Source organism: Agromyces luteolus, from assembly GCF_009729855.1.
GTDB classification, from domain to species: Bacteria; Actinomycetota; Actinomycetes; order Actinomycetales; family Microbacteriaceae; genus Agromyces; species Agromyces luteolus.
On sequence record NZ_WODA01000020.1, the window covers coordinates 1 to 50,639 of the forward strand.

Here is a 50,639-nt window from a genome sequence, read left to right on the forward strand (position 1 = left end):
CAACGCCGTCTCGGTCATCGGCGACTCCCACTCGGAGGGCGCCACCACCGAGGTCACGACCGGCACCGGCTCGGGAACGGACGCCTGGACCACCGGCGAGGACTCGATCCTCGGCGGCACCCAGATCCTGCCCGACCTCTCCCTGCCGATCACGATCGGCGGCAACGCCGTCTCGGTCATCGGGGACTCCCACTCGGAGGGCTCGACCACGGTCGTGACGCCCGGCGGTCCGACGGACCCGGTCGACCCGGTCGACCCCGTCGACCCGACCGACCCCGTCGACCCGGTCGACCCCGTCGACCCGACCGACCCGACGACGCCCGGCACGCCGGGTGACGGCGGCGACTCGGGCACCACGGGCTCGAACGGCGCCGGCTCGACGGTCGCCTCGATGGGCACCACCGCGATCGCGAGCGGCTCCGGCTCGCTCGCCTCGACCGGCATCGACGCCGGGTTCTGGGAGCGGCTCGCGCTGTTCCTCCTGCTGACGGGCGGCCTGCTCGTCGGCGTGCGGCGGTTCGCACTGCGCCGCTGATCCGGTGACGGCCCGGCGCCGCCCTACCGGCGCCGGGTCCACCGTCGGCGGCTCGACCGCCCCACGATCCCCCGTGCCGCACATTCGGGCCGCGGCACGGTCGGTCGCGCCCGGGGGTCGCGACCGGACGGGGCGGTGGGACGTCGTCCCACCGCCCCGTCATTCCTGCGGTCCGCCTGCGGCGCCTCGGACTACGAGATCGAGTCGATCGCGAAGAGGGTCGTGGTGCCCGAGACCTCGTTCGCGACCGCGAGCATCGGCCCACCGGTCGGGCTCGCCTCCGCGGGGATGAAGGCCAGGCCCTCAGGTCCGAGGTCGCCCGCGTCCGAGAGCAGTTCCACGCCGTCGTCCTCGACCGAGACCGAGAAGTCGCGGTTGTTGAGGTAGGTGACGAAGCCGGATGCCGCCGGGTCGGTGATGTCGTAGACGATGACGCCGCCGACGCGCTCGAAGCCGATGAACGCGTACGTGCGTCCGTCGACCTCGCCGATCGCGAGGCTCTCCGGCTCCGGACCCTTGTCGTCGCTCCGTCCCTCGAGGTTCGACTCGCTGTGGTTGGAGTTGAAGAACTCCGGGGCGGCCTCGTGCGTGATGCGCTCGAAGTCCTCGCCGGAGTCGAAGACCTGCTCGCCGTCGGTCGTCCAGATCGAGAACGACCGCGACCCGAACGCGTAGAGCTCCTCGTAGCAGGTGCCGTCCTCGCTGAGGCCCATCGCGGTCGAGACGTTCAGTCGGCCGAGGTCGGCGTCGCCCGTGAGCGACGCGGCGGGGCTCGTCTCGCAGACGGGCGCGAGGCCGTCGTCGCCGAGGTCCTTCACGCGGGCCGGCTCGACGTAGTCGCCCCACTCGCGAGCGTCGCCCTCGTTCGCCGTGACGAGGTAGGTCTCGCCCGCCGCCTCGTACGCCACGAGGCCGTCGGGCAGGTACATGCCCTTCAGCCCATCGAAGGTGCGGATGCCGAAGGTCGGCGCGCCCTGCGGGTCGCGGTCCGACGGGTCGATGCCGTGGCCGGGCTCGGAGTGGTCGACGAACCCGAGCGGCAGGATCTCGTCCACGGTCGCCATGTCGAGGTCCACGACGGCGACGGCGTTCGCCTCCTGCAGCGCGACGTAGGCGGTGTCGCCGACCACGGCGACGTACTCGGGCTCGAGGTTGCGCGAGACCGGGAGGTCGGCCTCGGGCGCCGGGCCGAAGACGCGCACGTCGTCGGCGAGGGTCTTCGAACCGCCGACCTCGAACTCGTGGAAGTCCGCGGAGCGGACGTCCGCCTGGGTCGCGGCCGACACCGTGCCGGGCAGGTCGATCACCGAGACCGTTCCCTCCGGGTCGCTCGAGAAGTCGTCGGCGGGCTCGCCCTCGTTCGCGACGACTGCGCGGGTTCCGTCCTCGGAGATCGCGACCATGTCGGGCAGCGAACCGACCTCGACCGAGCCGAGCACGCGGGGCTTCCTCTTCGTCGCGTCGAAGAAGACGATGCTGCCGGGAGCGGTCTTGTCGTCCGCGTCCTCGATCGCGACGACGCCTAGGCCGTCGGCCCTGATCGCGACGGAGTTGGCGATGCCGTCGCCCTGCACCTCGCCGACCTTCTTCGGCTTCGACGGCTTCTTCACGTCGAGGACGTCGACGAGCCCGGCCTGGGCGTTGACGACGTAGAGCCGCCCGTCGTACGACGCGACGATCTCGGCCGCGGACTCGTCGAACACGCCGGTCTCGTAGCTGCCGACGGGTGAGAGGGTCAGCGCGGCGCCGTCGGCGACGACCTCGACGGGTGCGTCGACGATGGCGGTGCGGACGGGCAGTGCGACGGCCGGGGCTGCGGCGAGGCAGCCCGCGACGACGGCACCCACGAGGATCGGCGCTGCGGCGCGCCGGATGCGAGGTCGGGTGGAGAGCATGGATCACCTTCGGTCTGAGGACACGGGACGGCCCTCACTCTCGTCCCGCCCGACGAACCCCGGATTGCCGGAAGGTGAACGTTCGCTCCGTTTCAGACGACCGCGGCGAGCACGCTCTGGTCGGGAACGGGCGTGCGGGCGAGCGAGCCCCACGCGCGTGCGAGCGCCTGCACCGCGGCATCCGTCGTCTCGGCGTCGTAGCAGATCGGGAGGCGCAGGAACCGTTCGAAGGCGCCGTCGATGCCGAAGCGCGGCCCGGCCGCGACGATCAGGCCCTGCGTGCGCGCGGCCAGCGCGAGCTGCGAGCTCACGGGCGCGCCCAGGCCGACCCACGTCGCGATGCCGCCGTCGACGTGCGGCACGTGCCAGCCGGGGAACGCGTCGGCGAGCCGGCGCTCGAGGTGGTCGCGGCCGGCGCGGAGCTGCTCGCGGCGCAGGTCGAGGATGTCGTCCATCCGGTCCAGCAGGCGCGCGACCATGAGCTGCTCGAGGATCGGCGTGCCGAGGTCGCCGGGCGAGCGGACCGCGAGGAGCCGCCGGATGAGGGGCCGATCGGCGCGGATCCAGCCGACCCGGATGCCGCCCCAGACGGTCTTGCCGACCGAGCCGACCATGACCGCGGGGCCGTACGCGGCGAGCGGCTGGAGCTCGAGCCCGCGGTCGATGTCGAGCTCGGCCGTGGTCTCGTCGGCGATGACGACCGTGCCCTGGCGGGCGGCCGCATCGAGCACGCGCTCGCGCGCCTCGGCGTCGAGGGACCGCCCGGTCGGATTGTGGAAGTCGGGCATGAGGTAGGCCGCGACGGGGTTCGCGTGGCCCATCGCGCGCACGAGGTCGCCCGCCTCGTCGCCCGCGCCGAATCCGTCGGGGCCGACGTCGTGCGGCGACGTGGCGACGGTGACGAGGCGCGCGCCCGCGGCGCGGAGGGCCTCGTAGGCGTGCGGGTAGGTCGGGGCCTCGATGAGCGCGCGGTCGCCGCGACCGACGAGCGCGCGGGAGAGCAGCGCGATGGCGTGCTGCGCGCCGAGCGTGACCATCACCTGCTCCGGATCGGTCCGGAGGCCGCGGGCGGTGTAGCGCTCGGCGATGGCGGTGTGCAGCTGCGGGATGCCGATCGGGTCGAAGCCCGAGTCGCCGAGGTGCGCGGGGAGGTCTTCGACGGCCTCGCGCGCGACCTCGGGCAGCCAGGGCAGCGCGGCCAGGGCGGCCTTGGAGAAGTCGACGTAGTCGGCCGCGGGCGGCACGGGGAGCACGGCGGGGGCGCCGGGCAGGCGGGCGACGCTTCCGGAGCCGCGGATGCTGCGGAGCATCCGCTGCTCGCGGAGCTCGCGGTACGCGGCCGTGACCGTCGTGCGGCTGAGCCCGAGACGTTCGGCGAGGTCGCGCTCGGCGGGCAGTCGCGTGTCGACGGGGATGCGGCCGTCGAGCATGAGGAGGCGGATGCGGTCGGCGAGCGCCCGGTAGACGCTGCCGCCGTCGCCGCGCCAGGCGCCGAGGAGGTTCTCGAGGGCGCGGGCGCTCAGGGTGGCTTCCATGGTGCGGGCCACTTTAGGCGAATTGGCTTCTTGCCGAAAGGCCAATTCAAGGATTGGATTGCCATCATGTCGTTCCGACTCCCTCGCACCACCGACCCGGCGCCCGTGTTCGGGCGCCGCCTCGTGCAGCTGCTCGTCGGCCTGTACCTGTACGGGCTCGGCATCGCGCTGATCGTCCGCGGCGAGCTCGGCGTCGCCCCGTGGGACGTGCTCACGCAGGGCATCGCGAAGCAGACCGGCCTCGGCTTCGGCCTCATCACGGTCATCACGAGCGGCATCGTGCTGCTGCTGTGGATCCCGATCCGGCAGAAGCCGGGCTTCGGCACCCTCATGAACGCCGTGCTCGTCGGCCCCTTCGCCGACCTCTCGCTCTGGATGATCCCCACCGGCCTCGACCTCTGGCTCCGGATCGTCATGCTCTTCGGCGGCATCGTCGTGCTCGCCGCGGCCACCGGCCTCTACATCGGCGCCCACTTCGGCCCCGGCCCGCGCGACGGGCTCATGACCGGCCTGCACCGCCGGACCGGATGGAGGATCTGGATCGTACGCACGGGCATCGAGGTGACGGTCCTCGTCACCGGGTTCCTGCTCGGCGGCAACGTCGGCATCGGCACGCTCGCGTTCGCGCTGCTCATCGGCCCGCTCTGCGGGTGGACGATCCCGCTCTTCGCGGTGCGCCGCGGCCCTGCCGTCCGTCGCGGGGCTCGGGCTCGGGACCTCCCGCACCCCGCCACGGGCGCCACCCCCGCGCAGGCCTGACGCCGGCCCGGCGTACGCGTAGCGAGTCAAGCCCCGATTCGGGGGATGCGGAGAACGCACTCCGCACTGCTACCGTGTGCGCCAGCCGTCGTGGATCGGGGTCGCTCCAATCCGCGTGCACCCCTCGCGACGAGAGCAGAAGGGGGAAGACATGCGCACACGAACCATCGCCGTCTGGGCGACCGGTCTGGCGGTGATCGGCTCGATCGGCCTCGCGGCCCCGGCCACGGCGGCCGAGTCCGGACCCAGCGCCAACGCGTCGTGCGTCGGGCAGATCTTCGTGCCACAGGCGACCGGCGACCCTGGCGCGATCGCGATGCGGATCGCCGAGATCCGCGGCTTCGCCGGCACCGGCTTCGGACCGGCGATCGCCGGCCTGGCCTCCCGGTGCGACGTCGGTTGACGCACGCTCGCTGAGTCCTCGCTCCACCGGTGCGGGCGGATGCCGCGGGGCCATTCCCCCGCGGCATCCGTCGTGTCACGCCGCGTGCGCGCCAGCGCCTACAGGTTCGCCTCCGCGAACACCGTCAGCGCGTCGCGCACGAACGTCGCGCCCTGCTCGCCGCCGTAGTTGGCCGCGAAGCGCGGGTCGGCGACGTACATGTCGCCGAGACCCAGCACGTACGCCCTGACGTCGCCGCCGGGCGTGCCCGCGGGCGTGCCGGGGATGCCCGTCAGCCACTCGACGTGGCGCTTCGCGAGCGCCTGCGCCTCCGCGGAGTCCGGCGCGACGCCCGACTCGGCGGCGGCGGCCCAGTCGCGGCCGAGCGCGGCGCTGCGCTCCTTCCACGCGGCACGCTCGTCGTCGCGCATGCCGCGCCACCAGCGGTCGCCGGCCGCGAACGCGTCGGCGCCCCAGCGCTCCTCGACCTCCTCGCGGTACTGCGTGTGGTCGAAGCCGTCCAGCATGTCCTTCGCCATGATCTCCTCACCTCCCTCCAATGCCTCGATCGTCCGTTCGACCGACGCGACCTGGCGCGCCAGCCGGTCCTGTTCGTGCCGGAGCCATCCGAGGTGCCCCTCGAGGGCCCTGGCCTCGCCGGTCTGCCCGGCGAGCACGTCGGCGATCGCCGGCAGCCCGAGGCCGAGCTCGCGCAGCAGCAGGATGCGCTGCAGGCGCACGAGCGCCGCCCGGTCGTAGTACCGGTAGCCGTTGCCGCCGATGCGACTCGGCGGCAACAGGCCGAGGTCGTCGTAGTGCCGCAGCGTCCGGCTCGTCGTGCCGGCGAGCTTCGCGATCTCCTGGATCGACCAGTCCATGCCATGCCTCCTCTCGTGTCCGGCGGATCGTCGCGGTCCCACGGTAGAACTTGACGTAGCGTCAAGGTCAAGCGGATGCTTCGTGGTCGCCGCAGCCGGGTCGAAACGCGATATATCTTGACTTGCTCTCAAACGCGATATATCGTGATCTCGAATCGTCCATCAGAAGGAGCACGCACATGGCCATCGAGAAGTGGGTCGTGAACCCCGGGGAGAGCCGGGTCATCGACCTCGAACTCGTCCGCAAGCTCAAGGTCGGCCTCATCGGGGGCAAGGTCGACGTCATCGCGCACGACGAACCCGGCGCGCGCGTCGAGGTGTCGAACGTCACCGGGAAGGACCTGATGATCCGGATCGACGGCGACTCCCTCGAGATCGACCACCCGCAGCTGCGGTGGGACAACTTCCTCGAGGTCTTCAAGGGCTTCACGGGCAGCGCCAAGGCCGAGGTGTCGATCCTCGCGCCGCGGCACGTCGCGATGAAGCTCGGCGTGGTCTCGGGCGACGCGCTCGTGTCGGGCTTCGACAACGACGGCAGGTTCAGCTCGGTCTCGGGCGACCTCGTCATCGACAACCACGCGGGCGACGTCGAGTGCTCGAGCGTCTCGGGCGAGATCTCGGTCGGCGACCACACCGGCAAGGTCACCGCGCACACGGTCTCGGGCGACGTGACCGTCACCGGCGAGGTGGGCACGTTCAACGTCGACACGGTGTCCGGCGACATGGTGCTCGACGCGAAGGGCACGCCGAGCCGCGTCGACACGAACAGCGTCTCGGGCGACCTCACGCTGCGCTTCGATCCCGGCAGCGGCGCCCGTTACCGCGTGAACACGGTGAGCGGCAGGCTGCTGCTCGACGACGCGCAGATCAAGGGCACGTTGGGCAAGGGCTTCGAGCGCGTCACGGGCGAGCTCGAGGGCACGTGGCTCGACCTCGGCGCGAACAGCGTGTCGGGCAGCATCTCGGTGATCCGGCGCCAGCCGGCGACGGCTCCCGCCGATTCCGGCGAGGCCTCGGCATGAACCCGCCGGTGTTCGCCCACGGCAACCTGCGCCTCTACCTGCTCGCCCTGCTCGAGGAGCAGCCCCGTCACGGGTACGAGCTGATCCAGGCCCTGTCCGACCGGTTCGGCGGCACGTACTCGCCGAGCGCCGGCACGATCTACCCGCGCCTCGCCAAGCTCGAGGAGGAGGGGCTCGTGAGCAAGCGCACCGACGGACGCAAGTCGGTGTACGAGATCACCGAGGCCGGCCGCGCCGAGCTCGAGTCCCGCCGGCACGAGCTCGACGCCATCGAGGACGACATGACCGACTCGATCCGTCGCCTCGCCGACGGCGTCCGCGCCGAGGTCGACTCGGCCATGCGCACGCTCCGGGCCGAACTGGCGAGCGCCGCGCGCGAGGCGCGCAAGGCCGCGACCACCGAGCCGGCGACCCCGCAGCCGACCGCCGAGTCGACGCGGGCCATGCACGAGGCCGACCTCGCCATCACCGAGTTCCGCCAGCAGATCCGGCTCGAGCTGCGCAGCCAGGCCAACCGGGGCCGGGTGAGCGCCGACACGGTGTCGCTGCTTCGCACCCGGCTCGCCGACGTGCGCGCCGAGGTCCTGCGGGAGCTCGCCCAGCGATAAGCACCCACCCGACCGGAAACGCATGAGAATCCGGCCGACACATGCGCGTGCGGCGCCATCTGGCGGATTCTCATGTGCGGGAGACGCCGCCCGAGCGGATGCGGCGGCATCCGCCCGCGTCGAGGGCATGACGGATGTCGGCGGCATCCGCTTGCATGAGGGCATGACGGATGTCGCGCTGCGCCCCTGGTCCGAGGGCGACCTCGACCTGCTGCGGCGCAACAACGCGCCCGAGCTCATGGAGCACCTCGGCGGCCCCGAGACCGACGAGAAGGTCGTCTCACGCCACGAGCGATACCTGCGCGGATGGCGCGACGGCTCGTCGCAGATGTACGCGATCGTGACGCCGGAGCATCCGGAGGGCGTCGGCGCGATCGGGTTCTGGCCGCGCGACGAAGGCGGGCGGGCGCTGTTCGAGGTCGGCTGGACCGTGCAGGCCGCGTTCCAGGGGCGCGGGTACGCGCGGGCCGCGCTCGCGCTCGTGATCGACGAGGCCGGCGCCGCCGACGCCGCGCGGCCGATCGCCGCCTACCCGCGCGTCGACAACGAAGCGTCGATCGCGCTCTGCCGCCGGGCCGGGTTCGTGCTCGAGGGCGTCGAGGAGTTCGAGTACCCGAAGGGCACCTGGCTCGCGTCGAACGTGTGGGTGCTGCCCGCCCCGGGGCCGGCCACGGCGTAGCCTCGACGGGTGCCCCCCTCCCTCGCGGTCTTCGTCGGCGGTCTCGCCGGCACGGGCCTGCGCCTCGCGCTCGACACCGTGCTGCCGCACGCCGACGACGGCTTCCCGTGGTCGACGTTGATCGCGAACCTCGTGGGCACGTTCGCGCTCGGCTGGCTCGCCGGCGGGCTCTGGACGAGGCCGGCGATCCCACCCTGGCTCAAGGCGGGCATCGGCTCCGGCCTCATCGGCTCGTTCACGACGCTCTCGGCCGTCATGGGCGCGGTCGCGATCCTCGACCGCGAGGAGGCGACGGCGCTCGCCGCGCTCTACCTCGGCGTGTCGCTCGTGGCGGGACTCGCGCTCGCGGCAGCCGGCCTCAAGCTCGGCTCGGCGATCGCGCACCGGCCGATGCCGACCGAGGTCACGGACGACGGAGCGACGCTGTGAGCGCGCTCGTCGCCGCATCGGTGCTGGTCGCCGGCGCCGTGGGCGCCGTCATCCGGTACCTGCTCTCGAAGGCGTACCCGGTCCGACCCGGGCACCTGCCGGGCGGCATCCTCGTGGTCAACGTCGTGGGGTCCGGCCTCGCCGGCGCCGTCATCGGGCTCGCCGAGCGCGCCGCCGTCTCCGACGACGTGCGGCTCGTGCTCGTCACCGGGTTCTGCGGCGGGCTCACGACGTTCAGCACGTGGTGCGTCGAGACGATCGAGCTCGCCGACGGCGGGCGCTGGCGCGCGGCCATCCTCAACGTGCTGGTCACGCTCGCACTCGGCATCGGCGCCGCACTCGGCCTCTACCTGCTCGTGCGCTGACGGCGCGAGATGCCGCTAGATCATCGCCATGATCTGGCGCGCGATCATCCGGCCGGCGCGGCTCGCGCCGATCGTCGAGGCCTGCGGTCCGTAGCCGGCGAGGAAGATCCGCGGATCGTGCCAGGCGGCACCCTGCCCGACGGTGACGCCGCCGGCCTTCTCGCGGAGCCTCAGCGGGGAGAGGTGACGCAACTCGGGCCGGAAGCCCGTGGCCCAGATGATCGCATCCGCCTTCGCCTCGCTGCCGTCGGACCAGACCACGCGGTCGGCCTCGATGCGGTCGAACATCGGCTTGGCGACGAGCAGGCCCCGATCGATGCCGGCCGCGATGCGGCGGTTCTTCGGCACGCCCGTGCCGCTCACGATCGACGGCAGCGCGCGGCCCGCGCGGGCGGCCTCGTCCTGCCGCGACACCGCGGCCGATGCGCCCTCGAGGTCGAGCTCCTGCCGGTCGAGCCAGTCGATCGGTCGGCGCGACACCCAGGTGAGGCCGGATGCCACGCCCTCGAGCTCGAGCATGAAGCCGATGGCCGAGGTCCCGCCACCGACGACTATCACGTTCTCGTCGCGGAAGTCCTCGGCCGACGCGAAGTCGGACGTGTGCAGGTGACGGCCGCGGAAGTCGCCCATGCCCGGGTAGTACGGCACGAACGGCGACCCCCACGTGCCCGTGGCGTTGACGAGGAACTGGGCTCGCAGCTCGCCGCGCGGCGCGGGCGGCGGCGCCGCCGCCTCGAACGTCTTGCGTCGACGGCCGAAGAAGCCGCGGCTCTTCAGCTCCTCGACGGGCTGCGGGCTGAGGTCCTCGTACTCGATGCGCAGGTCGACGCCGTCGTTGGTGATGCGCCGGACGTCGACCGGGCGGTGCACGTTCAGCCGGTAGTGCTCCTCGAACCTGCCGTAGTAGTCCGCGACGACCTCCTTGGCCGGAAGCGTGCGGTCGGCGGTCTCGAAGCTGATGCCGAGCTCCCCCATGCCCGGCAGGTCGTTCACCTTGTGCGCCGTTCCCAGGCGCAGGGACGACCAACGATGCTGCCACGCGCCACCCGGTCCGGGGGCGCGATCGAGCATGACGAAGTCCTCGTCGGCGACGAGTTCGAAGCGTCGCAGGTAAAAGGCGACAGACAGCCCCGCCTGTCCGGCACCGATCACCGCGACCTTCACGCGGTCGGGGATCGCATCCACCCCACCATCCCACCATGTCCGGAGGGGTGCTCCGGGCCACTTCGCGGCGTCCACAGGGCCTCCACAGCGCCGCCGTGGCATCCGATCGGCCCCTGAGGCGGTGGTAAACTACCAGCCGGGATTGTTCATATCAAAGAGCCGGGTGACGTCCATCCCATCCGGCCAGACGTCGTAAGGGGGTCACGCATGGGGCGCGGCCGTCAGAAAGCCAAGCACACCAAGGTCGCTCGGGAGCTGAAGTACTTCAGCCCGGCCACCGACTACAGCGCGCTCGAGCGCGAGCTCACGGCTTCGCATGACCACACCGACGAAGAGATGTCGAAGTGGGCGGAATACGCCGACGACGACTCCTACGTCCACGACGACGGGTCCCACCGCTCCTGATCATCCCCGGCTGAGCGGCGCACCCCAGCGGTCGCCGTTCCGGGTTCTCCGCGTGCCCGCGCGATCGCCCCGCGTCCCGGCGGCGCGGTCGCGGCGCGCGCGTCAGCCCCGGAGCATCCGCCTGAGCCCGAGGCCCGTCACGAGCGCCATCGTGACCGCCATGAGCACACCGGATGCCGCGAAGAGGGCGAACACGACCGGTGCGGGCGTGCCCACGTCGACGATCGGCGACGGCGCGAACGTGAACGGCAGGCCCGCGAGCCAGGCGACCATGCCGAGCGGCACCCACCGCCATGCGCGCGGGACGCCGACCGCGGCGAGAACGGGCCACTGCGCGAGCGGGATGCTCGCGAGCAGCCCGAGCCCGCCGATCCCGACGAGCATCCACGTCGTCGGCAGCGCCCAGTCGACCGCGACCCCGAGGTCGGCGAGCGTCGAGGGCAGCATCCCGATGGCCCAGGCGGCGGATGCCGCGCCCGCCGTCACCGCGACCCACCGGCCGACCGGCACCGCGGCCGGTCCGCCGCGCAGCCCGAGGGACTGGCCGAGGCCCAGCAGGGCCCCCTCTCCCGCGCCGAAGGCGACCAGCAGGAACCAGGCGGACCACCCCGAGAGCTCGGCGGCGTCGGCGAGCGCGAAGCCCGTCACCGGAACCAGGAAGCCGACGCTCTCGCCGAGCACCGTGCCGACGACCCAGCGGGCGAGCCGGAACGTGCGCGCCGCGGCAGGAGCCTCGGTCCGAGCCGGGGAGATGTCGCTCACACCGCCGACGCTAGTTCCCGCGGCGACGCCGTCTCACGGCCGATGGTCCCCCGGGCACCAGCTCGGGCTCGGGCTCCGGACGCTCAGCCGTCCGACTGCGCCGCGCGCCACTCGGCCGTGGCCTCCGCGAACCGCTCGAGCTCGTCGAGCGTGCCGCCCGCGGTGATCGCCCGCAGGACGACCTCGTCGACCACGCCGTCGTAGGCGTGCAGGGCGGACTCGCCGTTGATCGTCGCGTCGATCGGCTGCACGCCGAGGCGGGCGAAGTTGGCCGCGTACGACACGTACGAGCCGTACCGGTCGGCCTCCTTCTGCAGGGCCGCGCGGGCGGCGCCGTCGGAGATCGTGCGCACGTAGAACACCCCGCGCACTCGCCCGGCGCGCGCGCCGGCGTCTCGTCGCAGGTCGTCCATGGCGTCGGCCGCTGCGGCGGGCGTCAGCCAGTTCAGCACGACGGCATCGGCGAGCTCGGCCGCGAGCCGCCGCATCCGCGGCCCGAGGGCGCCGACCGCGATGCCCGCGTCGGTGCGACCGCGGAGCTCTGCGACGGCGTCGGCCATCGCGCCGACGGGGTGGTGCGTGCCGCCCGATCCGATGCCGATCGTCGTGCGCTCGGCCGGGATGCCGGCGAGGTCGAGGTTCGCAACCGGGCGACGGTCGATCGGGATCACGCCCGTCGCGAGTCGGAGACGCTCGGTCGACGCGGCGACCACGCGCAGGCCCGCGAGCGAGTCACCGCCCGGGACGTCGTTCAGCCAGAGCCCGTCGAAGCCGAGGCGCTCGATCCGTGGGGCGAGCGCCCGCAGCGTCTCCGAAGACGTGGTGCCCGGGAGCCCGATCGAGACGGCGGCGCGCATGCGATCAGCCCGCGTAGCCGCCGACGAGGCGGACCGCGCCGCCGTCCACGCCCTTGGCGCCCTGCTCCCAGCCGGATGCCGCGGCGTCGCGCTCGCCGGTCGAGACCGTGCCGACCTGCCAGGCGGGCAGGCCGAGCGTGCCGAGCTCGGCGATGACGGATGCCGCGGCATCCGCTGCGACGACCGCGAAGAAGCCGATGCCGAGGTTCCAGGTGCCCTCGGTCGACTCGAGCGTCGTGCCCGCGAGGTCGTTCAGCACGCGGAACACGGGCTGCGGCGACCAGGTCGAGCGGTCGACCTCGACCCATGAACCGCGCGGCAGCACGCGCGCGAGGTTCGCGGCGATCCCGCCGCCGGTGACGTGCGAGAGCGAGTGCACGGCCGTGCCGAGGGTGTCGTGGGCGAGGAGGCGCACGAGCGGTCCGGAGTAGAGGCGCGTGGGCTCGAGGAGCGCCTCGCCCCACGTCGTGCCGAGGTCGGCCGAGGCATCCGCGTACGAGAGCTTCGCGTTCGAGAGGATGTGCCGGACCAGGGAGTAGCCGTTGGAGTGCAGGCCCGACGACTCGATCGCGACGACGACGTCGCCGTCTCGCACGCGCTCGGCGCCGAGGGCGCGGTCGGCTTCGACCACGCCCACCGCGGCACCCGCGACGTCGTAGTCGTCGACGCCCATGAGGCCGGGGTGCTCGGCGGTCTCGCCGCCGACGAGCGCCGTGCCGGTCTCGGCGCACGCTCGCGCGATTCCCGTGACGATCGCCGCGATGCGGTCGGGCACGACCTTGCCGCAGGCGATGTAGTCCGTCATGAAGAGCGGGGTCGCGCCGACCACCACGATGTCGTCGACGACCATGCCCACCAGGTCTTGGCCGATCGTGTCGTGGATGTCGAGCGCCTGCGCGATCGCGATCTTGGTGCCGACGCCGTCGGTCGAGGTCGCGAGCAGGGGGCGCGCGTAGTCCTTCGCGAACGAGAGGTCGTAGAGGCCGGCGAAGCCGCCGACCCCGCCGAGCACGTTCGGGCCGTGCGTGTTCGCGACCGCTTCCTTCATCAGCTCGACGGCGAGGTCGCCGGCGGCGGTGTCGACTCCGGCAGCGGCATAGGACGAGTTCGCGCTCACCCGACAAGGGTACCCGCGCGGCGCGCGCCGCTCGGGCCCGCTGTCGGAGGCCGGCGGTAGAATCCGTGCATGCACGCGGGTGCCACGCCATCGTGGGTGATTCGCGAGAATGCGAGCACCGGAGCCCTCCTCGCCCTCTACCTGCGGGAGGTGCTCGGCGTCGCGTCGCCCGCCGAACTTCCGCGGCTCCGCGACGTGGGGCGCATCGGCCCCGAGGGCTCGCGCGACGTCGACGCGCACGACACCCTCGAGAAGCAGTGGCGCGAGTGGTGGTCGATGACCATCGAGCCCGAGGCGCACCCGTCGCCGGTGCCGCTCGAGCTCGTCGAGGAGTTCGGCACCGCCGTCGCGCTTCCCGTCACCGGCGCAAAGGCGCTCGCGGCCGCCATCCGCCCGCACGCCGAGGCCGGACTCGCCTGGGCCGAGTGGGCGCACGAGCGCTACCGCACGGCCTCCGCCGCCCGCTCGGGCGACACCTACCGCGCCTACGCGGGCTCGATCGCCGAGCACGAGCGCGAGGTCGGCCGGCGCGCGCACTCGTTCGAGTTGAACGTCGAGGTGCTGCCGCTCGCGGCATCCGGCATCTGGTGGATCGGCGAGAAGACCGTCGCCGTCACCGACTCGCTGCGATCGGATGCCGCGGCGTTCGACGACGCGATCCACCCGATCATCGCCGAGCTGGCCTGAGAGAGGTTCGTCACCGTGTCCGGGCCGGGCGCGCCCGATCGAGCACGACGGCCGCCGTCAGCAGCACGGTCCCGGCTGCGGCGAGCGCGAGGTCGAGCGAGCGGAGGATCACCCCGAGCAGCGGGACGAGCGCGAGCACGGCGGCGACCAGGATCGCCGCGGTCGACGGAGCGCGCGACCCGGCCGGGGCGGCCTCGACGAATCGCTCGAATCGGGCGAGCGGTGACGAGATGAGCCACACGACGACGAGCACGAGGGCGAACACGGCCGGGCGTCCGAGCCACCACGCGGCATCCGTCGGCGCCGGCGCGAGGCCGGGCAGGAGGAGCGTGGCGCCCGCGACGACGACGATCACCGGCATGTGCCAGAGGTAGAGCGTCAGCGCCCGGCTCGCCACGAAGGACACGGCGGCCCGCACCGATCGGGAGGCCATGAGCCGCCCGAGCGCGGGGTGGAACAGGGTGAGCAGGCTCATCTGGGCGATGCCGAGCAGCATGAGCGAGACGGTCGGCGGGTCGAGGTTGGTCAGCATGTTCGGCGCGTGCCAACCCGCGACGACCCCCAGCCAGGCCAGCGCGTAGGCCGCGACCGCGATGGCCGCGAGCTGCAGACGCGAGCGCCGGCCGAACCATCCGTCGGCGTACCAGAACCCGAGCTGCTGCACGAAGGCGCCGACGAAGAGGAGGTCGATCAGTCCGACCTCGCGGCTTCCCGTCGCGAAGCGGGCGAGGTCGACGATCGCGGCGGCCGCGGCGAGCGCGACGAGCGTGCCGCGCGGCGCGCGCTCGTGCAGCGCGAGGAGCCACGGCACGAGGCACTGCACGAGGAGGTACGCGGCGAGGAACCAGAGCGGCACCCCGATGCCCGCCGCGATCGTGTCGCGCAGCGCGGGGTCGGCGCCGGCGAACGTCGCGATGACGAGCGCGGTCGTGACGACGGCGAACAGCGGAAGCGCCGGCGCCGCCAGCCGCAACGTGCGGGAGCGGACGAAGTCGGCGGCCGTGTCGCCCAGCGCGCGGCGGCGACGCCACGAGGTCGCGGCGGTGAAGCCGCCGAGCGCGAAGAACAGCGGCATGACCTGCCCGACCCAGGTCGCCGCGACGAACCACGGCTGCTCCTCGACGGGGCGGGACAGCACGATCCGACCCGACGGGTCGAGGCCGGCGCCGACCATGAGGAGGTGCGCCACCACGACCAGGAGGATGCACGCGACCCGGGCGAGGTCGACGACCGGGTCGCGCAGCACCGACGTCGCGGCCGGCACCGGACCGCGCACGGGCTCCTCCAGCGCACGGGTCTCCTCGTCGTCGCCCACGGCACCATCATGGCCGCCCGGCTGCGCAGAGCGCACCATCCACGCGTGGCAGACTCGATCGCATGAGCATCTGGTTCGGCGAGCCCTCACTGGAGTGGGCGAACTCGCGCGGCGAGCACGCCCTGATCCGCGCCCTCGGCATCGAGATGACCGAGATCACCGAGGGGTCGTTGAAGGGGCGGATGCCGGTGGACCACCGGACGCGCCAGCCGGCGGGCGTGCTGCACGGCGGAGCATCCGTCGCCCTCGCCGAGACGCTCGCGAGCTGGGGCGCGTCGTTCACGGTGGACCCCGCGCAGTACTACTGCGTCGGGATGGAGATCAACGCGAACCACGTCCGCCCGGTCTCCGAGGGGTGGGTGCACGCGGAGGCGAGCCCGATCACGCGCGGCCGCACGACGCAGGTCTGGGACATCCGCATCACCGACGAGCAGGGGCGCCTCGTGTGCGTCTCGCGGTGCACCATGGCGGTGCTGCCGACGCCGTCGCAGTACTGACGCGGGCCGATCGCCGCGTATGTTGGGGCCGTGAAGCCGTTCGTGCTCCTCGCCACCCGCGCAGAGGACCAGCCCGCCGACGAGGAGTACGCCCTCTTCCTCCGCGGCACCGGGCTCGACGAACCCGACCTGATCCGCGTGCGGCTCGAGGCCGAGCGGATGCCTCAGCTCGACCTCGACGCACTGTCGGGCATCTTCGTCGGCGGCGGCCCGTTCAACGCCTCCGACCCGGCGGAGCGGAAGTCGGCGGTCCAGCACCGCGTGGAGGCCGAGTTCGCGACGCTGCTCGACGAGGTCGTCGCCCGCGACTTCCCGTTCCTCGGCGCCTGCTACGGCGTCGGTACCGTCGGCGCGCACCAGGGCGCGGTGATCGACGCGACGTACGCCGAGAAGATCGGGGTCGTGCCGGTCACGTTGACGGATGCGGGCGCGGCCGACCCGTTGATGGCCGGCCTGCCGGAGACGTTCAACGCGTTCGTCGGCCACAAGGAGGCGATCAGCGTGCTGCCGCCGTCGGCGACGCTCCTGGGGTCGTCGCCGACGTGCCCGGTGCAGGTCTTCCGCGTCGGCTCCAACGTCTACGCGACGCAGTTCCACCCCGAGCTCGACCTCGAGGGCATCCAGGTCCGCATCCGCGCCTACGCGAGCTACGGCTACTTCGCGGCCGACGAACTCGAGTTCACGCTCGCGGCGGCGGCCCGCGCGGTCGTGTCGGAGCCGAGCCGGATGCTGCGGACCTTCGTCGAGCTGCACGCGCGGTAGCGGCGCGCGCCGCGCGCGGCGCACTGCCGCCGCATGAGAATCCGCCGCACGAGTCGCCTCAGCCGCCCGTCACCCGGATCCTCATGCGTCGGGTCGTTTCGTCAGGACGATGCGAACACCTCGCGCAGGACGGGCCATGCGGCCGCGCGGACGAACACCGGGATCCGGTCGATCGGCACGTCGACGCGGATCGTCGCGTCGCCGTCGAGCCGCTCGCCGCTCCACGCGTCCACCCAATCGCCGGGCGGCAACGCGACCTCGTGCTCGGTATCGCCGTCCGAGAGCACGGGCGAGACGAACAGGTCGCGGCCGAGGAACCACTGGAGCGGATGGCTCCACGCCGTCTCGAGCCCGGGGTGGTCGAAGTACACCGGGCGCATGAGCGGCGCCGAGGTCCGGACGCTCTCGGCGGCCTCGGCCGCGAGGTACGGCACGAGGCGCTCGCGCAGTTGCGCGAAGGATCGGAACACCGGCAGCACCCGATCGTCGCCCGTCTGCTCCGCGATGTTCCACGGCGTGCGGTCGCGCACCGGTCGGCGGTGGTGGTTGAACTCCGAGTGGTACTGCATGATCGGCACGAACGTCGAGGCGGCCGTCGCGCGGAGGTACAGCTCGGCGCTCGGCAGCGGGCCCGAGAAGCCCGCGAGATCCCACCCCCAGTAGAGGATGCCGCTTGCCGCCGCCGAGAGCCCGGCGAACATGGACCAGCGGAACGCCTCCCAGGTCGAGTTCTCGTCGCCGGCCCAGAAGGCGCCGTGCGCCTGCGACCCCGTGAAGCCCGCGCGGCTGAACGTCACGGGCGCCTTGCCCGCCGAGCGCAGCAGGTCGCCGTAGGCCTTCGCATAGGCGACCGGGAACACGTTGTTCCCCTCGTCGCCGCGCGTGCCGTCGAGGTAGGCGAGCTCCCGGCCCCACGCGTGCTCGCCGCCATCCGTCTTGAAGCCGTCGATGCCGACCTCCTCGACGAGGTAGCGACGCTTCTCGGTCCACCACCGCGCGGCCCGCTCGTCGGTGAGGTCGGGCATCGTCGACAGCGGGAACCACCAGCCGCGGTTGCGGTACGGCCGCAGCTGGCCGCGCGCGTCCGGCTCGCGGATCAGCACGCCCTCGCGATCGGCGGCGAGCGCGTCGGCGCGGGCCTGGCCGGTCGGGTGCGGGCGCGCCTTCAGCAGCGGGATCTGCCAGAGATGCACGCGGATGCCGCGGACGTGCAGGTCGTCGACCATGCCCTTCGGGTCGGGCCACGCGCCGTCCGCCGGGAAGTCGAAGTCGGCGAGCCGGTGCGGTGCGCCGTCCTCGGTCACCTCGTAGCGGGCGTCGCGGAACGCGGTGAAGGTGCGCTCGTCGCTCCACGCCTCGATGACGACCGAGCCGACGGGCACGTCGTGCTCGCGGTGCAGGTCCATCTGCCGCACGACCTCGGCCTGCGTGTTCCACTCGTTGCCGCTCGCCCACAGCCGGAAAACCCAGTCGGGCAGCTCCTCGGGGCGGCCGACCTCCGCGAGGAAGGCGTCGAGCACGGCCCGCGGATCGCCGTCGTAGAACGCGACCGTCACGGCGGGCTCGCCGGCCGCGGCATCCGTTTCGGCCTCGACGACCAGTCGATCGGGGTCGCTCGCGCCGACGTCGAACCACACGCGGCGCGAGGTGCGCACGTGGAAGCCCCACCCCGCGCCGCCCACGACGTGCGCGAACGGCATCGGGAGGTACGTCTTCCGCTCGGCGCCCTGCGACTTGTACTGCTCGAACACGACCGAGTCGAGCTCGGTGCCGCGGTGGTCGAGTGCGTCGAAGCGCTCGCCGAAGCCCGTGACGTGCTCGCCGTCGGCGAGCGGCAGCGCGAAGCGGATGCGGCGAACCCGCACGCCGTCGGTCAGCACCTGCACGCTGCCCGGGATGACGCGGCGAGCGCCGTCGGTCGCGACGACGTGGTCGGGCGCATCGCGCCAACCCGAGGCGACGGTCTCGAAGCGGCGCGTGCGCTGGATGCCGCCGTCGGCCATGCGTCCGACGAAGCGGTAGCGGATGGCGCTGCCCGCCTCCGGCGCCGGGACCTCGACCGCCCAGCCGCCCGCGCTGCGGGCGAGCCGCGCCTGCGCGGACGCGAGGTGCCCGCCGTCGATCGCCTGGCCGCGGGACGTGCGCGCGACGCGCGCGAGCGGGAGCCGTTCGGTGCGGCGGGAGCCCGCGGCATCCGTCGTCTCGAGCTCGACCTCGACGGACTCGACGTCGGGCGTCGTGCGGACGCCGAGGCGGAGGGGCGCGCCGGCGACGGGGTCGAGCGGCCAGCGCTGCTCGGTGTCGATCGAGTACGGGTGGCCGGAGCCGAACGGGCGGTGGCGGATCATGCGGAGGTCTCCTGCGGTGCGGGGGCGGTGGCGCCGTCGAGCTCGACGGCGAGGCGGATGAGCATGGCGTGGCTCCAGAGCAGCGGATCGGCCGACGTGCCCCACCGCTCGACCCACTCGTCGACGCGCGAGGCGTCGAGGAGGTGGCGTTCGACCTGCTCGGGCATCGAGCCGTCGGGCCCGGCCGTGCTCGCCGCCCACGCGAGCAGTGCGCGCGCCCGGTCGGGGTCGCCGGCGCGCGCGTGCGCGAGCCCGAGGAAGCACGAGAGCAGGGGCCACTGGCCGCCGCCGAAGTAGGTGTCGCCGAGGAAGCGGTGCACGCCGCCGTCGACGGCGAGGTCGCGTTCGATCGCGGCGATCGTGGCGGTGCCGAGTGCGGATGCCGCCGGCACGACGTCCATGACCCCGACGACCGCGGCGAGGCTCGCGTCCACCGCCGTCGACCCGACCCACTTGGAGAGGTGGCCGTCCGCGACGCCGCGCGCCCGGATGAACGCCTCGACCTCGTCGGCGGTCGAGGCCGCGAGCGCGGCACGCGCGTCGTCGAGGACGCCGAGCGTCGCCGCCGCACGGAGCCCGGCCGCGATGCAGCCGAGTGTCGACACGTGCACGTGCTCGGCGTGCTCCTCCCACCAGTCGAAGCAGGGCCGCTGCCACGATGAGGCGAGGTAGTCGACCGTGAGCGCGATCGACGGCGCCCAGCGCGCGGCATCCGCCCCATGATTGCGGACGTGCTCGGCGACGGCCCAGACCCAGGTGCCGTAGCCGTCGAGCTGGAAGTCCCACCACTCGTCGTCGCCGGCGCGGCCGTCGAAGGTGAAGCGCGTGGGCAGCATCGCGGCGTCCTCGACCGGCGCGCCGGCCCGGGCCGCGGCCGCGATCGCGCCGATCTCGTCGCGACGCGACTCGAGCACCCGGGCGCACCAGTCGAAGAACCGCTCGGCCGACTCGGCTCGGCCGTACGCCGACATCGCATCGGCGATGAACGCGCCGTCGCGGAACCAGCTGTACCCGGCGTACGCCGAGAACGTGGGGCTCGCGGGGTAGGCGCCGCCGGCGTCCTGGAGCGACGAGATGAGGTCGGCGCTCGAGGCGACGAGCGCGGCGAGACCGGTCTGCTCGGCGGCGCGGTCGGTCGTGGGAAGGGTCATCGTGGTGCTGCCTTCGTGCGTCGTGGATGGGCGGGGCCGGGCGCGTGGACGCCCGGCCCCGAGTTGGTGCGAGCGGTCAGCCGCCGATCGCGGCGTTGATGCGCTCCTCGGCGGAGTCGAGGGCCTCCTGGACGCTCTTGCGACCGGCCTGCGCCTCGACGAGCTCCTCGGTCATGATGTCCTGCATCTCCTGCTGGCCTTCGGCGACCACGGGCGGCAGGGCGACGTTCTCGAGCGAGTCGAACACGGCCTGGCGGTTCTCGGGGCTGCCGAGCGTCAGGTAGCTGTCGAGCGCGGCCTCGTCGGAGGTCGCCGGCAGCTCCCAGCCCGCATCGAGGCGGGTCTGGACCATGACGTCGCTCGAGGTGAGGTACTCGGCGAACGCCGCGGCGGCCTCCTGGTGCTCCGAGCCGGCCGAGACGCCGACCGCGTTCGAGAAGAGGGCGCTCGCCTGCTGCGTGTTGCCCGGCTCGACCGCGATGTCCCAGCCGAACGGCACATCGGCGAACGCGCCGAACATCCAGATGCCCGTGTGCAACATCGCGAGCTTTCCGTCGAGGAACAGGTTGGTGTCGAAGTCGGGCGTGCCCTGGCCGTCCTCGATGGTGGGCATGACCGTGCCGCTCTTGCCGACGAGCCACTCGGCCGCCTCGACGCCCTCGGGCGTGTTGAACGCGACCTCGGTGCCGTCCTCGTTCAGGAACTCGCCGCCGTTCTGCGCGAGCACCTTGTAGTACTCGTAGAAGCTCACGGGCTGGTGGTCGCCCCAGACGCCCGCGCCCTCGTCGGTGAGCTCCTCGGCCGCGGCCTGCTCGTCGGCCCACGTCCAGTCGGCGGTCGGCGTCTCGACGCCCGCGGCCTCGAAGAGGTCGGCGTTGTAGAACAGCACGACGGTCGAGAACGAGCTGGGCAGTGCGTACTGCGTGCCATCCGCCTGGTACGCCTCGAGCACGCTCTCGCGGTACGCCGACGGGTCCTCGGGATCGAGCTCTGCGAGCACGCCGTTCGCCTGGTACTGCGCGAAGTTCGCGTACTCGATGTCGAACACGTCCGACACGGTGCCCGCGGCGAGGTCGGTCTGCAGCGCCGTGCCGTAGTCGGCGTAGGGCAGCGTCGTGACCTCGACGGTGATGTCGGGGTTCTCCTCCTCGAACGCGTCGACGATGGCCTGGAGGTTCTCCTCGTTGCCGCCGTTCGAGATGAAGTTCGTGTACGTGATCGTGACGGGGCCGTCGGCCTCGGTCGACGAGTCGCCGGCCGAGCAGCCGGTCAGGGCGAGTGCGGTGGCGGCGACGATGCCGACGCCGGCCAGTGCTGTGGTCCTCATGGTGCGTATCTCCTTCGATAGGGGTGAGGCGTGGGTGGGGGACGGGTGGATGGATCGGGCGGGTGTTCGGGACGGGACCGCGGACCGCGGCCTCACTTGAGGCCGGTGTTCGCGACCCCCTGGATGACGTACTTCTGGGCGAACAGGTAGATGGCGAGCATCGGGAGGATGCTCACGACGGAGCCGGCCATGACGATGTCCCACTGGGTCGTGTACTGGCCCTGCAGGCCCGCGAGGGCGACCGGCAGCGTCTGCAGCTCGGGCGAGCGCAGCACGACGAGCGGCCACAGGAAGCTGTTCCAGCTCCCCATGAACGCGAACACCGCGAGCGTCGCGAGCGCCGGCCGGATGTTGGGCAGGATCACGGTCCAGAAGATCCGGAAGTGACCGGCGCCGTCGAGCGCGGCGGCCTCGTCGAGCTCGAACGGCACCTGGTTCATCGCCTGGCGGAGGAGGAACACCCCGAACGCGGCGGCGAGCGTCGGCAGCAGGGCGCCGAGGTAGGTGTCGACGAGGCCCCACGCTCGCAGCTCGGCGAAGAGCGGCACGACGAGCACCTGCAGCGGGATCATCATCGTCGCGAGGTAGATGCCGAAGACGACCGTGCGCCCGCGGAACGGCAGCCGGCTGAACGCGTAGGCCGCGGTCGCGCTCGTGAAGAGCTGCGCGAGCGTCGTGATCGTCGCGAGCAGCAGGCTGTTGCCGACGACCCGCGCGAACGGCAGGTCGGCGAACAGCCGCTGGTACGCCTCGAGGCTCGCGTCGGCGGGGATCAGCGACGGCGTCGAGCTCAAGCCGCTGCCGGGGGTCAACGAGGTGACGACCGTCCAGTAGAACGGGAAGAACATCGCCAGCGCGCCGAGGACCATCACGACGTGCAGCACCACGCTGCGGGCGAGCGCCGCGCGCGCGGCGTCGGTGCGACGACGGATGCCTCCGGTCCGAGCCGTCGTCGGCGCGAGCGTCGTCTCAGCCATAGTTCACCCACTTGCGCTGGCCGCGGATCTGGATGACCGTCACGGCGAGGATCACGACGAACAGGAGCCACGAGAGCGCGGACGCCTCACCGGCCTTGCCGTACCGGAAGGTCAGGTCGTAGATCTGCTGCACGACGACCTGCGTCGCACCGCCCGGGCCGCCGCCGGTCATCGCGTAGACCTGGTCGAAGACCTGGAACCCGTTGATGAGCGAGATGACGATCACGAAGAAGGTGGCGGGCGAGAGCAGGGGGAGCGTCACCGAGAACAGGCGGCGCCACCAGCCGGCGCCGTCGACGCGGGCGGCGTCGAGCAGCTCGGGGTCGATCGCCTGGAGTCCCGCGAGGAGGATCACCATGACGAAGCCGAGGTCCTTCCACGCCGAGGCGAGGATGATCGACGGCATCGCCCAGGCCGGGTCGGTCCACCAGCCGGGTCCATCGATGCCGAACCAGGCGAGCACCGTGTTGACCACGCCGTTCGACGGGTTGAGCAGCCACCGCCAGACGAGCGCGACGACGATCCAGCTCGTGATGACGGGGAGGAAGTACACGCCGCGGAGCACCGTCCGGCCGCGCAGCGCGGTGTTCAGCGCGAGCGCGATCGCGAGCCCGCCGACGTAGACGAGCGGCAGGTAGCCGACGATGTAGTACAGCGTGTGCAGGAACACGTCGGCCGTCTCGGGGTCGGTCAGCAGGTTCGCGTAGTTCTCGAAGCCGACCCACTCCGCGGGTGCGAGCAGGTTCCACTCGGTGAGGCTGATCCACGCGGCGGCGACCATCGGGCCGAGGACGAAGAGCAGCAGCGGGACGGCGCTCGGCAGGAGGAAGGCGAGCACGGTGAGCGCGTACCGGACGCGACGCGAGCGCCGGGTGGAGGTGCGCGGCCCGCGGGTGCGCGATCCCGTCGATCGGGCCTCGGCGCCGACCTCGGCGGCGGCCTCGCCGATGAGCGCGGTCATCGGCGCACCGCCTGGCCGACGAGTCGTTCGCGGATGAGTCGTCCCTGGTCGCCGGCCGATCCGGCCGCGTCGAACGGCATCGCGAGCACGAGCGCGGCCGCGCCCTGCGCCCAGCTCTCGTCCTGCCAGGTCTCGATCTCGACGGGGAGGCTGCGGCGGTGGCGCAGGAGGTGCGACCGGAACGCGGGCTCGAAGCCGGGCGACCAGTGGCGCCAGCCGGCGGTGCCCTCGCCGAGGACGACGACGAAGGCCGGATCGACGGCGTGCACGACGCCGGCGAGCGTCCGGCCGAGCAGCCCGCCGGCCGCGCGGTAGATCGCGATCGCCCCCGGCTCGCCCGCGTCGGCGGCGGCGAGCAGGTCGTCGATGCCGCCGTCGGGCGCGATCACGCCGCGTTCGCGCGCGTCGCGGACCAGGGCGCCTTCGCCGATGTGCGCCTCGAGGCATCCGTCGTTGCCGCAGCCGCAACGCGGGCCGTCGTCGGCGACCGGGGTGTGGCCGATCTCGCCCGCTCCCCCGGAGGCCCCGCGGAGCACGTTGCCGTCGACGACGATGCCGGCGCCCACGCCGGTGCCGATCGTGACGACGAGGAAGTTGTCGTGCGAGCGCCCGAGGCCGAACAGGCGCTCGGCCACCGCGAGCGCGTTCACGTTGTTCTCGACGACGACGGGCAGGCCGGTCGCGCGACGCAGGGCGTCGCCGAGCTCGACCCCGGTCCAGCCGAGCTGGGCCGAGTCGACGACGCCGTTGCCCAGCCGGTCGACGCTGCCCGGCACCCCGACGCCGAGGCCGAGCACCGTGGTCCCGTCGCCGGCGGCGATGAAGTCGCGGATCCGCTCGATGAGCTCGGCGATGAAGGTGCTCGCGGTCGCGTCGAACGGCTCGCTCGCCGAGCGGACCACTCGCCCGTCGACGCCGACCTCGACGAACGCGACATGGTCGGCGACGACCTTGACGCCGATCGCGTGGCCCGCGGAGGTCGCGAGGCCGAGCATCCGCGCCGGGCGTCCGCCGTTCGAGGGCGCCTGCTCCAGCTCGACGAGCAGTCCGTCGGCGAGCAGTTCCTTCACGAGCTGGGTGATGAGCGCGGGCGAGAGCGCCAGCACCCGGGCGAGCTCGGCACGCGAGGCGGGGCCGTCGGCGCCGAGCCGGGCGAGGATCGCCGAGCGGTTGACGTCGGTTCGGTTGCTGGTGTGGATCGCCATCGATGCCTCTGTGTCCGTGGAGCAGGTCGTCCTGCGGGGTCGAGAGTTAATTTAGAACTAAACAAAGTCGGAAAGCAAGCCCTGATTTCCTCCGCGCACGACGAAGCGCCCCGCACCGGTCCCTCGGTGCGAGGCGCTTCGCGATCTGACGGCCGCGCTCAGCGACCTCGGCGTGCGATCAGGATGCCGCCGCCGTGGCGTACGTCGACTGGGCGACGGAGCCGTAGTACGGCCCGAACATGACATTCGGGATGTTGTTGTAGCCGAAGCTGTTCACCGAGTTCTGCGAGCCGTTGCCGAGGAACCACGGGCCGCCCGACGAGCCGCCGGTCATGTCGCACGGGATGCCCTGCGACTGCGTCTGGCCGTACGGGTCGGCGGTCGCCGTGCCCGCGCACGACTTCAGCGTCTGCCCGTTGAACGGCGCCGCCGCCGGGTACCCGAACGCCTCGTACGAGAGGCCGCGAGCCTGGTTGAACGAGATCGCGGTGCCGCCGACGGTGGCCTGCAGGGTCTTGCCGGCGACCTGCCCGACCGTGGCGAAGGCCGTGTCGTACGTGATGTCGCCGCCCTTGGTCCACTGCTGCGGCGCGGCGAGCTTCGCCGCCACCCACTGGCCGTACGGCGCGGCGCCGTTCTCGTAGGCCGGCACGAACGTCCAGTTCGTCGCGTACTTGCCCTTGCCGCCGTGCACGCAGTGCGCCGCCGTCGCGACGACGCTGCCGTTCGCCGAGCTCACCGAGTTGCCCGAGCACACGTAGTTGCGCCCGTTCAGCGTGAAGAACACCTTGCCGATGTTCGGCACCGGCGACTCGTTCGCCGCCATCGGCGTGATCTCCGGCGTCGGAGCCGGAGCCGGCTTGCCGTACGTGACGGGCGCACCGGCGGCGACGTCTGCGGCCGGCGTCGAGGCCGACCTGCCGGCGAGCAGCACGTCGGCCGGAGCGGCGGAGCGCATGCGCTCGGCCGTCCAGTAGCCGGCGGCGGCCGCCCGTTCGGCGGCGGGGACGACCCGCTGGTCGACGCCCTGCGGAACCGCGGGCGGCGCGGCCGACGCGGCGGTCGGCGCGGCGAGCAGCCCGCAGGCGACGAGGGCGGCGCCGGCGAGTGCCGCGCGCAAGGAGGTGAGCTTCATGGACGAGCCCTTTCTGAGCAGGCGGCGGCGGTCCCCCCAGAGGTCGCCGCGCCGCAGATGTGCGAATGCGGGAGAGCGTGGCACACGTCCCCCGTTCGGGGGGAGAGCCGGAGGCATCCTTCGCGGAAATCGAGAACCGGCGCGAGGAAACCGGAAAAGGCTCCCCGCAGGCTTCGCTCGCGAGGTAGGTTCATCGTTTGGCCGCGGGGCGCCTGCGGAGCCGGCCGGCTGCCTTCCCGAGCAGGCCCTCGCTCAGGTGAGCAGCGGCATCCGTTCAGCCGGCTCACACGCGCGCATATGCGAGGATGTATCGTCCAGCTCGGACGCTTCACCACACCTCCCGAGGAGCCATCGCTCGCATGTGCGGCATCGTCGGCATCGTCTCCACCGAGCCCGTCAACCAGCAGATCTACGACAGCCTCCTCCTCCTGCAGCACCGCGGGCAGGACTCGACGGGCATCGCGACGGCCGACGGCCCCGTGTTCCACATCAACAAGGCGCGCGGGCAGGTGCGCGAGGCGTTCCGCACGCGCGACATGCGCTCGCTGCTCGGCAACATCGGCCTCGGCCACGTGCGCTACACGACCAAGGGCGCGGCCGAGCGCGAGGAGGAGGCGCAGCCGTTCTACGTGAACGCGCCGTACGGCATCGTCCTCGTGCACAACGGCAACCTCACGAACACGCGCGAGCTCTCGGAGGACCTGTTCCGGATCGACCGCCGGCACGTCAACTCGACGAGCGACACCGAGATGCTCCTCAACGTGCTCGCGACCGAGCTGCAGGGGCAGATCACGGGCCTCGACCTCGACCCCGACCAGGTATTCCAGGCCGTGTCGCACGTGCACGAGCGCGTCGAGGGCTCGTACGCCGTCATCGCGATGATCGCCGGCTACGGCCTGCTCGCGTTCCGCGACCCGTTCGGCATCCGGCCGCTCATCCTCGGCAAGCGCACGACGGAGGCCGGCAAGGACGAGTGGATCGTGGCCTCCGAGTCGCTCGTGCTCGAGAACGGCGACTACGAGATCGTGCGCGACGTCGAGCCCGGCGAGGCCGTGTTCATCACGCTCGACGGCCAGATGATCTCGCGCCAGTGCGCCGCGAACCCGCGCCTCGTGCCGTGCTCGTTCGAGTACGTCTACCTCGCGCGCCCCGACTCGATCATGAACGGCATCTCGGTCTACGAGGCGCGCCTGCGGATGGGCGACCGTCTCGCGAACACGATCGCGACCCACATGGACCACGGCGACATCGACGTCGTCATGCCGATCCCCGACTCCTCGCGCCCGGCCGCGATGCAGGTCGCGCAGAAGCTCGGCATCGAGTACCGCGAGGGCTTCTACAAGAACCGCTACGTCGGCCGCACGTTCATCATGCCCGGGCAGGCCGCGCGCAAGCGCTCGGTGCGGCAGAAGCTCAACGCGATGGGCACCGAGTTCAGGGGCAAGAACGTGCTCATCGTCGACGACTCGATCGTGCGCGGCACGACCTCGAAGCAGATCGTCGAGATGGCCCGCGCCGCGGGCGCGAACAAGGTCACGTTCACCTCGGCCGCGCCGCCCGTTCGGTTCCCGCACGTCTACGGCATCAACATGCCGAGCCGCGCCGAGCTCGTCGCCCACGACCGGAAGATCCCCGAGATCGCCCGCGAGCTCGGCGCCGACCACATGATCTACCAGGAGGTCGAGGACCTCCAGGCCGCGATCACCGAGGGCACGTCTATCGATCGCCTCGACCTGTCGTGCTTCACGGGCGAGTACGTGACCGGCACGGTCACGCCCGAGTACCTCGAGTGGGTCGAGCGCACGCAGCTCAGCTGAGGCGGAGTCCGTCGTCGATTCGGATGGCGCCGCTGCGCGTGAGCCGCTCGACCACGGTCTGCTCGCCCGAGAAGATCGATCCGCCGCTTCGCACGACTTCGCGGACGAGGTCGGCGGCGTCCGTCGGACTCGCTCGCACGTACGCGATCCACCACGGCGGCGCATCGGTCTCATCGGCGTGCGCTGCGCCCCAGTCGGCGGCTGCAAGCAGCAACGGGATCAGGTCGAGGCCCGCCTCGGTGAGTCGGTACTCCTGCTTGCGGCGATCGCTCTCGAGCGGCCGGCGGGTCAGCACGCCGGCCCCGACCAGCCGGTCGAGCCGTTCCGCGAGGATGTTGCGCGCGATGCCCTCCGCGCTGGAGTGGAATTCCCCGAACGTCCGCTTGCCGAAGTAGACGATGTCGCGCACGACGAGCAGCGACCAGGGGTCGCCCACGAGTTCGAGGGTGAAGTTGATGGGGCAGAGCGATCGTCGTGCCTGCGAGTGTTTCATCGGCTCCCTCTTGACGTCGCCACGCTTCAAGCGTAGCTTCACATTGGTTGCATTTCAAAACCGATATTCCGAGGAGTGTCATGACGACGTTCGATGTGCATGTCGTCCGCGAATTCGATGCCCCGGTCGAGAGGGTGTGGCGGGCATGGACCGAGCCGGAGGACCTTCGCGCCTGGTGGGGCCCGCAGGGATTCACCGGCACGCGCGCGGAGGCCGACGTACGGGCGGGGGGCCGCATCCTCGTGACCATGCGCGCGCCCGACGAATGGGGTGGATTCGAGCAGCACTCGAGGTGGGACATCACCGAGGCGTCCGCTCCGCACCGCCTCCGCTACGTCTTCCGCTTCGCCGATGCGGAAGGCCGTGCGATCACCCCGGCCGACGCCGGGATCCCCGCCGGCGTCCCGGAGTCGAGCGAGCACGAAGTGGTGATCACCGAGCTCGCCGACCGTCGCGCGCGGCTCGAGATGACCGAGCACGGGTATGCCACCGCTGAGGCTCGGGACCTGTCGCGAACCGGCCTGGAGCAGTGCCTCGACAAGATGGCTGCCCTCGTCGCCGACGGCGGCGCCGACCCCGCGACCCGGCAGTCGGCTTCGCGCTCCGCGTGACAGGTCGAGCGCACGCAGCTCAGCTGAGGCCGAGCGCCGGCGCTCACAGCGCGTCCTCGGCGGACCCTGCCACGCTGACGGCATGGGCGAGCATGTCGAGTACCTCGGGGTCTACGACGCCGACGGCGGCGTCCGCGGCGAGCTCGCCTACCTCGTCGGGCACCTCCTGGGCACCGCGGAATGCGCGCTCTGCGACATCACGCACACCTGGCGGCGCAAGCCCGAGTGGGACGGCATGGTGCGCCGCCTCGGGGTTCCGTTCGTCCTCCGGCATCGCGACGAGGTGACGGATGCCGCGGCATCCGCCGTGGTCGAGGCGACGGGCCTGCCGGTCGTGCTCGGGCGCGACGCGGACGGTGCGTGGCATCCGCTGCTCGGACGCGTCGACCTCGAGCGCGCGGAGGGTCGCGTCGCGGAGTTCGAGCGGCTGCTGCTCGCCGCCCGCGCGGATCAGGACTCGGGGTCGCCGTCGGCGTAGTGCGTCGACTCGTGCTCGGCGACGGCCGTGCCCCGGCGCCTGGACAGCACCCGGTCGATCACGAGGGCGGCCACGCCGCCGAGGGCGAGCCCGCCCGCCGCGCACCACAGCAGCAGGAACCCGAACACCTGCCCGCGGTCGAACTGGTCGTTCTCGGGGAACGCGAACGTGAGGATCAGCGCGACGAGCACGCCGAGCGCGGCGCCGAGCACCAGGAAGCTGCCATACCTCGGCGACCGCCGCACCGTCACGGCGTCGTTCGTCACGTCGGTCTCGAGGTGCTCGCCCGTCTCGGGGTCGACGTCCATGCGCTCGACCTTGGGGCGGGTGCCGTCACCTGTGGCGTCATCGCCGGGCGCGTCCCGTTCGAGGGGCGCCACGGATGCCTCGGGCGTCGCCGCGGCCTCGGGGCCCACGGATGCCTCGGGGCCGGCGGGTGCCTCGGGCTCGGCGGGCTCGGCGGGCTCTGGACGGTTCGCATCGCTCACCCGTCCATTCTCCCGCACGCTCAGGCGAGGCGCGCGGCGTCGATCACGGGCACGACGCCGTCGAGGTCGGCGCGCTGCCCGGACGCGTGCACCCGGCCCGCCGCGCGGACGTCGGCCCACGCGAGCGAGCCGGTGGCGAGTCCGAGCCAGGTCGCGGCATCCGTCTCGACGACGTTCGGCGGCGTGCCGCGTGTGTGCCGCGGTCCCTCGATGCACTGCACCGCCCCGAAGGGCGGCACGCGCACCTCGACCGTCCCGCCGGGTGCGCGCTCGGCGAGCAGCTGCAGGGTGTAGCGCACCGCGAGCGCGAGCGTGCTCCGGTCGACGGATGTCGCGGCATCCGCTCGCACGACCGAGGCGACGGCGTCGCGCCCCTCGACGTCTCCGATCCGGCGTGGCATCCTCCCATCCTCCCGCACCGCGCGGCGCTCGCGGTCGCGGTCACGGACCCGGATCGGGAGGAGGGGGTCCGGTAGCCTGAGCGGGTGAGAATCCTCGTCCTCGGTTCGGGCGCGCGCGAGCACGCCATCATCCTCGCCCTGCTCGACGAGGAGGCCGCCCACGAGCTCGTGGCGGCGCCCGGCAACGCGGGGATCGCGGCATCCCCCACCTCGTCGGCGCGCGGCAGCGTCGAGACCATCGCGCTCGACCCGACCGATCCCGTCATCGTCGCGGACTACGCGATGGACAACGACATCGAGCTCGTCGTCATCGGCCCCGAGGCTCCGCTCGTCGCCGGCGTCGCGGACGCGTTGCGCACTCGCGGGATCGCCGTGTTCGGTCCCGGCAGGGCCGCCGCCGCGCTCGAGGGGTCGAAGACGTTCGCCAAGCGCGTCATGGAGTCGGCCGGCGTGCCGACCGGCCGCGCCAGCCTCGTCGACTCGCTCCCGAAGGTGACCGAGGTGCTCGACGAGTTCGGCGCCCCGTACGTCGTGAAGGCCGACGGCCTCGCCGCCGGCAAGGGCGTGCTCGTCACCGACGATCGCTCGGCTGCCCTGGCGCACGCCGCGCACTACCTGCAGCAGGGCCCGGTGCTCATCGAGGAGTTCCTCGACGGCCAGGAGGTCTCGCTCTTCCTGCTCTCCGACGGCACGAACGTGCTGCCGCTCTCGCCCGCGCAGGACTACAAGCGGCTCCGCGACGGTGACGAGGGCCCGAACACCGGCGGCATGGGCGCCTACTCGCCGCTGCCGTGGCTCGACGAGCGCTTCGGCGGCGAGGAGGCCTTCGTCGACGAGGTCATCGATACCATCGCGCTCCCGACCGTGAAGCAGCTCGCCGAGGAGCAGACGCCGTTCATCGGCCTGCTCTACGCGGGGCTGATCCTGACGAGCCGCGGCATCCGCGTGATCGAGTTCAACGCGCGCTTCGGCGACCCCGAGACGCAGGTCGTGCTGCCTCGGCTCGCGACGCCGCTCTCCGGGTTGCTGTACGCGGCCGCCACCGGCGGGCTCGGCGAGCTGCCGCGCCCGGAGTTCCGCACCGACGCGGCCGTCACGGTCGTGCTCGCGAGCGAGGGCTACCCCGAGTCGCCAGAGACCGGGCGCCGGATCGACGGACTGGACGCCGCGGCATCCGTGCCGGGGGTGCACCTCGCGCACGCGGCCACCGCGGTCGGCTCGACCGACGACGACGCGGAGCCGCACCTCATCGCGACCGGCGGCCGCGTGCTCAACGTCGTCGCGCTGGGCGACGACTTCGCCGAGGCGCGCCGCCGGGCGTACGAGGCGATCGGGCAGCTCCGCCTCGACGGCGGGCAGTACCGCACCGACATCGCCGCGCGGGTCGCGGACTGAGCAGGCGCGCACCCGGGCGGGCGGCGGCATCCGCGACGCGAAGGAGACGGACATGACCCACGTGAACGACCTCACCGGCTGGACCCTCGTCTACTCGGGCAAGGTGCGCGACCTGTACGTGCCCACCGCCCTGATGACCGACGACGACACCTGGACCGGCGACCCCCTGAAGCTGTCGCCCGTCGTGCTCGTCGTCGCGAGCGACCGCGTGAGCGCGTTCGACGAGGTCCTCGAGCCCGAGATCCCGGGCAAGGGCGCGCTCCTCACCTCGCTCACGCGCTGGTGGTTCGACCGGCTGCCCGAGGTGCCGAACCACCTCGCGTATGCCGAGGACGATCGCTACCACGACCTGCCGGAGATCCCGGCCGGCGTCACCGACCGCGCGATGCTCTGCCGGACGCTCGACATGTTCCCGATCGAGTGCGTCGTGCGCGGCTACCTCACCGGGAGCGGCTACACGGAGTACGTCGCGACGGGCGGGATCGGCGGGCTACGGCTCCCCGAGGGGCTACAGGACGGCGACCGGCTCCCCGAGCCCGTCTACACGCCCGCGTGGAAGGCCCCGCTGGGCCAGCACGACGAGAACATCTCGTACGAGCGCACGGTCGAGCTCGTCGGCGAGACCGTCGCCGAGCAGCTGCGCGCGATCTCGCTCTCGGTCTTCCAGCACGCCTCCGAGGTCGCCGAGGAGCGCGGCCTCATCCTCGCCGACACGAAGTTCGAGTTCGGCGCCGACCGGGAGCTCGGCATCGTGACGCTCGCCGACGAGGTGCTGACGAGCGACTCGAGTCGCTACTGGGACCTCGAGGCGTACCTGACCGGCGCGACGCCGGAGATCCGCATGGCGAGCTTCGACAAGCAGATCGTGCGCGACTGGCTCGCGGCGAACTGGGACCGGTCCGCGCAGGCAGTGCCGCCGACCCTGCCGTCGGAGATCGTCGAGCAGACGGCCGAGCGCTATCGGGCACTCGTGGAGCGGCTGACGCTCGGGCTCTAGGCCGGATCGGTGGACGGTCCGGCGCGGCGGGAATAGCCGCCGGGAGGACGTGGTTGAAATGGTTGTGCCTACAACTGATTCGGGCGCCGCATCCGGCGCCGCTCCCGACCGCCTCGCCGCCGACACCGCGATGGGCCCGGTGACCCTCCGCGTCGCCGACCTCGACGCCATGATCCGGTACTACCGCGACGGCGTCACCCTCGAGCTCCTGAGCCACGACGGCCCCGTCGCCGTCCTCGGCCGCAGCGGCGTGCCCGCCGTCATCCTCCAGCACGCGCCCGAACTGAAGCACGCGTCGCCCCGCAGTGCGGGGCTGTTCCACACCGCCATCCTGTTCGACACCCGCGAGGCGCTCGCGACCGCGCTCCTCTCGGTCGCGTCGAAGCACCCGGGAACCTTCACGGGCAGCGCCGACCACCTCGTGAGCGAGGCGTTCTACTTCGACGACCTCGAGGGCAACGGCGTCGAGCTCTACTTCGACCGCGACCGGTCGACGTGGAGCTGGACGCACGGCACGGTCGAGATGGCCACGATCTTCCTCGACCCCAACGGCTACCTCCGCGAGCACCTGACCGAGCGTGGGGCGAATGCCGCGGCCGCGGGCACCGGGCTCGGCAGCGCCGGCGTCGGGCACGTCCACCTGTCGGTGGGCGACGTCGCGAGCGCGCGCGAGTTCTACGTCGACCGCCTGGGCTTCGACCAGACCGCGACCTACGGCGACCAGGCGCTCTTCGTCAGCGCCGGCGGCTACCACCACCACATGGCGATGAACACGTGGAAGAGCCTCGGCGCCGGGCGCCGGCAGCTCGCGCTCGGCCTCGGCAAGGTCGAGATCCTGGTGCCGACGGCCGACGACCTCGGCGAACTGGGCGAGCGGATGGCGCACTTCCGCCTTCCGGCGCGTGACGACGGACGCACGGTGACGTTCGACGACCCGTGGGCGAACGTCGTCGAGGTGCGCTCGGCGGAGTAGCGCCCGACTACCTCAGTCCTCGGGGCGCTTCCGGTGCGACATGTCGTGGAACTCGCCGAAGTCGAGCGCGGCGCCCGGCAGCTCGCGCGCGTCGGGCCGCGCGCGCAGCCCGTCGAGGACGACGGCCAGCTGGCGCCGCCAGAACGGCAGGTAGGTTCCGCCGTACTGGCCGAGCGAACCGAGCATGTCGACGAGCACGCTGATGTCGACCGACGTGACGTCGGGACGCAGCGCCCCCTCGGCCTGGGCGCGCGCCACGATGCCGTCGGCGACCGCCTGCAGCTCCGTGCCGGGGCGGTGGTCGGGATCGAGCTCGGCCACGCGGCGCATGACGGCCGGCAGGTAGGGGCGCTCGATGAGCCAGGCCGACAGGGTCTCGAGCCAGATCTCGATCGCGTGCCATCCGCTCTCGGCCTCGACGATCTTCGCCGTGAAGGCGCGGAGGTCGTCGACCCCCGTGTCGTAGAGCTCGCGGATCAGGGCGTCGCGGGTCGGGAAGTGACGGTACACCGTGCCGGCGCCGACCTCGGCGCGGCTGGCGAGCTCGTCGAGGGGGGCTTCGATGCCGCGCTCGGCGAACAGTCGCCTCGCCTCGACGAGCAGGCGCTCATGGTTGCGTCGGGCATCCCGACGCGACGACACGGTCGTGGTCACGACTCCAGCGTACGCCCGCGAAACCGGTCGGCGTCGGGACCGAAGTCATCATGACGCGGTCGCTGTCCGGATCGGATAGTATTCGGAGCGTCGACTCCGCTTCCCTAGAGCGGGAGACGCGCGCCCACTCGGGGGAGGGGCGTTCGGTGCGGCGGGTCGGGGTGGGTTCCGCTCTGGGGGAGCCCGCCGCACCCACTTCACCGGGCGACGGCCGGCCGGCTGCCCGGAACCCGTCCGGTTGCTACTCGAGCGTCTCGAGGTGCACGTCGACCGGTTCGCCCGGCTCGATGCCCTCGGCGTCGCGCACGGCGCGCTTGAGCGGGAGCGCGTAGCGCTCCTTGCCGGGGAAGATCGAGGTGCGCCACGTCGTGCCGCCGATCGTCGCCGCCACCCGCACCGACCCGAAGCCGCGCGGCATGCGCGGACGGTCCCTGATCTCGTCGGAGAGCTCCTCGGGCACGTCGACGAAGAACCACGAGTCGGCGGCGCGTTCCTCCCACCGGTAGACCACCGCCGTGAACCGGTACTCCTCGCGCATGCGACCGACCCTACGACAGGCCTCCGACGGCGATCACGGCACCGAGCCACCCGTCCGGGCGCCCGGACGGATGCCAGCTCGACGCCCCTGACGAACGACCGGGCCCGGTGGCTAGGCTGGCCGCGTGGCAGCACCGAACGACGACCGAGCGGTCGAGGCGGACGAACCAGGCGTCGAGGCGAACACCAGGCGCATCGAGGCATCCGTCGTCACCGACTTCAGCGACCGCATGAGCTACGGGGGCTACCTCGACCTCGACACGCTGCTCGCCGCGCAGCGGCCGATCTCGCGGCCCGAGCACCACGACGAGCTGCTGTTCATCATCCAGCACCAGACCACGGAGCTGTGGCTGAAGCTCGTGCTGCACGAGCTCGAGTCCGCGTGCGAGTTCATGCGCGCCGACGACCTCGCCCCCGCACTGAAGTGCATCGCGCGCGTGAAGCACATCCAGAAGACGCTCACCGAGCAGTGGTCGGTGCTCGCGACGCTCACGCCGAGCGAGTACGCGCAGTTCCGCGGCGTGCTCGGCAACGCGTCGGGGTTCCAGTCGTACCAGTACCGCGCGGTCGAGTTCACGCTGGGCAACAAGAACGCCAGGATGCTGCAGGTCTTCGAGGCGGACCCCGCGGCGAGCGCGGTCGTGCGCCGCGCCCTCGAGGCGCCGAGCCTCTACGACGAGTTCCTGCGGCTGCTCGCCCGCGCGGGCTACGACATCCCCGCCGAGGTGCTCGAGCGGGACGTCACGAAGGCCTGGACGTTCCACGCCGACCTCGTGCCGGTGTTCGCGGCGATCTACGCCGACCCCGAGCACAACTGGGCCGCCTACGAGACCTGCGAGGAGCTCGTCGACCTCGAGGACAACTTCCAGCTCTGGCGGTTCCGGCACCTGAAGACCGTCGAGCGCATCATCGGGTCGAAGACCGGCACCGGCGGGTCGAGCGGTGCGCCGTTCCTCAGGCGTGCGCTGGAGCTCACCTTCTTCCCCGAGCTGTACGCGGTCCGCACCGAGATCCCCGGGTGACCGAGATGACGGATGCCGCGCACTCCCCCGATCCGCTCGGCCCGCTCGAGCCGCTCGGCCCGCTCGCGCGGCGCGTGCGCCGCTCCCTGAACGGCGACCACCCCGGCGAGACCGGGGTCATGCTGCCGCCCCTCATCGACCACCACGTGCACCTGCAGCTGGCCGACGCCGCGCCGGCGGTCGCCCACGGCATCGCCGCGGTCGTCGACCTCGGCGCCGACCCCGGGGCGATCGCCACGATCGCCCGGGCCGACGGGCTGCCGCACGTGCGCTACGCGGGCGCGTTCCTCACCGCACGCGGCGGGTACCCGGCGGGTCGTCCGTGGGCGCCGGCCGGGAGCGTGCGCGAGCTCGACGCCGTCTCCGGAGAGGCGGACGACGTGCGCGAACGCCGGCACCACGCCCTGAGCGGGCCCGTCGAGGCCGCGGTCGACGAGCAGCGGCGGTTCGGGGCCTCCGTCGTCAAGGTGGCCCTGAACTCGGCCGCGGGCCCGGTCTTCGACCGGGCGACGCTCGATGCGATCGTCGGCGCCGCCCGCGCGACCGGGCTGCCCGTCGCGGTGCACGCCGAGGGCGCCGGGATGGCGGAGCTCGCGATCGACGCGGGCGCCGACGTGCTCGTGCACGCGCCCTTCACCGAACGGCTCGACGACGACGTGGTCGCACGCGCCGCGGCCGCGGGCCAGGCGTGGATCTCGACGCTCGCGATCCACGTGCGCGACGACGCATCCGTTGCCGAGACCGCGATCGACAACCTGCGCCGCTTCCACGCCGCCGGCGGGCGCGTGCTCTACGGCACCGACGCCGGCAACGGCGAGCTCGACCCGGGCGTGAACCACGTCGAGGTCGCCGCCCTCGTGCGCGCGGGGCTCGCGGCATCCGCCGTCGTCGCCGCCCTCGCCGACCCGTGGCCCGAGCGGACGACCGGCTGGGCCGACGCGGGCGTCGCGACCTTCGTCCCCGACCCCGCACCGGCCGACGACGACCTCGTCGACCCCGACGCCGTCGCACGATGGCTCGCCACCGCGCGCCTCGTGCCGACCGAGGAACTGGAGCCCCGCTGACCATGGACTCGCTGCTCGCCTACGCTCGACGCCAGGACCGCGCCGACGGCCTCGCGCACCTGCGCAAGCGCTTCGTCGGCGCCGACACCGACCTCGTCTACTTCGACGGCAACTCGCTCGGCCGCCCGCCGGTCTCGGCGATCGAGCGCGTCGAGCGGTTCATGCGCGAGGAATGGGGCGGGCGCCTCATCCGCGGCTGGGACGAGTCGTGGCTCCAGCTGCCGTACGAGATCGGCGACCGCATCGGCCGCGCCGTGATCGAGGCCAAAGCCGGGCAGACCGTGATCGGCGACTCGACGACGGTGCTCCTCTACAAGCTCGCGCGCGCCGCCGTCGACGCGCAGATCGCGCGCGACCCGCAGCGCCGCGAGATCGTCGTCGACCGTGACAACTTCCCCACCGACCGGTACGTGCTCGAGGGCATCGCCGCCGAGACCGGATGCCGCCTGCGCTGGATCGACGTGGACCTCGAGCGCGGCGTCACGCCCGAGCAGCTCGCCGAGGTCGCCGGCCCGCACACCGCGCTCGTCGTGATCAACCACGTCTCGTACCGCTCGGCGTACCTCGCCGACGCCCCCGAGCTCACGCGCATCACGCACGACGCCGGCGCGCTGATCCTCTGGGACCTCTGCCATTCGGCGGGATCGGTGCCCGTGCACGCCGACCGGTGGGAGTTCGACCTCGCCGTCGGGTGCACGTACAAGTACCTCAACGGCGGCCCGGGCTCGCCCGCGTTCGCGTACGTGCGCGACGACCTGCAGCAGGTGCTCCGGCAGCCGATCCAGGGATGGTTCGGCACGGCCGACCTGTTCGCCATGGGCCCCGAGTACGTGCCCGCGTCGGGCATCCGCCGGTTCGTCAGCGGCACGTCGCCGATCAGCGCGATGATCGCGATGCAGGAGACCCTCGCGATGATCGAGGATGTCGGCATGGCGGCGATCCGCGCCAAGTCGGTCGCGCTGACCGCGTACGCGATCGAACTCGCCGACGAGTGGCTCGCACCGCTCGGCGTGACCGTCGGGTCGCCGCGCGACGCCGAGGAGCGCGGCGGGCACGTGATCCTCCAGCACGACGCCATGCGCGAGGTCACCGCCCGACTGTGGCAGCGCGACGTGATCCCCGACTACCGCGACGTCGGCGGCCTGCGGGTCGGCCTCGCGCCGCTGTCGACGAGCTTCGAGGAGGTCCACCGCGGCCTCGAGGCCACGCGCGAGGTGCTGCGAGAGGTGCTCGCGGAGCGCGCGGGACTCGGATAGCCGGGCCGATTCCGGCCCGCTCGCGCGAGTAGCACGCGACGGATTCCCCGGCAATCCCTCGCCGCGTTCACCTGACCGGAACACGTCGCGCGTAGCATGGCCGCACACGTGACACCGATGGAAGGGATGTTCCATGACGGATGCGACGGACAAGAAGATCGACGACCTCGACGAGCAGGTCGAGGAGGCCGTCGAGAACGCGATGGCCGCGGCGGATGCGGCGGCCGACGAGGCGGGAGATCGTCTCGACGACCTCGCCGACGCGGCGAGTGACGCGATCGGCAAGGCGACGGCGGCGGCGTCCGACGCCGCAGCACAGGCGAAGGCCGCGGCATCCGATGCCGCAGCACAGGCGAAGGCGCTCGCGGCCGACGCCATGGACGACGCCGGCGAGTTCATCGACGACACGACGGACTGGATTCAGGAGAAGTACCGCGAGAACCCCGCGCTCGTGCTGGGTGTCGCGGCGGCCGTCGGCGCGGTGCTGCTCGTCGGCGTCGGCGCGATCATCCGCGCGATCACGCGCGACTGATCCGGGATCCCCGACCGCGCGGGGCGTCGCGCGGTCGGGGCGCTGGATCGGAACGGGCGGGCGACGAACCGCGCCCCGGCGGCGGATAGAATCGACGCATCCACCCCCTCGACACCGAACGGAGAACCGCGGTGCCCACCATCGTCGTCGAAGTGATGCCCAAGGCCGAACTGCTCGACCCGCAGGGGAAGGCCGTCGTCGGCGCGCTCTCCCGCACCGGTCACGGCTCGATCAGCGGGGTCCGCGTGGGCAAGCGCTTCGAACTGACCGTCGACGGTCCCGTCGACGAGGACCTCCGGGCCGAGGTGGCCGCGCTCGCCGAGAACGTGCTGTCGAACTCGGTCATCGAGGACGTCGTGGGCATCCACTACGAGCAGTCCAACGCCGAGGCGGCGGCCGAGGCCGCCGAGCACCACGACGGCTACGACGCCCCCGCGGGCGAGACCCACTGAGCCCGGGGAGCCAGCCCATGCGCATCGGCGTCATCACGTTCCCCGGCTCGCTCGACGACCGCGACGCGCAGCGCGCGGTGCGCCTCGCCGGCGGCGAGCCCGTCGCGCTCTGGCACGGCTCGCACGACCTCGAGGGCGTTGACGCCCTCATCCTCCCGGGCGGATTCAGCTACGGCGACTACCTGCGCTGCGGCGCCATCGCCTCGCTCAGCCCGATCATGTCCGAGGTCGTCGACGCCGCGAACGCGGGGATGCCGGTCCTCGGCATCTGCAACGGGTTCCAGATGCTCGCCGAGGCGCACCTGCTCGAGGGCGGCCTGATCCGCAACGACCACGGCTCGTTCATCTGCCGCGACCAGGTCCTGCGCGTCGAGAACGCGTCGACCGCGTGGACGAGCGAGTTCGAGGCGGGCCAGGAGATCATCATCCCGCTGAAGAACGGCGAGGGCGGGTTCATCGCGTCCGAGGAGACGCTCGACCGCCTCGAGGGCGAGGGCCGCGTGGCCTTCCGCTACGTGGGCGTGAACCCGAACGGGTCGCTGCGCGACATCGCCGGCATCACGAACGCCGCCGGCAACGTCGTCGGCCTCATGCCGCACCCCGAGCACGCGGTCGAGCCGGGCTTCGGCCCCGACACCGCCGCCGCGATGCGGTCGGGCGTCGACGGGCTGGGCTTCTTCACGAGCGTCATCCGCCGCACCCTCGTCGAGGCGTAGCCCGCAGCTCACCACGCCTCGTCAAGGCCCCTCCCCGCGCGGCACCCCTCCCGTAGGCTGGCGCGCGGGAGGTGCCGATGCCGACATCCGACGGAACCCGCCGCTGGTGGGCCACGCTCTCCGAGTCGATCTCGTCCCGGATCTGGCCGCTGCCGGTGGCCGCGATCGTCGCCGCGGTCATCGCGGGCATCCTCCTCCCGATCCTCGACGCCGCGGTCGACGAGCACCTCCCCGGCTGGCTCGGGGCGATCCTCTTCAGCGGCGGGACCGACGCCGCGCGAGCCGTGCTCACGACCATCGCCGGATCGCTGATCACCGCGACCTCGCTGACGTTCTCCCTCACCGTCGTCGCACTGCAGCTCGCGAGCAACCAGGCCTCGCCGCGCCTGCTGCGCACCTTCGCCTCCGACCGGATGGTGCACGTCACGCTCGCGGTGTTCCTCGGCACGTTCGCCTACGCGCTCACGGTGCTGCGCACGGTGAGCGACACCGGCGACCTCGTGCCGCGGATCGCGGTGACCGTCGCGTTCGCGCTCACCCTCGCGAGCGTGGTCATGCTCGTGCTCTTCCTGGCCCACCTCGCGAGCCGACTGCGCGTCGAGACGATGCTGCGCGACGTGCACCGCGAGACGACGCGGACGATCGCCCTCGTCGGCGCCGACGACCGGCCCACGGCGGCGGCGCCCGAGCGGCCCGCCGACTCCCGGCCCGTGCTCGCCCGCCGATCGGGCTTCGTGACCGGGATCGATCGCGACGCGCTGGTCGAGGCCGCACGCGACCACGGCGCGGTCGTCCGCGAGCTCCGCCAGGTCGGCGCGAGCGTCATCGAGGGCACGCCCGTCGCGGAGTGGTGGCCGGAACGCGACGGAGGGGCGGGGTCGGATGTCGCCGGCGAGCACGGCACGCGCGCCGATCGAGCGGCCCTCGAGGCCGCCGTCGTCGACGCGTACCACGTCGGCTACGAGCGGACCTCGCCTCAGGACATCGGCTTCGGACTGCGACAGCTCGCCGACATCGCGGCCAAGGCGCTCTCGCCGGGGGTGAACGACCCGACGACGGCCGTGCACGCGCTGAGCCACATCGCGGCCGTCCTGAGCGACCTCGCGGACCTGCCCGAGGCGCCGTCGGCCTACGCGGACGAGGACGGCGCGGCACGCGTCATCCCGGTCCGCCACGAGTTCGCGGAGCTCGTCGAGGTCGGCGTGCAGCAGGTGCGCCGGTACGGCGCCTCGGACCCCGACGTCGCCTCCCGGCTGTTCGAGCTGATCGACGACGTCGGCCGCCACGCCACCCGGGCGGAGCACCGGCGCGTGCTCGAGGGCCAGCTCGATCGCCTCGTGGCGAGCGTCGCCGCCGCGGACTACGACCCGCACGAGCGCGCCGGGTTCGCGCGCCTCGAGGGTCGCGCCCGCGACGTGCTCGCTCAGGCGGACGCGACGTCGGTGTAGCGACCGGGATCGCCGACCGGTGCTCCGGTGTACGAGCCGGGGGCGCCGGCGACGGCGTCGCTCGCATACAGGCCGGGCACGGCCGGCTCCGCAATCGGCACGTACTGACCGCCGAGCGGGTGGGGCGCGGTCGCGGGCGCCGGTACGTCCGGTGCCGCGGCCGCCGCCGCGGTCGGGCGCTCGGCCCGGTCGACGTAGGCTTGGAGTGATCCGTGGTTCATCGTTCGTCCTTCAACGGGGTTCGTGGACCTGGGTCCTGCGATGCCGGGGCTGCCACCCCGGCATCGCGCTTCTCCGGGCGTGCGGGTCGCACGACCGGTCCGGCCGGCGCTCGAGCCGCGCTGCCACGCGACCCGGACGCCTGCCGATGCTCGGTGCCGCCGGCTCAGGCGGCAGCCTCCTCGGCGGTCTCGGGCTCGTCGGCCTCGGGCTGCTGCGGCGCGTCCGCGTTCACGCCGGCCGCGTACGCCTCGCGCAGCGAGGCGCCGAGCCCGGCGTCGACGTTCGTCCAGTACTGGAAGAAGCGCTCGCGGATCGCCTCGACCGTGATCGCGTTCGCCTGGCCCGAGAGGGTCTCGAGCAGGCGCGCCTTGGCCTCGGCCGAGTAGACGTCGCGGTAGAGCGTGCCGGCCTGGCCGAAGTCGGAGTCGTCGGCGCGCAGGGTGTAGGCCGTGCGGACGAGCGACCCGTCGGCCTCCCAGCCGCCCTCGCCCGCGGCATCCGCCGACGCCACCGGGCCGCCGACCGAGTTCGGCGCGTAGACCGGCGCGCTCGGCGCGTTGAAGTGGTATCGCGCGGCGCCGTCCTGCGAGTAGTTGTGCACGGATGCCGCGTGCGGCGCGTTCACCGGCAGCTGGTTGTAGTTCGTGCCGACGCGGTAGCGCTGCGCGTCGGGGTAGCTGAACACGCGGGCCATGAGCATCTTGTCGGGGCTGATCGCGATGCCCGGCACCGTGTTCGCCGGCGAGAAGGCCGCCTGCTCGATCTCGGCGAAGAAGTTCTGCGGGTTGCGGTCGAGCGTGAGCGTGCCGACCGGGATCAGCGGGTAGTCGGCGTGCGGCCACACCTTGGTGAGGTCGAACGGGTTGAAGCGGTAGGTCTTGGCGTCCTCGTAGGGCATGACCTGCACGAAGAGGTCCCACTTCGGGTGGTCGCCGCGCTCGATCGCCTCGTACAGGTCGCGGCGGTAGAAGTCGGCGTCGGCGCCCGCGATCGCCTCGGCGGTCTCGGCGTCGAGGTGCAGGTCGCCCTGCTGCGAGCGGAAGTGGTACTTCACCCAGAATCGCTCGCCCTCGGCGTTGATCCACTGGTACGTGTGCGAGCCGTAGCCCTGCATCTCGCGCCACGACTTCGGCAGGCCGCGGTCGCCCATGAGGTAGGTGACCTGGTGCGCCGATTCGGGCGAGAGCGTCCAGAAGTCCCACTGCATGTCGGCGTCGCGCAGGCCCGAGCCCGGCAGGCGCTTCTGCGAGTGGATGAAGTCGGGGAACTTCGCGCCGTCGCGGATGAAGAACACCGGGGTGTTGTTGCCGACGATGTCGTAGTTGCCCTCGGTCGTGTAGAACTTCAGCGAGAAGCCGCGCACGTCGCGCCACGTGTCGGGCGAGCCCTGCTCACCGGCGACCGACGAGAAGCGCAGGAGCGTCTCCGACTCGGTGCCGGGCTGGAACACCGCGGCCCGCGTGTACGCCGAGACGTCGTGGGTCGCCTCGAAGCGGCCGAACGCGCCGCCGCCCTTGGCGTGGACGATGCGCTCCGGGATGCGCTCGCGGTTGAACTGGGCGAGCTTCTCGACGAGGTACCGGTCGTGCAGCACCGTGGCGCCGTCGGCGCCGACCGTGAGCGAGTGCGCGTCGCTGGCGACCGGCGTGCCGGTCTGGGTGGTCGTCACGGGCGGGGTCGTAGGGTTCGACATGTCGTCCTTCTCTTCTCGGTGGGTGGATGCCGCGGCGCGGCGGAGCACGGCGTGCGGGCACGACGAGCACCGCCCCGGTCGGGCGGTCGGCGCGCGAGCGCGCCTGGGCGAGCGGATGCCTCCGGGCTAGCCGGCGAGCTCCCGCTGGCAGTCGGCGCAGAGGCCCCAGAAGGTGACCTCGGCGGTGTGGATGGCGAAGCCGGCGGAGTCGGACGGTGCGAGGCAGGGCGGCTCGCCCACCACGCAGTCGACGTCGGCGACGGCGTGGCACCTCGTGCAGACGACGTGGTGGTGGTTGTCGCCGGTGCGGCTCTCGTAGAGCGCGGGCGACTCGGCGGGCTCGATGCGGCGCAGCAGCCCGGCGTCGGTGAGCGCGCCGAGCACGTTGTAGATCGACTGCAACGAGGTGCCGGGCAGCGTGCCGGTGACGCGGGCGAGCACGGCGTCGGCGTCGAGGTGCCCGTGGCCGCTGACGGCGTCGAGCACGGCGAGGCGCGGCGCCGTCACCTTGAGGCCCGCGGCGCGAAGGCGCCCTGCGGCGTCGTCGCGGTGGGTCTCGGTGTCCATGCGTCAAACGTAGCAGTTGTTTTGAGTGATTCAAAACAACTCCGCCGACGCGGCCGGGTTTCGCGGCGCGCGCCGGGCTGCGCCAAAGCCCGCGCATAGCCTCGCGGCGGAGCATCCGTACTGGACCGGTGCGCCCGCACCGAGCCGGACCACGCTCGAAGGACCGATCATGACCTCCCAGACCACCACCACGGATGCGGCCGACCCGACGACGTCGCCGGACGCTCCCGCCACCGCTGCGACCGAGCCGCTGCCGCCGGCATCGCAGACGCCGCCCGCAGCGCAGACGCCGCCCCTCTTCCATCCGGCCTCGCCGGCCGAGCCCGCGGCGGGCGCGCCGCCCGCGCACGACGGGCCGGCCGCCGTCGTCGAGCCCACGCCGTGGTACCGCCGTGTCTGGGTGGTCGTCGTCGGCGCCCTCGTCGCGGCGCTCGTGTTCTTCGGCGCGGGCTTCGTCGCCGGCAACGCCGCCGCACTCTTCAACGGCGTCGTCGGCGTCCAGACCGGCGTCCCCGCTGGCCCGGGCTTCGGTGGCGACCGGGACGGCGACGGCTTCGCCCCGGGCGGCGGGCGCCCCGGCTTCGGCGAACCCGGCGAGCGTCCCGGATTCGAGGACCAGGACGGAGACGGCGACGCCGAGACAGGCTCGGCCCAGGCCTTCTGACCCACTCCCCAGTCCGTCCGGCCCACTCCCCGGGCATGGCGAGGGCCGAGCCGCACGCAGCGGCCCGGCCCTGTCGAAGCGACCTACGGAAGCGGGATGACGCCGGTGTCGGTCTGGTAGCCGGTGACCGGCGCGTGCGGGATCTCCTCCCAGCGGGCCGGGTCCTCCTGCTGCACCTCGCCGGTGGCCATGCCGGTCAGGAGCTCCTGCAGCGCGATCACGTTCTGCTTGATCGACTTGCCGCGGGCCTTCTGGCCGAGGCTGCCGTCGCTCGTGTTGCCGCTCGTCTCGAAGAAGATCGCCGGGTTGCTGTGCCCCTCCGGGTTCAGCCCGTCGTGGTCGAGGCCGAGCATCATCGCCGAGACGACGCCGCCCTTGATGTCGATCTCGAGGCTGCCGCCGACCTGGTACCGGTCCATGTTGACGTACCCGTACTTCGCGAGCTCGTCGTAGACGTGCACGTGCATCTGCCGGGTGAGCACGTCGTACGCGCCGCCCTCGACACCCGGCAGCGTCGGACCGCCCGGGGCCAGCGAGATGCCGAGGGACAGGGTCACGTCGTCGCCCGTGCCGTACTCGCGCTTCAGGCCCTGGTGGTGGATGTCGACCGCGAAGGCCGGGTCGACCATCGTCCAGTACTCGTAGAAGGCCTCGGACTCCGCGGCGACGAACTTGCCCTCGCCCCAGTCGCGGTTCAGGTCGATCCGGGTGTCCGAGCCGTCCTGCAGGATCGTGTGGCGGATGTTCAACTCCGACCCGTCGGGGTTGTACATCGGGATCACGTGGAACGTGTACGTGTCGCGGAGCAGCGTCCAGTCGGGCGAGCCGTTGGTGCCGAGTTCCTTGAGGACGGCGAGGAGCGACTCGGTGCCGTAGGGCTCGTTGCCGTGGATGCGGCCCTGCAGCCAGACGGCCTCGGGACCGTCGCCGACGGTGGCGACGTAGAGGTCGCGACCGGACTCCGACGTCGAGACCGCGGTGCCGACCTCGGCGAGGGTCTGGACGTCGACGCCGAAGCGCGCGGTGTCCTCGAGCTTCTGGAGCTCCGCGACGAGGTCGTCGTAGGTCGCGATGCTCGCGGTGTTCGTGTTCCCCTCGGTCGACGGGAAGTTCGGATCGGCCACCGCCGGGGCTGCGGCGATGAGCGGTGCCGCCACGGCCAGCGCGGCGGCCGCGGCGAGGGTTGCGGTTCGGGATCGGTGGTGCGTCGGCGTCGGGCCTGTGGACATCGATGTCTCCCCTGTGAGTGCGACGTGCCGGTGAAGGCGGCACGAGCTCCGGGGATCACCCGGAAGGGGCTTTCCCAAGAGCGTGCTGTGAGCCTACGGAGGATCGACTCCGTTCTTCAAGGGACGTGCGTCCGCGGTTCGCCGCCCGTCCGCACCGTTCGTCCGGCAGCGGACGTCGCGCGCTGCGCGCCCGGCGCCCGACGCACGCCTCAGTGCGTCAGCGCGTCGATTCGGCCGGCTGGTCCTCGCCGTCGTCGACGTCGGCGCCCGCTCCCGCGGCGTCGGCCTCGTCCGCGCGCTGCACCGGGATCGCCTGCGTGAACTCCGACGCGCGCTGCTCGCCGTCCGCCGTCCCGGAGAAGAGCCCGGCTCGCGGCATGGAGCCGGTCACCGGACGCGACCCCGGCGCCTCACCGGCCGGCCGCTCCGGCTCGGACGCGGCATCCGTTTGCCCCTGCCGGCCCGCGCGCTCGTCCGCATCGGCCCGCTCTGTCGCCGGCTCCGCCCCGACGAGCACGCGCTGCTGCGGCAGCGCCTCGGCATCCTGCTCGCGGATCCACTCGACGAGGTCCTCGCGCACGAGGCAGCGGAGGTCCCACAGCGCCGCCGAGTCGGCCGCGCTCACGAGCACCCGGACGCGCACGAGGCCGCCGGTCGCCTCGGTGACCTGCAGCACCTTGGTGCGACCGTCGAAGAGCTCCTCGTCCTCCAGGATCCGGTCGAGCTCCTCGCGCATCGCATCGGTCGAGATGCGCCAGTCGACGTCGAGCTCGACGGAGCCGATGAGCGCGCTGCCGTACTTGGTCCAGTTCTGGAAGGGCTTCGTCGTGAAGTAGGTGCACGGCAGCACCACGGTCCGCTCGTCCCACGTGACGACCACGACGTAGGTGAGGGTGATCTCGCGGATGCGGCCCCACTCGCCCTCGACGACGACCACGTCGTCGACGCGGATGGCCTCGCTGAAGGCGATCTGGATGCCGGCGAACATGTTCGCGAGCACCGACTGCGCCGCGAGGCCCGCGACGATCGACGCGATTCCGGCCGAGGCGAGCACGCTGGCGCCGACCGCGCGCACGCCGGGGAAGGTGAGCAGGATGGCGCCCACGGCGAGGATCACGATGACGACGACCACGAGCCGGCGCACGATCTGGAACTGCGTGTGCACGCGTCGGGCGACCCGGTTGTCGGCGACATCCATCCGGTACCGGCTCACGCCCATGTCGGCGAGGAACAGGAACAGCTGCGCGACGAGCCACGCGCCCGCCGCGATCATCGCGATGAGGAAGGCATGGTCGACCGGCGGCCGCCAGTCCGCGTCGGGGAAGGCGAGCGCGATCGAGATCCAGGCGCCCGCGACGAAGAGCACCGTGCGGAAGGGCCACCTGGCGCGCCGGATCAGGATGGCCGCCCAGTCGCGGCGGCGTGCGACGGCGCGCACGATGATCGAGGCGATTGCGGAGACGACGAACGTGGCGATGACCGCGATCACGAGCGCGATCGCGAAGACCAGCACGGTCTCCCAGGTGGTGGCGTCGGGCACGGGGGGCTCCCTCCGGTCGGGCTCCCCAGCGTAGGCGGGGCCCCCGCGGCCGATGCAAACCGAGCGCGAACCTCTCGGGGTCTGCCCAGCCCATGCTGAGGGGACGGCCAGTGAGCCGGCGTGCCCGGTCGATGCCTCCCGCTGTGCGCGCCGCTCGGCGCGCTCAGCCCGCGTCGCGGGCGGCGATCCAGGCGCGGACCACCGCCTGGAGCGCGTCGCGCTTCTGCGCCAGCTCGGCGGCGTCGGCGAACTTCGCGACGCGCGAGACGTCGCCCTCGCCCTCGAGGAGCCCCTCGGGGTCGGGCAGTTCGGCGCCCCGGTGGAACATCAGGCTCGCGTGCGCCTTCGACTTCGGATAGAACGAGGCGATGTTGCCGCGGTACACGAAGGTCGGCGCCTGCCACTTGATGGTCTCGGTCACCCGCTCGTCGGCGTCGAGCACGGCATCGCGCACCGCCATCACGAGGTCGCGCTGCGGGTTGTCGTAGCGTTCGAACCAGGCGTCCACCGTCGGATCGTGCCGCACCATGCCCGCAGTATCGCACCGGTTCGGCGCCGCGACCAGAGGGGCGGCGGATGGTCCGCCGCGCGCGGGTAGCCTGAACGGATGGCGCTCACCGAGCTCGTCCCCCTCCCCGGCGGCACGTTCCGCATGGGCAGCGACGTCCACTACCCGGAAGAGGCGCCGCAGCACGAGCGGGTCGTCGCGCCGTTCGCGATCGAACGCCACCCGGTCACGAACGCGCAGTTCGCCGAGTTCGTCGCCGCGACCGGATACCTCACCACCGCCGAGCGCCCCCTCGACCCGGTCGAGTTCGCCGACGTCCCCGAACCCGACCGCGCCCCGGGATCCCTCGTCTTCACGCCGACCGACGGCCCCGTCGACCTGCGCGACTGGCGCCAGTGGTGGCGGTGGGTGACGGGCGCCGACTGGCGCCATCCGTTCGGCCCGGACTCGGACCTCGAGGGCCGAGCCGACCACCCCGTCGTGCACGTCGCCTACGCGGATGCCACGGCCTACGCCGAGTGGGCGGGACGCCGCCTGCCCACCGAAGCCGAGTGGGAGTACGCCGCGCGCGGCGGCCTCGACGGCGCCGAGTTCGCGTGGGGCGACGAGCGGACGCCCGACGGCGTCGTCATGGCGAACACCTGGCAGGGATCGTTCCCGTACCGCAACGAGGGCTGGGGCGGCACGTCGCCCGTCGGCTCCTTCCCGCCGAACGGATTCGGGCTGCTCGACGTCGTCGGCAACGTCTGGGAGTGGACCTCCGACCCGTTCACGCCCCGCCACGTGCCGCCGGGCGCGGCATCCGTCGACCGCGGCGAGCGCGCCGACCTGCTCGCCGGGCTCGCACCCTCGCGCGCGCTGCACGTCACGAAGGGCGGCTCGCACCTCTGCGCGCCCGAGTACTGCCGTCGCTACCGACCGGCCGCGCGTTCGTCGCAGGCCGAGGACTCGTCGACCACGCACCTCGGCTTCCGCTGCGCCGCGGACGCCGTGGGCTGAGGCGTCCGGCGGCCCTCAGCGGTATTCCGGGTTCGGATGCCCCGGCGTCGGCCGGTAGCCCCAGCGCTCCCCCGATTCCCAGTCGTCGGGGAGGTTCCCGAACGCGGGGATGCCACCGGCGTCCTTCAGCAGCTTCGCGACGTGCATGAGGTTGTACGTCATGAACGTCGTGTTGCGGTTCGTGAAGTCGTTCTCCGGGCCGCCGGAGCCCTCGTCGAGGTAGCTCGGGCCGGGACCCGCCTCGCCGATCCACCCGGCGTCGGCCGCGGGCGGGACCGTGTACCCGATGTGCTGCATCGAGTACAGCAGGTCCATGGCGCAGTGCTTGATGCCGTCCTCGTTGCCCGTGACGATCACCCCGCCGACCTTGCCGTAGAAGACGTACTGGCCGCGGTCGTTCCGCTCGCCGCTCATCGCGTAGAGGCGTTCGACGAGCCGCTTCGTGACCGACGAGTTGTCGCCCAGCCAGATCGGCCCGCCGATGACGAGGATGTCGGCGTCGCGGATGCTCGGCCAGATCTCGTCGGGCCAGGCGTCGGTCGACCAGCCGTGCTCGCGCATGTCGGGGTACACGCCGGTCGCGACGTCGTGGTCGACGAATCGGAACGCCTCCACGGCGACGCCGTGCTGACGCATGAGGGCCATGCTCGCGTCCATGAGGCCCTGCGTGTTGCTCACGGCCGGTGAACGCTTGAGCGTGCAGTTCACGAAGGCGGCCCTGAGGTCGCTGAAGTCCGCTGCTGTTGCCATGCGGCCGACGCTACGCCCGCGCGTCCCGAGGTCGCGCGTCCTTGACGGCGCCCCGGACGCGCGGTACCGCGGCGCCGCGTCCGACGACTCAGCCCCGCACTGGGAGCCCCGCACCGCTCAGTACCGGAGCAGGCTGGAGACCTCGAACCGGTCGCGGAGCCGGGCGCGGCCGCCGAGGGCGGGCAGCTCGATCGCGACCGAGACGCCGGCGACGAGCCATCCGGCCCGTTCGATCAGCGCCGCCGCGGCCTCGACCGTGCCGCCGGTCGCGAGCACGTCGTCGATGATCAGCACGCGGGATCCCGGCGGCAGCTCGCCCTCGTGCACCTCGAACGCGGCCGTGCCGTACTCGAGGTCGTACTCCTCGCGGAGCACCGCGCGCGGCAGCTTGCCCGCCTTGCGGATGGGGAGCACGCCCGCACCGCAGAGCGCCGACGCGGCGCCGGCGAGGAGGAACCCGCGCGCCTCGAGCCCGGCGAGGTGGTCGAAGCGGCCGGCGAAGGGCGCGGTCAGCGCCTCGGACAGGGCGTGGAAGGCGGGCCCGTCGGCGAAGACCGGCGTCAGGTCGCGGAACACGACGCCGGGCTCCGGGAAGTCGGGGATCGTCGCGAGCTTCGACTCCACCAGGTCGCGGACCTGCGCTTCGTTCACCGGATCACCCTACTCCCGGGTCGCTTCCATCCTTTCGTTCGATGCGGTCGGTCGCGCGCGCTTGAGAGGATGGCTCGGTGAGTTCCCCCGACCCGAATCCCTCGACCACCACGACCTCCGATCCGCTCCGGCTTCCGCCGGTCACGACGCCCGTGACCTCGGTCGCCCCCGGCCTCACGCCGAAGCGGCTGTTCCGCCTCCTCGCGGTCGCCGAGGCGATCACGTGGACGATCCTCATCACCGCGCTCATCATGCGGGCGACGCTCGGCCTCGACTGGGCCGTGCTGGTCGGCGGCTCCGTCCACGGCTTCGTGTTCCTCGCGTACGCGTTCACGGCGGCGCTCGTCGGCGTGAACCAGCGGTGGCCGCTCGGGCTCATCGTGCTGGGCGTCGTGTTCGCGATCGTCCCCTACGCGACGATCCCGTTCGAGGTGTGGCTGCTGCGACGCGGACGCCTCGACGGTCCGTGGCGTCGCGAGGCGACCGACCACCCCGCCGACGCGAACGTCGTCAACCGGATGCTGCGCTGGTTCCTCGCACGCCCGCTGCTGCTGACCGTGGCCGCCGTGCTCGGCATCGCGGCGGTCTTCACGATCCTGCTGCTGATCGGCCCGCCCGGCGGCCGCGACTGACCACTCGCCACGACCGGCACGACGAAGGGCGGGGCGGATGCCGGGCGCTTTCTGCCGGTCGTTGCAACACCTTGCCTGTTAGGTGCTCGTTAG

Annotated in this window: 55 protein-coding genes and 1 pseudogene; 28 read left to right on the forward strand and 28 right to left on the reverse strand. The window is 72.5% G+C overall.

Annotated elements, in window-relative coordinates; all coding sequences use genetic code 11:
* Window positions 1-535 (forward strand): annotated as a pseudogene (locus tag GLX25_RS10210) (chaplin family protein); the annotation flags it as partial.
* A 191-nt stretch (window positions 536-726) separates the two neighbouring features.
* On the opposite strand, the gene GLX25_RS10215 reads toward GLX25_RS10210, so the two are convergent.
* Together GLX25_RS10215 and yczR are read right to left on the reverse strand one after the other, a co-directional pair.
* On the reverse strand, window positions 727-2,430 hold the full coding sequence (locus tag GLX25_RS10215) for a choice-of-anchor I family protein (protein ID WP_155842400.1): 1,704 nt from the start codon (window positions 2,428-2,430) through the stop codon (window positions 727-729).
* Between the two features lie 92 nt (window positions 2,431-2,522).
* The gene (yczR, locus tag GLX25_RS10220) at window positions 2,523-3,965 is read right to left on the reverse strand and encodes a MocR-like transcription factor YczR (protein WP_155842401.1); all 1,443 of its coding nucleotides are present in this window, start codon (window positions 3,963-3,965) and stop codon (window positions 2,523-2,525) included.
* Window positions 3,966-4,031: 66 nt separating this feature from the next.
* Between yczR and yczE the strand changes: the two genes are divergently transcribed.
* Both yczE and GLX25_RS10230 read left to right on the forward strand, forming a co-directional pair.
* Window positions 4,032-4,724 carry a membrane protein YczE gene (gene yczE / locus GLX25_RS10225; RefSeq protein ID WP_205719866.1) on the forward strand — a complete coding sequence of 231 codons (693 nt, stop codon included), beginning with the start codon at window positions 4,032-4,034 and terminating at the stop codon, window positions 4,722-4,724.
* Window positions 4,725-4,875: 151 nt separating this feature from the next.
* Window positions 4,876-5,127 (forward strand): hypothetical protein, encoded by a 252-nt coding sequence (locus GLX25_RS10230; protein ID WP_155842402.1) that lies wholly within the window; start codon window positions 4,876-4,878, stop codon window positions 5,125-5,127.
* A gap of 98 nt (window positions 5,128-5,225) precedes the next feature.
* Here the strand turns inward: GLX25_RS10230 and GLX25_RS10235 are convergent, their stop codons facing one another.
* Complete coding sequence (locus tag GLX25_RS10235; protein ID WP_155842403.1) at window positions 5,226-5,984, reverse strand: MerR family transcriptional regulator; 759 nt, start codon at window positions 5,982-5,984, stop codon at window positions 5,226-5,228.
* A gap of 179 nt (window positions 5,985-6,163) precedes the next feature.
* On the opposite strand from GLX25_RS10235, the gene GLX25_RS10240 reads away from it, so the two are divergent.
* From GLX25_RS10240 to crcB, 5 genes are all read left to right on the forward strand, one after another.
* Window positions 6,164-7,006 (forward strand): DUF4097 family beta strand repeat-containing protein, encoded by an 843-nt coding sequence (locus GLX25_RS10240; protein ID WP_155842404.1) that lies wholly within the window; start codon window positions 6,164-6,166, stop codon window positions 7,004-7,006.
* A complete protein-coding gene (locus tag GLX25_RS10245; protein ID WP_155842405.1) occupies window positions 7,003-7,614 on the forward strand; it encodes a PadR family transcriptional regulator in 612 nt (203 codons plus the stop codon). Before GLX25_RS10240 ends, GLX25_RS10245 begins: the two co-directional genes overlap by 4 nt.
* Window positions 7,615-7,741: 127 nt before the next feature.
* Window positions 7,742-8,293, forward strand: a complete 552-nt coding sequence (locus GLX25_RS10250; RefSeq protein WP_205719867.1) for a GNAT family N-acetyltransferase — start codon at window positions 7,742-7,744, stop codon at window positions 8,291-8,293.
* A gap of 9 nt (window positions 8,294-8,302) precedes the next feature.
* Window positions 8,303-8,722: a FluC/FEX family fluoride channel gene (locus tag GLX25_RS10255; RefSeq protein ID WP_166548698.1), complete on the forward strand. Its 420-nt coding sequence runs from the start codon at window positions 8,303-8,305 to the stop codon at window positions 8,720-8,722.
* Entirely contained in the window at window positions 8,719-9,087 is a 369-nt protein-coding gene (gene crcB, locus GLX25_RS10260; protein WP_166548699.1) for a fluoride efflux transporter CrcB, read from the forward strand. Before GLX25_RS10255 ends, crcB begins: the two co-directional genes overlap by 4 nt.
* A gap of 15 nt (window positions 9,088-9,102) precedes the next feature.
* On the opposite strand, the gene GLX25_RS10265 is transcribed toward crcB, so the two are convergent.
* On the reverse strand, window positions 9,103-10,272 hold the full coding sequence (locus GLX25_RS10265) for an NAD(P)-binding domain-containing protein (protein ID WP_271192577.1): 1,170 nt from the start codon (window positions 10,270-10,272) through the stop codon (window positions 9,103-9,105).
* 186 nt (window positions 10,273-10,458) lie between these two features.
* Between GLX25_RS10265 and GLX25_RS10270 the strand changes: the two genes are divergently transcribed.
* A complete protein-coding gene (locus GLX25_RS10270; protein WP_155050705.1) occupies window positions 10,459-10,656 on the forward strand; it encodes a DUF3073 domain-containing protein in 198 nt (65 codons plus the stop codon).
* Between the two features lie 102 nt (window positions 10,657-10,758).
* Here GLX25_RS10270 and GLX25_RS10275 read toward each other — a convergent pair whose 3' ends face one another.
* From GLX25_RS10275 to purM, 3 genes are all read right to left on the reverse strand, one after another.
* Window positions 10,759-11,418 carry a hypothetical protein gene (locus GLX25_RS10275; protein WP_205719868.1) on the reverse strand — a complete coding sequence of 220 codons (660 nt, stop codon included), beginning with the start codon at window positions 11,416-11,418 and terminating at the stop codon, window positions 10,759-10,761.
* A gap of 83 nt (window positions 11,419-11,501) precedes the next feature.
* Window positions 11,502-12,275 carry an LLM class flavin-dependent oxidoreductase gene (locus tag GLX25_RS10280; protein ID WP_155842407.1) on the reverse strand — a complete coding sequence of 258 codons (774 nt, stop codon included), beginning with the start codon at window positions 12,273-12,275 and terminating at the stop codon, window positions 11,502-11,504.
* A 4-nt stretch (window positions 12,276-12,279) separates the two neighbouring features.
* A complete protein-coding gene (gene purM / locus GLX25_RS10285) occupies window positions 12,280-13,392 on the reverse strand; it encodes a phosphoribosylformylglycinamidine cyclo-ligase (RefSeq protein ID WP_166548700.1) in 1,113 nt (370 codons plus the stop codon).
* A 69-nt stretch (window positions 13,393-13,461) separates the two neighbouring features.
* On the opposite strand from purM, the gene GLX25_RS10290 reads away from it, so the two are divergent.
* Window positions 13,462-14,079 (forward strand): zinc-binding alcohol dehydrogenase, encoded by a 618-nt coding sequence (locus tag GLX25_RS10290; protein WP_155842408.1) that lies wholly within the window; start codon window positions 13,462-13,464, stop codon window positions 14,077-14,079.
* A gap of 10 nt (window positions 14,080-14,089) precedes the next feature.
* Here GLX25_RS10290 and GLX25_RS10295 read toward each other — a convergent pair whose 3' ends face one another.
* Complete coding sequence (locus tag GLX25_RS10295; protein ID WP_271192578.1) at window positions 14,090-15,394, reverse strand: acyltransferase family protein; 1,305 nt, start codon at window positions 15,392-15,394, stop codon at window positions 14,090-14,092.
* A 62-nt stretch (window positions 15,395-15,456) separates the two neighbouring features.
* Here GLX25_RS10295 and GLX25_RS10300 point away from each other — a divergent pair, with 62 nt between their 5' ends.
* Entirely contained in the window at window positions 15,457-15,891 is a 435-nt protein-coding gene (locus GLX25_RS10300) for a hotdog fold thioesterase (RefSeq protein ID WP_155842410.1), read from the forward strand.
* Window positions 15,892-15,921: 30 nt separating this feature from the next.
* Entirely contained in the window at window positions 15,922-16,653 is a 732-nt protein-coding gene (locus tag GLX25_RS10305) for a glutamine amidotransferase (protein WP_166548701.1), read from the forward strand.
* Window positions 16,654-16,754: 101 nt separating this feature from the next.
* Here GLX25_RS10305 and GLX25_RS10310 read toward each other — a convergent pair whose 3' ends face one another.
* The 7 genes from GLX25_RS10310 to GLX25_RS10340 all read right to left on the reverse strand — a co-directional run bounded on the left by GLX25_RS10310 (window position 16,755) and on the right by GLX25_RS10340 (window position 25,757).
* Complete coding sequence (locus GLX25_RS10310) at window positions 16,755-19,001, reverse strand: glycoside hydrolase family 31 protein (RefSeq protein WP_155842411.1); 2,247 nt, start codon at window positions 18,999-19,001, stop codon at window positions 16,755-16,757.
* Window positions 18,998-20,152, reverse strand: coding sequence for a glycoside hydrolase family 15 protein (locus GLX25_RS10315; protein ID WP_155842412.1), 1,155 nt, complete (start codon window positions 20,150-20,152; stop codon window positions 18,998-19,000). Before GLX25_RS10315 ends, GLX25_RS10310 begins: the two co-directional genes overlap by 4 nt.
* 76 nt (window positions 20,153-20,228) lie before the next feature.
* A complete protein-coding gene (locus GLX25_RS10320) occupies window positions 20,229-21,479 on the reverse strand; it encodes an ABC transporter substrate-binding protein (protein WP_155842413.1) in 1,251 nt (416 codons plus the stop codon).
* A gap of 92 nt (window positions 21,480-21,571) precedes the next feature.
* Window positions 21,572-22,456, reverse strand: coding sequence for a carbohydrate ABC transporter permease (locus GLX25_RS10325; protein ID WP_155842414.1), 885 nt, complete (start codon window positions 22,454-22,456; stop codon window positions 21,572-21,574).
* Window positions 22,449-23,417, reverse strand: coding sequence for a carbohydrate ABC transporter permease (locus tag GLX25_RS10330; RefSeq protein ID WP_155842415.1), 969 nt, complete (start codon window positions 23,415-23,417; stop codon window positions 22,449-22,451). The genes GLX25_RS10325 and GLX25_RS10330 overlap by 8 nt, the downstream gene beginning before the upstream one ends.
* A complete protein-coding gene (locus tag GLX25_RS10335) occupies window positions 23,414-24,622 on the reverse strand; it encodes an ROK family transcriptional regulator (RefSeq protein ID WP_155842416.1) in 1,209 nt (402 codons plus the stop codon). Before GLX25_RS10335 ends, GLX25_RS10330 begins: the two co-directional genes overlap by 4 nt.
* A 178-nt stretch (window positions 24,623-24,800) precedes the next feature.
* Window positions 24,801-25,757, reverse strand: a complete 957-nt coding sequence (locus tag GLX25_RS10340) for a trypsin-like serine peptidase (RefSeq protein WP_155842417.1) — start codon at window positions 25,755-25,757, stop codon at window positions 24,801-24,803.
* Between the two features lie 359 nt (window positions 25,758-26,116).
* Between GLX25_RS10340 and purF the strand changes: the two genes are divergently transcribed.
* Complete coding sequence (gene purF, locus GLX25_RS10345; protein WP_155842418.1) at window positions 26,117-27,574, forward strand: amidophosphoribosyltransferase; 1,458 nt, start codon at window positions 26,117-26,119, stop codon at window positions 27,572-27,574.
* On the opposite strand, the gene GLX25_RS10350 is transcribed toward purF, so the two are convergent.
* Entirely contained in the window at window positions 27,567-28,067 is a 501-nt protein-coding gene (locus GLX25_RS10350) for a winged helix-turn-helix transcriptional regulator (RefSeq protein WP_155842419.1), read from the reverse strand. The genes purF and GLX25_RS10350 overlap by 8 nt on opposite strands.
* Window positions 28,068-28,147: 80 nt before the next feature.
* On the opposite strand from GLX25_RS10350, the gene GLX25_RS10355 reads away from it, so the two are divergent.
* Window positions 28,148-28,678, forward strand: a complete 531-nt coding sequence (locus GLX25_RS10355; RefSeq protein ID WP_155842420.1) for an SRPBCC family protein — start codon at window positions 28,148-28,150, stop codon at window positions 28,676-28,678.
* Between the two features lie 82 nt (window positions 28,679-28,760).
* Window positions 28,761-29,156, forward strand: a complete 396-nt coding sequence (locus GLX25_RS10360; protein WP_155842421.1) for a hypothetical protein — start codon at window positions 28,761-28,763, stop codon at window positions 29,154-29,156.
* Here GLX25_RS10360 and GLX25_RS18530 read toward each other — a convergent pair.
* Window positions 29,129-29,644 carry an MFS transporter gene (locus GLX25_RS18530; protein WP_205719869.1) on the reverse strand — a complete coding sequence of 172 codons (516 nt, stop codon included), beginning with the start codon at window positions 29,642-29,644 and terminating at the stop codon, window positions 29,129-29,131. The genes GLX25_RS10360 and GLX25_RS18530 overlap by 28 nt on opposite strands.
* A gap of 20 nt (window positions 29,645-29,664) precedes the next feature.
* Window positions 29,665-30,045, reverse strand: a complete 381-nt coding sequence (locus GLX25_RS10370) for a sterol carrier family protein (protein ID WP_155842422.1) — start codon at window positions 30,043-30,045, stop codon at window positions 29,665-29,667.
* Between the two features lie 84 nt (window positions 30,046-30,129).
* Between GLX25_RS10370 and purD the strand changes: the two genes are divergently transcribed.
* The 3 genes from purD to GLX25_RS10385 are packed head-to-tail and all read left to right on the forward strand — an operon-like array spanning window position 30,130 to window position 33,410.
* Complete coding sequence (gene purD / locus GLX25_RS10375; RefSeq protein ID WP_166548702.1) at window positions 30,130-31,440, forward strand: phosphoribosylamine--glycine ligase; 1,311 nt, start codon at window positions 30,130-30,132, stop codon at window positions 31,438-31,440.
* A gap of 52 nt (window positions 31,441-31,492) precedes the next feature.
* Window positions 31,493-32,437 (forward strand): phosphoribosylaminoimidazolesuccinocarboxamide synthase, encoded by a 945-nt coding sequence (locus GLX25_RS10380; RefSeq protein WP_155842423.1) that lies wholly within the window; start codon window positions 31,493-31,495, stop codon window positions 32,435-32,437.
* A gap of 58 nt (window positions 32,438-32,495) precedes the next feature.
* Window positions 32,496-33,410, forward strand: coding sequence for a VOC family protein (locus GLX25_RS10385; RefSeq protein ID WP_271192579.1), 915 nt, complete (start codon window positions 32,496-32,498; stop codon window positions 33,408-33,410).
* 12 nt (window positions 33,411-33,422) lie between these two features.
* Here GLX25_RS10385 and GLX25_RS10390 read toward each other — a convergent pair whose 3' ends face one another.
* Entirely contained in the window at window positions 33,423-34,064 is a 642-nt protein-coding gene (locus GLX25_RS10390) for a TetR/AcrR family transcriptional regulator (RefSeq protein ID WP_155842424.1), read from the reverse strand.
* A 241-nt stretch (window positions 34,065-34,305) separates the two neighbouring features.
* Entirely contained in the window at window positions 34,306-34,602 is a 297-nt protein-coding gene (locus tag GLX25_RS10395) for a DUF1905 domain-containing protein (protein ID WP_155842425.1), read from the reverse strand.
* 124 nt (window positions 34,603-34,726) lie between these two features.
* On the opposite strand from GLX25_RS10395, the gene kynA reads away from it, so the two are divergent.
* From kynA to GLX25_RS10430, 7 genes are all read left to right on the forward strand, one after another.
* Window positions 34,727-35,623, forward strand: coding sequence for a tryptophan 2,3-dioxygenase (kynA, locus tag GLX25_RS10400; protein WP_166548703.1), 897 nt, complete (start codon window positions 34,727-34,729; stop codon window positions 35,621-35,623).
* A 5-nt stretch (window positions 35,624-35,628) separates the two neighbouring features.
* A complete protein-coding gene (locus tag GLX25_RS10405; RefSeq protein ID WP_155842444.1) occupies window positions 35,629-36,687 on the forward strand; it encodes an amidohydrolase family protein in 1,059 nt (352 codons plus the stop codon).
* 2 nt (window positions 36,688-36,689) lie between these two features.
* The gene (locus GLX25_RS10410) at window positions 36,690-37,943 is read left to right on the forward strand and encodes a kynureninase (protein WP_205719870.1); all 1,254 of its coding nucleotides are present in this window, start codon (window positions 36,690-36,692) and stop codon (window positions 37,941-37,943) included.
* A gap of 133 nt (window positions 37,944-38,076) precedes the next feature.
* Entirely contained in the window at window positions 38,077-38,475 is a 399-nt protein-coding gene (locus GLX25_RS10415; RefSeq protein ID WP_155842427.1) for a hypothetical protein, read from the forward strand.
* Window positions 38,476-38,606: 131 nt separating this feature from the next.
* Window positions 38,607-38,927: a phosphoribosylformylglycinamidine synthase subunit PurS gene (purS, locus tag GLX25_RS10420; RefSeq protein WP_271192580.1), complete on the forward strand. Its 321-nt coding sequence runs from the start codon at window positions 38,607-38,609 to the stop codon at window positions 38,925-38,927.
* Between the two features lie 17 nt (window positions 38,928-38,944).
* Window positions 38,945-39,643: a phosphoribosylformylglycinamidine synthase subunit PurQ gene (gene purQ, locus GLX25_RS10425; RefSeq protein ID WP_155842428.1), complete on the forward strand. Its 699-nt coding sequence runs from the start codon at window positions 38,945-38,947 to the stop codon at window positions 39,641-39,643.
* A 77-nt stretch (window positions 39,644-39,720) separates the two neighbouring features.
* Complete coding sequence (locus GLX25_RS10430; RefSeq protein WP_155842429.1) at window positions 39,721-41,091, forward strand: DUF2254 domain-containing protein; 1,371 nt, start codon at window positions 39,721-39,723, stop codon at window positions 41,089-41,091.
* On the opposite strand, the gene GLX25_RS10435 is transcribed toward GLX25_RS10430, so the two are convergent.
* From GLX25_RS10435 to GLX25_RS10445, 3 genes are all read right to left on the reverse strand, one after another.
* Window positions 41,067-41,312 carry a hypothetical protein gene (locus GLX25_RS10435; RefSeq protein WP_155842430.1) on the reverse strand — a complete coding sequence of 82 codons (246 nt, stop codon included), beginning with the start codon at window positions 41,310-41,312 and terminating at the stop codon, window positions 41,067-41,069. The two genes, GLX25_RS10430 and GLX25_RS10435, sit on opposite strands and share 25 nt — an antisense overlap.
* Before the next feature lie 164 nt (window positions 41,313-41,476).
* Window positions 41,477-43,006, reverse strand: a complete 1,530-nt coding sequence (locus tag GLX25_RS10440) for a catalase (protein ID WP_155842431.1) — start codon at window positions 43,004-43,006, stop codon at window positions 41,477-41,479.
* A gap of 126 nt (window positions 43,007-43,132) precedes the next feature.
* On the reverse strand, window positions 43,133-43,573 hold the full coding sequence (locus GLX25_RS10445) for a Fur family transcriptional regulator (RefSeq protein WP_155842432.1): 441 nt from the start codon (window positions 43,571-43,573) through the stop codon (window positions 43,133-43,135).
* 169 nt (window positions 43,574-43,742) lie between these two features.
* On the opposite strand from GLX25_RS10445, the gene GLX25_RS10450 reads away from it, so the two are divergent.
* Entirely contained in the window at window positions 43,743-44,237 is a 495-nt protein-coding gene (locus GLX25_RS10450) for a hypothetical protein (RefSeq protein WP_155842433.1), read from the forward strand.
* An 83-nt stretch (window positions 44,238-44,320) separates the two neighbouring features.
* On the opposite strand, the gene GLX25_RS10455 is transcribed toward GLX25_RS10450, so the two are convergent.
* The 3 genes from GLX25_RS10455 to GLX25_RS10465 form a co-directional block, all read right to left on the reverse strand.
* Window positions 44,321-45,466, reverse strand: coding sequence for a M14 family zinc carboxypeptidase (locus GLX25_RS10455; protein WP_155842434.1), 1,146 nt, complete (start codon window positions 45,464-45,466; stop codon window positions 44,321-44,323).
* Between the two features lie 217 nt (window positions 45,467-45,683).
* A complete protein-coding gene (locus GLX25_RS10460; RefSeq protein ID WP_166548704.1) occupies window positions 45,684-47,006 on the reverse strand; it encodes a mechanosensitive ion channel family protein in 1,323 nt (440 codons plus the stop codon).
* A 163-nt stretch (window positions 47,007-47,169) separates the two neighbouring features.
* Complete coding sequence (locus GLX25_RS10465) at window positions 47,170-47,535, reverse strand: DUF1801 domain-containing protein (protein WP_155842435.1); 366 nt, start codon at window positions 47,533-47,535, stop codon at window positions 47,170-47,172.
* A gap of 78 nt (window positions 47,536-47,613) precedes the next feature.
* Here GLX25_RS10465 and GLX25_RS10470 point away from each other — a divergent pair, with 78 nt between their 5' ends.
* Window positions 47,614-48,513, forward strand: coding sequence for a formylglycine-generating enzyme family protein (locus tag GLX25_RS10470; protein ID WP_155842436.1), 900 nt, complete (start codon window positions 47,614-47,616; stop codon window positions 48,511-48,513).
* Window positions 48,514-48,528: 15 nt separating this feature from the next.
* On the opposite strand, the gene GLX25_RS10475 is transcribed toward GLX25_RS10470, so the two are convergent.
* Both GLX25_RS10475 and GLX25_RS10480 read right to left on the reverse strand, forming a co-directional pair.
* Window positions 48,529-49,263, reverse strand: coding sequence for a flavodoxin family protein (locus GLX25_RS10475; protein WP_155842437.1), 735 nt, complete (start codon window positions 49,261-49,263; stop codon window positions 48,529-48,531).
* Window positions 49,264-49,380: 117 nt separating this feature from the next.
* Entirely contained in the window at window positions 49,381-49,914 is a 534-nt protein-coding gene (locus tag GLX25_RS10480) for an adenine phosphoribosyltransferase (RefSeq protein ID WP_166548705.1), read from the reverse strand.
* A 152-nt stretch (window positions 49,915-50,066) separates the two neighbouring features.
* Between GLX25_RS10480 and GLX25_RS10485 the strand changes: the two genes are divergently transcribed.
* The gene (locus GLX25_RS10485) at window positions 50,067-50,546 is read left to right on the forward strand and encodes a DUF3817 domain-containing protein (protein WP_166548707.1); all 480 of its coding nucleotides are present in this window, start codon (window positions 50,067-50,069) and stop codon (window positions 50,544-50,546) included.
* Window positions 50,547-50,639 lie beyond the last annotated feature (93 nt).

Bases quoted from the DNA above. Each gene is read 5' to 3' on its own strand.
- GLX25_RS10410 (WP_205719870.1), top strand. From the start codon at position 36,690: ATGGACTCGCTGCTCGCCTACGCTCGACGCCAGGACCGCGCCGACGGC.
- purQ (WP_155842428.1), top strand. From the start codon at position 38,945: ATGCGCATCGGCGTCATCACGTTCCCCGGCTCGCTCGACGACCGCGAC.
- GLX25_RS10315 (WP_155842412.1), bottom strand. From the start codon at position 20,152: ATGACCCTTCCCACGACCGACCGCGCCGCCGAGCAGACCGGTCTCGCC.
- GLX25_RS10310 (WP_155842411.1), bottom strand. From the start codon at position 19,001: ATGATCCGCCACCGCCCGTTCGGCTCCGGCCACCCGTACTCGATCGAC.
- GLX25_RS10245 (WP_155842405.1), top strand. From the start codon at position 7,003: ATGAACCCGCCGGTGTTCGCCCACGGCAACCTGCGCCTCTACCTGCTC.
- GLX25_RS10385 (WP_271192579.1), top strand. From the start codon at position 32,496: ATGGTTGTGCCTACAACTGATTCGGGCGCCGCATCCGGCGCCGCTCCC.
- GLX25_RS10475 (WP_155842437.1), bottom strand. From the start codon at position 49,263: ATGGCAACAGCAGCGGACTTCAGCGACCTCAGGGCCGCCTTCGTGAAC.
- GLX25_RS10250 (WP_205719867.1), top strand. From the start codon at position 7,742: ATGACGGATGTCGGCGGCATCCGCTTGCATGAGGGCATGACGGATGTC.
- GLX25_RS10355 (WP_155842420.1), top strand. From the start codon at position 28,148: ATGACGACGTTCGATGTGCATGTCGTCCGCGAATTCGATGCCCCGGTC.
- GLX25_RS10280 (WP_155842407.1), bottom strand. From the start codon at position 12,275: ATGCGCGCCGCCGTCTCGATCGGGCTCCCGGGCACCACGTCTTCGGAG.
- GLX25_RS10300 (WP_155842410.1), top strand. From the start codon at position 15,457: ATGAGCATCTGGTTCGGCGAGCCCTCACTGGAGTGGGCGAACTCGCGC.
- purF (WP_155842418.1), top strand. From the start codon at position 26,117: ATGTGCGGCATCGTCGGCATCGTCTCCACCGAGCCCGTCAACCAGCAG.
- GLX25_RS10465 (WP_155842435.1), bottom strand. From the start codon at position 47,535: ATGGTGCGGCACGATCCGACGGTGGACGCCTGGTTCGAACGCTACGAC.
- GLX25_RS10325 (WP_155842414.1), bottom strand. From the start codon at position 22,456: ATGGCTGAGACGACGCTCGCGCCGACGACGGCTCGGACCGGAGGCATC.
- yczR (WP_155842401.1), bottom strand. From the start codon at position 3,965: ATGGAAGCCACCCTGAGCGCCCGCGCCCTCGAGAACCTCCTCGGCGCC.
- GLX25_RS10335 (WP_155842416.1), bottom strand. From the start codon at position 24,622: ATGGCGATCCACACCAGCAACCGAACCGACGTCAACCGCTCGGCGATC.
- GLX25_RS10360 (WP_155842421.1), top strand. From the start codon at position 28,761: ATGGGCGAGCATGTCGAGTACCTCGGGGTCTACGACGCCGACGGCGGC.
- GLX25_RS10235 (WP_155842403.1), bottom strand. From the start codon at position 5,984: ATGGACTGGTCGATCCAGGAGATCGCGAAGCTCGCCGGCACGACGAGC.
- GLX25_RS10435 (WP_155842430.1), bottom strand. From the start codon at position 41,312: ATGAACCACGGATCACTCCAAGCCTACGTCGACCGGGCCGAGCGCCCG.
- GLX25_RS10290 (WP_155842408.1), top strand. From the start codon at position 13,462: ATGCACGCGGGTGCCACGCCATCGTGGGTGATTCGCGAGAATGCGAGC.
- GLX25_RS10415 (WP_155842427.1), top strand. From the start codon at position 38,077: ATGACGGATGCGACGGACAAGAAGATCGACGACCTCGACGAGCAGGTC.
- GLX25_RS10340 (WP_155842417.1), bottom strand. From the start codon at position 25,757: ATGAAGCTCACCTCCTTGCGCGCGGCACTCGCCGGCGCCGCCCTCGTC.
- GLX25_RS10440 (WP_155842431.1), bottom strand. From the start codon at position 43,006: ATGTCGAACCCTACGACCCCGCCCGTGACGACCACCCAGACCGGCACG.
- GLX25_RS10445 (WP_155842432.1), bottom strand. From the start codon at position 43,573: ATGGACACCGAGACCCACCGCGACGACGCCGCAGGGCGCCTTCGCGCC.
- GLX25_RS10330 (WP_155842415.1), bottom strand. From the start codon at position 23,417: ATGACCGCGCTCATCGGCGAGGCCGCCGCCGAGGTCGGCGCCGAGGCC.
- GLX25_RS10430 (WP_155842429.1), top strand. From the start codon at position 39,721: ATGCCGACATCCGACGGAACCCGCCGCTGGTGGGCCACGCTCTCCGAG.
- GLX25_RS10240 (WP_155842404.1), top strand. From the start codon at position 6,164: ATGGCCATCGAGAAGTGGGTCGTGAACCCCGGGGAGAGCCGGGTCATC.
- GLX25_RS10455 (WP_155842434.1), bottom strand. From the start codon at position 45,466: ATGTCCACAGGCCCGACGCCGACGCACCACCGATCCCGAACCGCAACC.
- GLX25_RS10215 (WP_155842400.1), bottom strand. From the start codon at position 2,430: ATGCTCTCCACCCGACCTCGCATCCGGCGCGCCGCAGCGCCGATCCTC.
- GLX25_RS10380 (WP_155842423.1), top strand. From the start codon at position 31,493: ATGACCCACGTGAACGACCTCACCGGCTGGACCCTCGTCTACTCGGGC.
- GLX25_RS10370 (WP_155842422.1), bottom strand. From the start codon at position 30,045: ATGCCACGCCGGATCGGAGACGTCGAGGGGCGCGACGCCGTCGCCTCG.
- yczE (WP_205719866.1), top strand. From the start codon at position 4,032: ATGTCGTTCCGACTCCCTCGCACCACCGACCCGGCGCCCGTGTTCGGG.
- GLX25_RS10450 (WP_155842433.1), top strand. From the start codon at position 43,743: ATGACCTCCCAGACCACCACCACGGATGCGGCCGACCCGACGACGTCG.
- GLX25_RS10395 (WP_155842425.1), bottom strand. From the start codon at position 34,602: ATGCGCGAGGAGTACCGGTTCACGGCGGTGGTCTACCGGTGGGAGGAA.
- GLX25_RS10230 (WP_155842402.1), top strand. From the start codon at position 4,876: ATGCGCACACGAACCATCGCCGTCTGGGCGACCGGTCTGGCGGTGATC.
- GLX25_RS10320 (WP_155842413.1), bottom strand. From the start codon at position 21,479: ATGAGGACCACAGCACTGGCCGGCGTCGGCATCGTCGCCGCCACCGCA.
- GLX25_RS10405 (WP_155842444.1), top strand. From the start codon at position 35,629: ATGACGGATGCCGCGCACTCCCCCGATCCGCTCGGCCCGCTCGAGCCG.
- GLX25_RS10270 (WP_155050705.1), top strand. From the start codon at position 10,459: ATGGGGCGCGGCCGTCAGAAAGCCAAGCACACCAAGGTCGCTCGGGAG.
- GLX25_RS10350 (WP_155842419.1), bottom strand. From the start codon at position 28,067: ATGAAACACTCGCAGGCACGACGATCGCTCTGCCCCATCAACTTCACC.
- GLX25_RS10470 (WP_155842436.1), top strand. From the start codon at position 47,614: ATGGCGCTCACCGAGCTCGTCCCCCTCCCCGGCGGCACGTTCCGCATG.